Below are 57,671 nucleotides of genomic sequence, written 5' to 3'. Positions count from 1 at the left end.
TGGTCTAGTTCTGACATTGTGTAGCCTTGTGAGCTTGTTTCGCATCCTTCAACAACTGCATTGTATAAATCGGTTGTAAGTTCTGGTGCTACTAATTTAGTCCAAGGTTTCTTAAGTGCTGGACCGAATTGTTTTAACATATGACGCATACCGCCATTGCCGCCTGCTAAGTGGAATGTCATGAATGGTCCATATTGTGCATAGCGTAAGCCAGCTGCGTGTGTGAAGGCTTTGTCGACTTCTTCAGTTGTCGCAATGCCGTCATTAACGATGTGCAACGCTTCACGCCATAAAGCTTCCATAAGACGGTCAGCAATGTGTCCTTCAATTTCGTTACGTACGTGCAACACATCCATGCCGATACTTTCATAATAATCTTCAGCCTTAACGACTGTGTCTTCTGAAGTTTCTTTACCTGGCACAATTTCAACTAAAGGTAAGATATAAACAGGGTGGAATGGGTGTGCAACCACTAAGCGTTCTGGGTGTTTTAATCCTTCTTGTAATTCAGAAGGCATAATACCTGAAGTACTTGAACCGATGATTGCGTCAGGACGAGCATATGTGTCGATTTCTTTTAAGACACTTGCTTTGATTTCTTCAACTTCTGGTACATTTTCTTGGATTAAATCTGCATCTTGTACAGCTTCATCTAAATGAGGTGTGAAAGTCAGATTATCTAATGATGCACCTTCAGCTAAGCCCATTTCTTCAGCGTATGGCCAATTTTGTTTGATTTGTGCCATCATCGCTTCTTGTGCGCCTTCACCTGGATCAGTTGCGACCACTTCGTGGCCGTGCGCAAGCATACGTGTAATCCAGCCGCTGCCGATGACGCCTGTTCCTACTACTGCAAACTTCATTTTATTTGCCTCCTTTTGGTTGTGTTAAGTTGTATTTTTCACGCGCTTCTTGCGGTGTCATAGGTTCCATATCTAAACCTTTTAAGATTTCTACAGCTTTTTCTACAAGTGCTTCATTTGTCGCTTTAACACCTTTTGATAAATAGATGTTATCTTCTAAGCCGACACGTACGTTGCCGCCGCGTTTTGCAGCTTCTTCTACTGTAGGCAACTGCATTTTACCGATACCGAATGCTGACCAATGTGCATTTTCTGGTAAACGTGTTTTGAAGTATTCGATTGTTTCTGCATCATTATCTGCACCCCATGGAATTCCTAGGCAGAATTGATACATCGGTTCGCCTTCGATCAAACCTTCAGAAACTAATTGGTTTGCGAAACGGATATGACCGCTATCGAAACATTCTAATTCAGGTTTCACGCCTGCATCTTTAATTAATTGTGCTTGACGGCGTAACCAATCTGTCGGGCTGATATAAACCATATCTCCGAAGTTGACACTGCCGCAGTCTAGTGTACAAATTTCTGGTAATAATTCGCCGACTGGCTCATGACGTTCATCTGGTGTTTGGATATCTGAACCTTCTCCAGCTTGATAAGGGTTCTGCATATCTGGGATGAAGTCACCGCCGCCGCCTGCTGTAATGTTAATGACGATATCTTCATCTGCTTCACGGATTAAACGGACAGCTTCTCTATATAATTCAACATCATGACTCACGCCGCCTGTTTCTGGATCTCTTGCGTGGATATGTGCAACAGTTGCGCCTGCACGTGCACATTTAATTGCTGAATCTGCAATCTCTTCAGGTGTTACGGGTACATGTTTATTTTTTTCAGTTGTGTCGCCAGCGCCTGTAATCGCTGCTGTAAGCATCACTTTTTTCATGAATTCTTTTCCCTCCGAGTTTTAATGATTTTGTTTCGTTAATTTTTTCAACGTTTGTTAGTGTACCAACTGGACGGTTTTATTTCAACCCTTAAACTCAACAAAAATAAAAAAAGAGAGACTCTTTTAATCAGAGTCTCTCATGACAAGGGTTTGCGCCTATATTTATTTACTGCTTAATGCTTTTAAACGATCTAAGACAGCTTCTCGCATGTCTTCATCGATAGAAGTTAATCCGAAAATTTCAGAAAGCCATAGCCCATCTACAGCTAAACGATAGATGGTCGCATCAACCGCATCTAAGCCATCTGCTTCAATGTGGCTTTGCCAATCTTGATAGGTATCTTGTAAGGGGCCGAGCAGATTACGGTCGTTGCCTTGTGCTGCTAGAATGGCAGAAGTCACAGCTTTGTTTTCCTTGCGATGTTCACGTGTCGCCTCAATAAAGGCATGAATCCATTTGTTTTCTATGCCATCTTCAATATAGTGATTGACATTTTCTTTATAAAGTTCATTCGCATGGTTTACCAATCCTTGAATTAAGGCTTGTTTTGTATTGAAATGATAAAGCAATCCGCCTTTGCTCACTTCTGCACGTTGTGCAACGGCATCGAGTGTTAAACTACTGACACCTTGCTCATTCACAATATCGGCTGCTGCTCGTAATAACATCTCTCGCTTTTGATTCTTAGCCATTATTTCACCACTTTCTATATAGCTTGGTCATTTAACGTTACACTATTAATTTTAGCGTAAAACTGCTCAGAAACAAGTTTAACCCTGAGACTTTATGTGGAGGGGAGGGTTCAATTTATTTTGTCGTTTACTGTTTACCCTGTGACCTATAGGAATAAATAAAAAAACCAAGCTCTGTTGAGAACTCGGCAGCTCTATTAAAAGATTAATTGAATGACGGCGATGATAATTAAGATACTGATAATCCATTTTTGAACGATACTTGGCAGTTTCTTACCAATCATTAAACCAATCGGTGCGAAGATAATACTGCCGATAACTAAAGGAATCGCATCTGTGATAGGAATAAAGCCTTGAAGCAGTTTAATCACAAATGATCCGATAGATGAAATAAACGCGATGACAATACTGTTTGCGACGACGGTATTCATCGGTAATTTAAAGAACACTAACAGGACTGGAATAATCATAAATGAACCGCCTGCACCCACAATGCCGGAAATGGCCCCGATACCAAGACCGAATGCGATAAGCAAGAAACGATTCAGATGTGGTTTGCCTGCTTGAGGTTCTACTTTAATAAATAATAAGACTAATGCTAGTATTGCGACGACAATATAAACGCTGTTGACCGCAGTCGTGCTGAACCATTGTGTGAAGAAGGCACCGATGGTACTGCCGATGAGTGTGCTGGCACCCATATAGAGCACGAGTGTTAACGAGAACTCTGGATTGCTTTTCGCTTTAAGTGATCCGCTCAGTGTACTAAAGAAGACCTGGCTGGATGCGAGTCCTGAAACGAGATAGGGCGTGTATGTGTGAAGGCCTAACAGGCTTGGGATAATAAGAATTGCCGGATAGATAATGATGGCACCGCCAATACCGACCATCCCTGAAATTAAGCCGCCAAACACCCCGATCAGAAGCATCGTTATTAAAGTCATGGTAGCCATTATTTACTTTTCACAAGCAAGTTGATTGCTTCTTCAATTAAAGCTTGTGAGTCTTCGTTGTTATCTTCTGCTGCTTTAACGCATTCTACTAAGTTTTCGCTGACAATCACTGCCATTAAACGTTGTAGTGCACTTTTAGAAGAACTGAGTTGTGTAATAACGTCTTTACAATTTTTATCTTCTTCCATCATTTTAACAACGCCATTCAATTGTCCTTGGATTCGTTTAATTCGATTAACCATTTTTTGATCATAATTCATTCACTATACCCCCATGATAAAGTCTGAATAACTTTATTGTAGTGTGTAAAAGAAATTTTGTCAAATACCCATGGGGGCATTTGACTTTTATTTAGAAAGGACTTACTATACCCCTATAGGTATTTTTAAAAGGGAGGCAACACAGGAGGATATGAAAACACAACACATCAATGCATTAAGTCAGAAAGACTTTAAAACTTTCGCAAACAATGGACAATTAATAGATGTCAGAACACCAGAAGAATACGCCGAGGGGCATATTGAAGGTGCAGAATTATATCCAGTAGACCAAATAGAACAATTCGATAAACAGAAAGATAGAACGTACTATATTTACTGCAGAAGCGGCAGACGCAGTCAAACCGCCGCAGAATATTTAGAGAAAAAAGGTTACGACGTTGTGAACTTGGACGGCGGTTATGTGGCGTATAGTGAAAACAACGACAATACAGAAGTGACAGAAAGTACAGACACAACAGTGAAAGACAATCGCAAACAACTCAACTACAGCGGTTTACAATGTCCTGGGCCAATTATGAATTTAAGCCAAGAAATGAAACAACTTAGTCCAGGTGATCAAGTAGAAGCAACTGTCACTGACCCAGGTTTCTACAGTGATATTCAAAGCTGGGTGAAACAAACAGGTAATACCCTAGTACGTATTAATCAAGATGAAGGTAAAGTCACAGCGATTATCCAAAAAGAAGCACCGAAAGCAATGGAAGTTTCACATTCTAAAAACGGTACGACAATCGTATTATTCAGCGGCGAACTCGATAAAGCCTTAGCGGCGTTGATTATCGCAAATGGTGCCAAAGCCGCAGGCCGTGATGTTTCCATCTTTTTCACTTTCTGGGGACTCAATGCGTTGAAGAAATCAAATCCAGCGAATGTGAAGAAAAAAGGTATCGCTAAAATGTTCGACATGATGTTACCGAAATCACCAGTGAAAATGCCGCTATCTAAAATGAATATGTTCGGTTTAGGCAACGTCATGATGCGCTATGTTATGAAAAAGAAAAATGTAGATTCCTTAACGACATTACTCGATAAAGCCATCGAACAAGATATTAAATTGATTGCTTGCACCATGAGTATGGATGTTATGGGCATCGAAAAAGAAGAATTACGTGATGAAGTGACTTACGGCGGTGTCGGCAGCTATATCGGCGACACACAAAACGCGAGCCACAACTTATTTATCTAAAGAGAGAAAATCCAAATAAGTAAAGGAGTTTTAGCATGTTTTTCAAACAATTTTATGATCATCAATTATCACAAGCGTCTTATTTAATCGGCTGTCAACGTACAGGAGAAGCCATGGTAATTGATCCAGTACGCGACTTATCTAAATATATCGAAGTCGCAGATGCGGAAGGTTTCACAATTACCAAAGCAGCTGAAACCCACATTCACGCTGACTTTGCATCAGGTATTCGTGATGCGGCAGCACGTTTAAACGCACAGGTGTATGTCTCAGCGGAAGGCGGAGACCAATTCGGCTACAAGAATATGCCGGAAAATACAACATTTGTGAAAGGGCGTGACCATATTGGTGTCGGCAATATTGATATCGAAGTGTTGTTCACGCCTGGTCATACACCAGAAAGTATCAGTTTCTTATTAACAGATAAAGGCGGCGGCTCTTCTGTACCTATGGGTCTCTTTACAGGTGATTTTATCTTCGTAGGCGATATTGGCCGCCCAGACTTACTAGAAAAAGCCGCACAAGTTGAAGGGACAACAGAAATAGGTGCGAAACAAATGTATGACTCTATTCAGTCTGTTAGCAACTTACCAGACTCTATTCAAATTTGGCCAGGTCATGGTGCCGGCAGTCCATGCGGTAAAGCACTAGGTGACGTTCCAACATCTACACTTAGCTATGAACGCGTCAATAACTGGGCATTCAATGTGAATGACAAAGCAGCGTTCGTGAAACAACTGACTTCAGAACAACCTGACCCTCCACACCATTTCGGACACATGAAATATATCAATCAAAATGGTACAGACCTTTACGCACCTTATGAAGTGTATCCAAGTTTAGATTCAGACCGTCTCGCATTCGATGTACGTTCACGTTCAGCCTATCATGGCGGGCATGAATACGGCACAATTAATATTCCGTTTGATAAAGGCTTTATTAATCAAATCGGCTGGTATCTTGATTACGACAAAGGCATCGATTTAATTGGTGACCGTGACCTCGTTCAACAAGCCGCATATCAACTTCAACTCATCGGCTTTGACCGTGTCGCAAGTTATCGTTTACCTAAATACGATGTCATGACATCTTCAGTTCATAGTCAAGTTATGACAGGTGAAGAGGAAAATGTCTTAGATGTACGTAACGATGATGAATGGAACGCAGGTCATCTAGACCAAGCCCAACACATCAAACACGGTAAATTATTAGATGCGGATATCCCATTTGATAAAGATGCGCCAATCTATGTACATTGCCAATCAGGTGTACGTAGTTCTATCGCAGTGGGTATCTTAGAAAACAAAGGGTTCAGCCATGTCATCAACGTCAGAGAAGGTTATAAAGATATACCGGAAACGCTGAAACAATCATAAAATTTAATCAATAAACACAAAAGCCGGACACTCGGAATAAGGGTGTTCGGCTTTTGTGTTGGGTTAGAATTCAATCATTAAATGATATAGTGATTCGCATTACTCTTAAAATAGTCTTCGATAAATTGATACAGGTTTAAATCTGCATCGCTGAGGGGTGTGTCTTTTAATGTACTGAGATAAATCGTGTTTGAAATGATTAAGTTCGGATCTTCAATATAAGGTAAGTTTAATTCGCGACACATTGAAATGGGTAAAAAGCAGAAATTTGTACGTTCTTTCAACAATGTGTGCATGAAAAGGTCATCGACGTAATTGGCGTTGTTGACCTTTATATTTTTATAATCCAAAAAGGACTGTAACACAGCATTGTATTCTTCATTGTGAGAAGAAAACAGAAAGGATTTATAAATTGAATCATCGTACAAACCCTTTGTGGACAAGGTATAATCATACTTTTTAGGATAAGTCAGAACGATGTCTTCGTTAATCAGTTTATTACATTCTATTCTAGGGTGTGTTAATTTAATAGAGTTGAGCGCAAAGCTGATATCATGTGACAGCAACTTTTGAATAATGGCACGATTGTCAGTCACTTCCATATTATATTTATTTTCAGGATGATTTTTGACATATGTCTCGAATGCGCCATACATTAAGCGTGCATGGGAAGATGCAAAATGAATGGTACGTGTTTTAACGGCATCATTTTTCTGCATTACTTCGGTTATGCGATTGAGTTCATTGAAGATACGGTTAACTGATTTTAATAAGAGATGTCCATTTTCAGTGAGTTCAATTGACCGTCCTTTCTTTATAAACAGCGTAGTATTCAATTCTTTTTCTAGTTTTTTAATCGTCATACTTAAAGCGGGTTGACTGATATAAAGCTCTTTAGCGGCTTGTGTATAATTCAAACTTTCAGCAACTTGCTTAAAGTATTTTAAGTATAAAAATTCCATAAATCCTCCTATAAACCCAGACTTATAGTACTATCACTTTTATATATTATTATATATACCTTTTTGGTCGTATAATAACACTACGAGGTGATGAAAAATGAATGTAGCAGTTTATGGGGCAGGTTCGCTAGGAACAATTATGGGGGCGTTCCTTTCTGAATCTGATGCTGATGTTGATTTGATTGACGTCAACGAAGAACATGTGAACAAATTGAATGAAGATGGGGCACATGTCGTTGGCGAAACAGATTATCATCACTCAGTAAATGCATTAACACCTGATCAAATCGACAAAGAATATGACGTCATCCTATTGTTAACGAAACAAGTGTTCAACAAAGATGTAATCCCGAAAGTCAAAGACATATTGAAATATAATGGAACAGTTGTTTCGTTACAAAATGGTATTCCTGAAGAGTTAATTCAAGAAGTCATTCCAGCAGCCAATATCGTAGCGGGTTCTGTAGAATTCGGTGCTACTTTTGAAGGCCCAGGGGTTTCTCGTTTAACTACTGAATTTGAAACATTTAAAAACAATGCGATTCAAATCGGAGAGTTAGATGGAGCAATCACTGACCGTACAAAGATGGTTCAACGCACGCTAGAACCTATTGGCGGTATTTCAGTTTCAGATAACCTGCTAGGTACTAAGTGGACGAAATTAATTATTAATAGTGCACTGAGCGGTATGTCAGCCGCAACCAACGGTACCTATGGAGATGTTATGGATGATAAAGTGGGTCAAAAAGCTGCGCTTTATGCGATGAATGAAGTGGTTGAAGTAGGCCAAAGCAACGGCGTTAAGTTCGAACAGTTAAGTATCTTTGACCCAAAATACTATGCGGTGATTAAAGATGAAACAGACCAAATTGAGACAATGAGAGAAACGTTGAAATCTTCAAGAGGCATTGAAGCGAGTATGTTACAAGATTTAAGAAAAGGTAGAGTCACTGAAATTAATTATATTAATGGGGCAGTCACAAAAATTGGTAGAGAAAAAGGGGTCGCAACACCTGTCAATGATCTTATTGTAGATATCGTTTCTGAGGCACAAAATAATAAAGCTGTACCTGATTTCCACGAAAGTATGAAACGCTTTGAGTCATTATTTAACGAATCCAATTAAAGGGGAGCTTGAGCTCTATGAATAACGAAGGGGTTAAAAATATATCAGCCACGCCGATAAATGCGCCTGTTTATCCGATGGCTGAGGTTTATTTCAAAAATAGAGAGTATCTTAATATCATATATGAAACAGATAGAGCAGCTTTAGAAGCAGTTGTGCCTGAGCCACTAAAAGTCAAAAGCAATCAAATTAAATTTGAAGTTATTAATATGCCGGACAGTACCGGTTTAGGAAGTTATAAAGAAGCGGGACACGTGATTCCCGTAGAGTACAATGGAGAAGAAGGCGAGTTCTACCTTTCAATGTATGTTGATAACCAAGCCGCAATCGCAAGCGGCAGAGAAGTTGCTGCTTTTCCTAAAAAAGCAGGTAAGCCTAATTTATATACTGATAATGATACGCTTGTCGGAACATTAGATTATAATTCTTTACGCGTTGCCCAAGCCACAATGGCGTATAAATATTATAAAATGTCAGACAAAGCAGCCTTGGACGAAATAACAATGCCACAATTCATGTTAAAGTCTGTAAGAGATTATGATGGAAGTTTAATACGTTGTGAATTAACTAGAAGCCAGATTACTGACATTGAATTGGTAGAAGCTTATAGAGGGCCAGCACGCTTACAACTATTTGAACACGTGATGGCACCGCTCGCTGATTTTCCTGTAAAGAAAATTGTTGATGCGAATCATATTATCGCTCACTTATCTTTAGGCCAACCAAGACCGGTCTATGATTATTTAAAATCGTAATTTATGCTTCTTTAAGGGTTTGCGGCATAAATTACACACAATAAAAAAGAGACATGGAACATCCCTCCAGTCTCACGTATAACACAAATATATTCCGATAAAAGTTTGTAGTAGTAGTTAGTAACAAGTTGAACTGAATTCTATTTATTTTTCCACGGGCAAGATTTCTGTATTTAACAGGAGTCTTGCCTTTTTAATTTGTAGATTGTTTTCAATAACTTTATTCTGGTCATCACACGAGGAGAGGTTAGAGTGTTGGACCTTTAGTTATCTCAATACGCCAGTCATTTCCTGTGCCGATATGATAGAGTTCAGAGAATGAGTTTTGATTAACCGCAACCCCAATATTAACGAGTGAGTTGATGTAAATTAAAGGTTCGCCGATTTTGACGTCCGCAAAAGAACGTACGAATTTCAGGATGTTTTGATACACTTTGTTTTCGTTGTTATAGATAGTTACAATAAGCTTGTCTCCGTGGTGGATGTCATTTGTTTTAAAGTATGACAATGGGATGTTGGTCCATAGAGAGCCGAAGCGGACATCTAAAATATCAATGTAACCGATGAGTGTATCGCCTTCTTGTCTTGAGTCGTTGATAGGTAATTGCTTGATAGACTCTAAAGCAATGGGTTTACCTAAGTCTTTAAACTGAATTTGGCCAGCAGCTAAGCGAGTACCATTATAAGCATAAATGTCACGACCATGGAAGGTATGACTTTCTTCAGAATGAGGCAAACGACTTTTGACTTCATCTATCGCAATGACAGCTTCAATGCCTTCATAATGTAAGATATGCGTTAATGAACCATTGTCTGGTGTAATGATATAGTGACCTGTTTTGGTTAGACAAGCGATACTTCTGCGGTCACTTCCGACACCAGGATCCACGACAGAAACAAAGACTGTGCCTTTCGGCCAGTATTTCACAGTTTGATAGAGCCGGTAGGAAGCAACCCAAATATCGTAGGGTGGGATATTATGCGTTAAATCACTGATAAAGATTTGATCACTCACCATACGTGCGACACCTTTCATTGCGCTGACAGCACCGTCTTCTATACCAAAATCTGATTGTAAAATTAAGTTGTTACTCATCTTTATTCTCTCCTCTAATGCGTGATTCTTCAGATGACGGACCAATTATTTAAAAAGTCTGAAAACTTTGAAGTGTATGCTTATATTATGCCCTTTTAATATGAAAGTCAATATCGATATAAAGAGTTCAAACATGATAATAAAAAGAAGAATGGGAAAACATCATATCTATATAGATTGTTTCATTTAATTCTTTCGAGTTTTACAATTAATATGAGGCTTAGACCAATAAAAAAAGGTGAAAACCATGAGGTCTTCACCCATTCTTATCAACTTACATATTGCCGATAGATAGATATTTTGTTTCTAAATAAGGTTGAATTCCTTCGATTCCACCTTCTCTGCCATAACCGCTTTCTTTCATACCACCGAATGGTGCGTGTGCAGCCGAAGGACCACCATCGTTCCAACCGATAACACCATAATCTAGATGGTTATACAGATAGAATCCAGTTTTATAATTATTAGTAAAGAAGTAGGCTGCTAAACCAAATTCAGTGTCATTTGCTAATTGAATTGCATCATCTAAATTTGAATAAGACATCACAGGCGCAACGGGACCGAAAGTTTCTTTATGCATAATCTGCATATCTTGATTTGCATTTGAGATAACTACAGGTTTTAAGAAGTTGCCTCCTAAAGATTCAATGTCTTTTAATGAACGAGATAGCTGTCCGCCCTTAGACGTTGCATCTTTGATTTGATTTACGACTTTCTTAATAGCATCTTGATTTATTAAAGGACCCACATCTACGTCTTTATCTAAGCCATTGCCTACCTTCAAATCATTTATTTTTTGCGATAATTTGTCTACATACGTATCGACAATATCTTCATGTACATAAATGCGATTGGCACAAATACATGTTTGACCAGCATTTCTAAATTTTGTTGCAATAGTTTGATCAACAGCATCGTCGATGTCTGCATCTTTATGCACAATGACAGGGGCTAGGCCACCGAGTTCCATAGTGACATTCTTAACTGAGTTTGCAGCACCTTCAATCAATTTCTTACCAACAGGTGTGGAGCCTGTAAAAGTAATCTTCTGAATGATTGGACTTTCTGTAAAGATACGACCAGCATCTTTACCTGATGTAATGATATATTGAATAGCGTCTTTTGGAATACCTGCCTCATGTGCAAGCTCTACTAAACGTATTGTAGTGAGTGGTGTTTGTACAGCTGGTTTACAAACAATTGTACAGCCTGCAGCTAAAGCGGGAGCCATTTTACGTGTAATCATCGCAGCAGGGAAATTCCATGGTGTAATGGCACCGACAACGCCGACTGGAAATGATTGAATGATGATTTTCTTGGAAGCGGAATTTGCTGGAATTGTACGCCCATATAGACGTTTTGCTTCTTCAGCATACCAATCAACGTAAGAACGTGCATAATCGACTTCACCTAGAGCTTCTTTTAACGGTTTTCCGCCTTCTTTAGTAATTAATTCTGCGAGTTCTTCTTTATGTTTATCAATTAATTTTGACCAAGCCCACAGTTTTTCTGAACGTGTATGTGCATCGACTTCGCGCCAAGATAGAAAAGCTTCATGAGCATTTTCTATCTGTTTATTAACAGTGGTTTCATCTGTATACTTTAAAGTTTCAATTACTTCATTCGTTGCTGGGTTCAAAACTTCTAATTTTGTCATTTTCTATCACCTTATTTTCCCTTTTTTGTACATAATATAAAACAGCTGCTATTCCATACCAAACAAAGACAATCAGCCATTCAGAAGGCCATATTAATGAAGAGGGCATACCTGGCAAGTAAATAGCTATGAATGACAAACTTAAAATAATTGCGATAATACCTACAGCTTTGCCATTCTTAATTTTATATGGTCGCTTTAAATCTGGTGCTACTTTTCTTAATTTTAAGAAAGAAAGGGCTACAAGGAAGTAGCCAATTACTACTCCAATACCCCCAGCATCAACAATCCACACTAAAGCGGGGCGACCAAGCAAAGGAGAAACAAATGCTAGTACTCCTAAGAAAATAATACCATGTGTTGGAGTTTTATATTTGGGGTGTATATAAGCAAACCATTTTGGAATCATTCCATTATTTGCCATCGCATATAATATACGACTACCACCAATGATAAAGGCATTCCAACTCGTAATAATCCCAGCTACTCCTCCAAGGACTAGAAGTACACCAAAACCACCACTTCCGAATAAATTAACCATTGCATCTGCAGTGGCTAGATCACTTGTTTTTAATTCTTTAGGTGATAACCCAGTTGCGACTCCAAATACAATAAGTAAATAGAAGAATACAGATGCGATAATAGAGATTATTAGTATTTTACCAATCTTTTGAGAAGGAGCTTTAACTTCCTCAGCTATTTGCGGAATAACATCAAATCCTACAAATAAAAATGGAATCATAATTAGGATGGACATTGTTCCACCAAAGCCATCAACAAATAATGGCTTTAAGTTTTGGAAGTTACCATTTACACCAGCACCTCCAACTAACATTAATCCCACTGCTACAATGAAAACAGTGAAAACTGTTTGTGTGACTGCAGCAGGTTTAATACCAAAATAATTAAGAGATGTTAAAATAACACTGCCGACTGATCCAATTAATACCCAAGTTAAATAGACATCCCATCCTTGTATATTCCATAAGAAACCAGAATGTTTAAATGGTATGACATAGTCTATAACGGTAGGTAACGCAACAGCTTCGAATGTAATAACGGATACATAACCGAATAATACAGACCAACCTGAAATAAATGCGATACCTGGTGCAAAGGCTTTTTTAACAAATACAAAGCCTCCACCGGTTTCTGGAAATGATGATGCGAGTTCTGCATATGTGAGACCGATAAATATTACAAATAGTCCACCAATTAAAAATGCTATGATGCTACCTAAAAATCCTGCTGTAGAAACCCATTCTCCTGAAAGTACCACCCATCCCCATCCAAGCATGGCACCAATTGCTAAAAACAAAACATCCATTATACTCATGGATTTATTGAAATGTGATTTCATAACGCATACCCCATTTAATTATTTATCTATTTTTAAACGTTCTTGCATACATCCTCTAAAATTTCTAACCCTCTGTTTAATTCATTATTAGTAATCACAAGTGGTGTTAAGAAACGAATGACGTTTCCTTTAAGACCAGCTGATAGTAATAGCAAACCGTTTTCATTAGCTTGTTTTATTATTTCTGTAGTTTTTGCTTTATTTGGTTGTCCTGTCTCGGAATCTACGATTTCTACAGCAACCATTGCACCTAAGCGTCTAATATCCCCAATAAAATTGACTTCTTGTGCAATGTTACTTAATTTATCTTGAATCGTAGCTCCAATATCTTCTGATTTATCATTTAAGTTTTCTTCTTCGATAATTTCTATTACTTTTAAAGCTGCTTCGCAGGCAATAGGATTACCACAGTATGTGCCACCCAATTCCCCGGGATTACAACTATCCATCATTTCTGTTTTGCCAATTACACCGCTGAGAGGGAATCCTGCAGCTAATGATTTAGATACAGTTACTAAGTCAGGTACAACATCAAAATGCTCAATTGCGAACATCTTTCCAGTACGTGCAAATCCAGATTGAATTTCATCAGCGACAAATACAATACCATGTTGATCACAAATATCTCTTACTGCTTTAACAAATTTTTTATCTGGTATAATAAATCCGCCTTCACCTTGAACAGGTTCCATCACAATGCATGCAACTGTTTCAGGATCAACCGCAGAAATAAAGAAATCATGTAATTGTTGAATGATATAATCCACATATTCTTCATTACTTAAGTTGTCAGGTTTTTCTGATAAATTAGGATAAGGTGCTTGATAAACATCAGAAGCAAAAGGTCCAAATCCTAATTTATATGGACGTACTTTACTAGTCATAGACATAGTTAGATTTGTTCGACCATGGAAGCCACGTACAAATGATACGACGCCTGTTCTTCCAGTATATTTTCTAGCAATTTTCACTGCATTTTCGACAGCTTCAGCACCAGAATTTAATAAGATGACTTTCTTATCAAAATCTCCTGGTGTAAGGTGTGCAAGCTTTTCTGCAAGTTTTATATAGCTTTCATACATAATGACATTAAATCCAGGATGAATAAAGTCTTCTACTTTCTCTTGGATGTGTTTTACAATTTTCGGGTGGCTATGACCTACATTTAAAGTGCCGATTGCGGCCGCAAAATCTATATATTCATTACCTTCAACATCTGTAACTGTAGCACCTTTTGCATATTTTGCGACATTCAAGTTGCCGTTGCCGACGCCACGTGCTACATATTGATTTCTTAAATCAATAAATACTTTGTTACTTACTTCTCTGTTTGTTTGATTATCTTTTAATGTCATATAATCCCCTCCAATTTGTTTATTAGAAGTATCATACTCTAAATATTGGTACAATGAAAAGAACCAGAATGATGAAAAACATGGTACCAGAGGTGTAAAAGATGACAAAAACAAAAAATTATATATACAGAAGGATATATAACCAACTAAAAAAAGATATCTTAGACCATAAGTATGAAAGTCATGAAAAACTGCCATCAAAAAGAGCATTAGCAAAAGAAATGAATGTAAGTATTAACAGTGTGAAAACAGCATATGAACAATTGGTTGCCGAGGGGTATATTTACACAAAAGAACGGCAAGGATATTTTATTGAGTCTTTAAATAAGCTTATTGTAGAATCGCAGCATCAAGCTGATAGTAAATTGTTTAAGGAAAAAGAAGAAAAGCCGAAATATCAATTTACTTTGTCACATATGTCGACAAATCTTTCAAAATTTCCTATTGATACGTGGGTAAAAATGCAGAAACAAGTATTTCAAGAGTCACATTCAATTCTATCAGAAGTACCATATATCAAAGGACCCATTCAATTAAGACAATCTATTGCGAAATTAGTGTCATTTAAACGCGGTATTCATTGTGATACGGAACAAATTGTAATTGGCTCAGGCACAAATGCATTACTATTGTATTTATTAAAGTTATTTAATGGGTCCTCTTTAATTGGAATTGAAAACCCTGGATATTCTCGGATGCGTAATTTAATTCAGCAACAAAAGTTTAAAATATGTAACATTCCTTTAGATAATAAAGGTGCTTCATTTCGTGCTATAAAAAAGAGTAATCCTTATCTCTTATTGACGACACCTTCTCATCAATTTCCAATTGGAACAATTATGCCTGTTTCTAGAAGAATCGAATTGTTGAACTGGGCTACCAAAACAGAGCATTTTATAATTGAAGATGATTATGATAGTGAATATAAATATGGCACTGACAACATTCCTTCTCTATTTAGTTTGGATAAAAATAATAGAGTGATATACTTGGGCACGTTCTCAAAAACTTTGTTACCTGGATTAAGAATTAGTTACATGATTCTACCTAAACCAGTTGTAGAAGCGTTTGATAACTATTTTGAGGATTCTGTTTCAGAAATTAGTACATTAAACGCGCTTACTTTATCTAAGTTCATTGATCAAGGGCATTATGAAAAGTATATACGCAAGATGAGTCATATATACGAGGAGAAAAGAAAGAAGCTTGTGCATATATTAAAAAATAAGCTGCGTAAAAATATCACTATTAAAAACATTAAGGCTGGTCTGCATTTTGTTATTTATGTAGATTCTAATTATACTTATGAACAGATTGAAGAAAGAGCACAAAACTTTAAACTTGAACTATACACATTACGAAGATTTACGGCAGAGGATATTTCTAAACAACTTGCCGAAGTAATTATTATTGGTTTTGCGAATATTGAAGATGAAAAAATGGAGGAGACCGTAGAAATATTAGATGAGGTCTTGTTTGGAAAGTAATTAGGTTTTTCACAAAGTAAAGAAGCTATCAATTGGATTATCGATAGCTTCTTCGTGATGATAAAAGTGATGTTTAATTATAACTTTGTATCATACTTTTTCTTAAGTTATTTCATTTGCGATGAGACATAAGTTTTGAAGTTTTCAGCTTCATCTTGTTTGAAATCAGTTAGTTTAAATGTGCCAATTTCAAATGTCAGATTTAATGTGTCTTCTGTGAGTTCAATATCTTTAATTTCATTATATGCGATATTTCTATAGTAGAACTCTCCAGCCATGTCTACGTTTAAAATTAAACGTTCATTTGTTGCGACGTAAGCTGCTTCAAAGATTTTAATTTCACCGTTCATCGGATATCCCATTTTACCTAACACTGAAGCTTGTTGAGATTCAGTAGGGAATAGGTCATTTGGGTTTACTTTATCTAGTATCATAAATTACCTCTTCATTCATATATTACCTAGGAAATAACAGGCTTAGTCTTCAACGTCTAAATCAATACTGTTGATATCGATACCCATTGCTTTTGCGACGCCTGTACCATAATCAGGATCAGCTTTATAACAATGGCGGATATGACGTTCTTTCACTTCTAATGTGACGCCATCCATTTCATTGGCAGTATTTTGGAAGATACGTTCTTGTTGTTCTGGTGTTTGTAATCTGAATAATTTACCAGGTTGTTCGAAGTAGTTATCGTCATCTTCACGGAAGTTATATTCATATGCTTGACCATCAATAACATCCATTGGCGGACGTTTGTATCCTGGTTGGCTTTCCATTGCGCCTGTACTGTTTGGATAGTAGTGTGTTTTACCGCCTTGGTTGCCATCTAAGAAACGTCCTTGGCCATCACGTGCGAATGGGCATAAGTTTTCAACGCCTACACCTTTTGGTTGGTTAACTGGAATTTGCCAGTGGTTGACACCTAAGCGGTAGCGTTGTGCATCTCCATAAGAGAATAAACGACCTTGCAACATTTTGTCTGGTGAGAAGTCGATACCAGGGACAATGTTAGTTGGTGCGAAAGCTGCTTGTTCTACGTCCATGAAGTAGTTGTCAGGGTTACGGTTTAATTCGAACTCTCCGACTTCGATTAATGGATACTCATCTTTGAACCAAACTTTTGTTAAATCGAATGGATTATCTTTGTGGTTACGTGCTTGTTCTTCTGTCATTACTTGGATATACATTTTCCATTTAGGGAAGTTGCCTTCTTCAATAGCATTGAATAAGTCGCGTTGTGATGATTCACGGTCTTTCGCAATCACTTGTTCTGCTTCTTCTGGAGAGAAGTTTTCAATACCTTGTTGTGTACGGAAGTGGAATTTAACCCATACACGTTCGTTATCTTTATTTAATAAAGAATACGTATGTGATCCGAAACCGTGCATGTGTCTAAATCCACGAGGAATACCACGATCAGACATTAAGATAGTCACTTGATGTAATGCTTCAGGTAATGAAGTCCAGAAGTCCCAGTTGTTTTGTGCACTACGCATATTTGTACGTGGGTCACGTTTTACTGCGTGGTTTAAACTTGGGAATAATTTAGGATCTCTGAAGAAGAAGACGGGTGTATTGTTACCAACAAGGTCCCAGTTACCTTCATCTGTATAGAATTTTAATGCGAAACCACGGATGTCACGTTCAGCATCAGCAGCACCACGTTCACCGGCTACTGTAGAGAAACGTGCAAACATCGGTGTTTGTTTACCAACTTCTGCGAAGATACTTGCGCTTGTATATTGTGTAATATCATGAGTAACTGTAAATGTACCGAAAGCACCTGAACCTTTGGCGTGCATACGTCGTTCTGGAATCACTTCACGGTCGAAGTGTGAAAGTAGTTCTAAGAAATAAACATCTTGCATGAGTAAAGGACCGCGCGGTCCTGCAGTGGCTGAATTTTCACGATCACCGACAGGATGTCCGTAAAGACCTGTTAATTTTGATTTATCTTGGCTCATTTTGACCACTCCTTATTTAGAATAATTCTAATCTATTCTTTGATTGTAGCATGTTCCATTAAAAACTGAAAAAGAATAGCTTTCTTTATTTTGAAAAAATAAAGACTATTGAGAAGAATTTGTGAACTTTTTTAAAAAGAAGTTTAGAAATGTTAAAACGGAGTACAATATATATGTAAGCATTATACAAGGAGGGTTTTAAAATGACTTATAATTTTGAAGACCAAGGTAAAAAACCTGTAGTAGATAACATTGAAGGTATGACATTAGAAAACGAAAACTACCGTACTACAATTTGGACTGGCTCAAATATTCAAGTTACATTAATGACAATTCAACCTGGAGATGACATCGGTTTAGAAATCCACCACGGTATTGAACAATTCTTACGAATTGAACAAGGTAAAGGATTATGTCAAATGGGCCCTACAGAAGACAATTTAAACTTCGAAAAAGAAGTTACTGCTGATGACGCAATCTTTGTCCCTGCAGACACATGGCATAACGTGACAAACAAAGGTGACGAACCATTAAAACTTTACTCAATCTACGGTGGACCAGACCATAAATTCGGTACTGTACACAAAACACATCAAGATGCTGAAAACGATCCAAACGAACATTAATTAAACACATCATCATATATAAAAGAAAGCGACATTTCTTGAAAGAGAAGTGTCGTTTTTGTGTTGAAAGCGTAGTATAAACCTTTAACACAAAAAAGTAGGAAGACTGAGCTTCCTACCTGAAATAATAATTTGAATTTTTATTATGCTTGGTCGCCATTTAATCTAACTAAGATTTTCGCTTGTGATTTATCGCTGACTAATTTTTCAAATCCAGATTCTACGATGTCTTCCAATTCAATTTCATCGGTAACAACTGGTTTCACATTTAAGTTGCCTTCACTGATTAAATCAATAGTTTGTTGGAAGGTCGTTGGTGTGTAAGCGATAGTTGATGTTAATTTCACACCTGTATTTGTTAGTAACATTGGGTCGAATTGGACTGGATGACTGAAAATAGATACGATTACGACTGTACCACGTGGACGTGTCATAGAGATAGATTGTGCTAGTGTAGCAGCTACACCAGCTACTTCAAATGTTACATCCACACCATTTTCAGTGTGTTCACGAACAAATTCGACAGGATTTACTTCACCAGAGTTTACTGCGTAAGTCGCGCCGACTTCTTTAGCTTTTGCTAGACGTTCATCAGATAAATCGAATACGAAGATTTTACTTGCACCAGCAGCTTTTGCAGCAATGATATTTAATAAACCGATTGGCCCTGCACCGATAACTGCTACTGTATCGCCAAATAATAATTCTCCTTCTTTAACAGCTTGTACAGCTACAGCAGTAGGTTCCACTAAGGCACCTTCTTTAGCTGACACATTATCAGGTAATCGGTATACATTACCTTCAGGTGCATTTGTGTAGTATGCAAAGCCACCATCTGCACCTAGACCGATAAATGAATAGCCATCATATAAATCAATATTTTCTTCTTTTTCATGTTTAGAAACAGTAGGGTTAACTACAACACGATCACCTTTTTTATATTCAGTAACTTCACTACCTACTTCTTCAACTACGCCTGAAAATTCATGACCTAAAGTGACGGGGGCTTTTTGACCTAGTAATGGATCTGGTTCATCGACTGCGATAAATACAGGTCCTTCTAAATATTCATGTAAATCTGTCCCGCAAATACCTGTCCAAGATACTTTTACACGTACCTCATCGTTTGTTAATGGTCTGATTTCACGTTCCTCAACACGTACATCTTTTTGTCCATACCATACAGCTGCTTTCATAAAATAAACGCTCCCTTTCTATAATTCCAATGAGTCAATTATTGGAATTGTTGTGAATGGCGTGATGCTAGGTAACTTGTCTAAAGCCTTGTGACGCTTGGATGAAATGGCTTTCTTCAATATAATTATAACGTTAATTTAAGTGTGAAACAATGTTTTTTAAGTTGATTGATATTGAGTTGGAATTGCGAATGGAATATTATCGATTAATTCACTTTAAGATAGAATTTTAAATTAAATATAATCATGATATAGCGGTATATGTCCTTATAATTTATAATGAAGATAGCAATAAACGTGAGGGGAAAGCGTTATGAAATATTGTACAAACTGTGGAAAACCTTTGGCACCGGATGAACGATTCTGTACAAATTGCGGTAAAGAAAACAGGGATTATCATGAATTCTCTCGTTCTGAAATCTTGCATAAACGTACGTCAATGTCACCTTGGAAACTATTCGGTTGGAGTTTGTTTGGGTTAGTCATATTAGGTTTAATTATAGGAGGTGCGTATCTTGCCTTTTATTTCTATAGCGGTGGTTTTGGGAATATACAACAAAGTGCAAACCATACTGAACAAACAACTCATAGCAATATACCAGAAACAGATAAAGTTTCTGTCAATGTGAATTCAACGGAATTCAGTCAAAATTTCATGAAGTCACCGAATACCCATGGCTATAATGGTTTTGAAATGGGTCAATCTAAATCAGATGTACAAAATACATTCGGTAATCCAGAAGGCAAGAGAGAGATTCATGGAAACAAAGTAGAATTATATGGCAATATGGGGGTTAGCTATGACAATGATGATAAAGTTAATCATGTCTTTGTAATACCGTCTCATATGTCTGAATCAGAATTTACAACTTTCCATAACGGGCCTGATATAAACAAAGGAAATATTTGGTATTACGATACATTAAAAGATAATGGTTTCAGTATCAAAGTGTATACAAATAACAACATGATTGAAGCCATTGAAAACATTCCGCAGATTTAAATAAAAATGACATTTCTTGAGAGAGAAGTGTAGTATTATTGATGATTTTAAATTCCTATAAAAACACTATTTATTAAAATTTAATAAAAAAGTAATTTCGTAAAATGGGTTTAAACAACCATCTCATTATTTCTGTGGTTTAACCTTAGAAAATACACTAGATATGTACATTTTTTAAAGAATAATGATATAGTTAAAATAAAACAATCACATTGAAAAGGAGATTGGCAAAGCAAATGTGCAATTTTAATTATAATGATGTTTTGTTAATAGATAAGGATAAAATCGAACAACAAAAAAAGCAACTAAAGAGTGATGAATTCAGAATAGTAATAGAACAAGCACGATATCCGTTAGGTAACTTAAATCAAATCTTTGAATCACATATATTAAGTCCTAAGTATCAAAGAGGTAGAGTATGGGATAATAAAAGAAAATCAAAATTAATTGAAAGCTTTTTAATAAACATCCCAGTCCCCCCAATATTTTTATATGAATATGAGTTTTCACAATACGAAGTGATGGATGGCCAACAAAGGGTTTCAACAATATTAGAATTTTTTAACGATGAATTTAAATTAGAAGGATTAGAATTTTTTTCTGATCTTAATGGAAAAAGTTATAGTGATTTAAGTGAGAATAATCAAAGCAGTATTAAAAGAAGGTATCTTTCTGCAACAATATTATTAAAAGAAACAACAAAAGAAAAAACAGAAGAAAGTTTAATGAAACAGTTAGTATTTGAAAGGTTGAATACTGGAGGAATGGAGTTAAATAAGCAAGAAATAAGAAACGCTTTATATCCAGGGAAATTCAATGATTTATTATTAGAATTATCAAACAATGAAAGATTTAATAGTCTTTGGTCCTTTAAAGATGAAGAAAAGATTAGAATGATTGACTGTGAATTGATTTTAAGATTCTTTGCCTATAAAAGTGCTGTACATAATAAAATTGCCAATTCTATACAATCAATTTTGGATAGTTATATGATGATTGGTACATCTTTTGGGGATGAAGAAATAGCAATTTTAAAAGAGCTATTTGAAGAAACTATTGATAGAGTATATGCAATATTTGGTGTTGACGCATTTAAATCAAATCCAGCTAATAATAAAAGTGAGAAAATGATATACGATACAGTGATGTTATTTGTTGCAGAGCACCTAGAGAGTTTTAATGATACTAATTTAGATAGTCTTAATGAACAAAAATATGCACTTATTGAAGAGCATTCAGAAGATTTTAATGGTAAGTATACATCCTTAAAAAACGTAAAAGAGAGAGTTGAAATTATGGAGAATTTGATTGAACAGGTGTAATTTATGAATGTTATGAAAAAACTAGATGTATTGAAAAGAAATATTAATTTATTTGAAGATATTGTAAAAGAGTTTAGAAGTGATTCTGAAAAATTAAACCTGATCAGAGAAAAATCAAATCAGTCTTTTATCATTGACCTCTATACTTTATGGGAAACGGAAGTAAAAAATATTATTTATGAATTTGCTAAAAGACAGATACACTATTTAGATGAAGAAAAGTTCTTAAAAAAATATATAAAAACCGTTACTGAAGGCAGTAGTTATGTAAAAATGGGTTTTTTAGAAAATTTTAATATTCACTCATTTACAGTAAATAAATCGATTCTTTGTGAATCAAACAATTTAAATTTTAAACAGTTGTGTGTTCTCATTGGAAGAATTGATCTTGATTTTAATGAAAATGAATTGAGGGAAATTATAAAAATAAATATATGCTTTGAAAAAACGATGAGTATGATAAAAGCTTCAAATATAGAAAAAAACGGTATGGGTGATGACATAGAAGAGTATATTTATTTATTGGTTAACAATAGAAATAGAATTGCTCATAATCACGATATAGATATTAACTATAATCCTGAGCAAAAACTTTCTTTGATTAACTATGTTACGATTCTTTTTACTTCCATAAAAACATATCTTGATTCTCGATTAATTCAAAAGAAAATTTCAATGCCTGTGAACTTCCAAAAGATAAATCTTACTAAGTTGATAAAAGGCAATAATTCAGATGATAAGTCGGTAATATTAGAGTTTGAAACTCCAGATAAAAGTGTAGATGTAACTCTGGAAAATTGTTTTATAGTAAAGATACAAAAAGAAGGAATTGAAATATTTGAATCTCTTAATAATAGTATTCATAAGTACACTATAAGATGCCATGGTGAAAAGTCAACCATGAGAATGTACTTTGACTATAAAATAAAAGAAATAGAAAATATATCGCTCCTTTGGTTTGAACAAGAAAATATAATTCAAAATGGAAAATTAAGTTTTATGGAATAGTGTTAGTTGGGAAAATAGTTTTGATTAGTTGAGTAATCTATTCAAGTTGAATATATACTGATGAAAGAAGAAGTAATTAATATGATGTTGCATGTTATTTAATAACCATTAGACTAACAAGACTACTATGATATTGCTTGAATCTTTTATGGCAACTGCATTGTTAAAAGATGTATGAGAAAAAGAATAGTTTATTATGAATACAAAAGCTGCATGTCTTTCTTTTAGTCGTGCAGCTTTAATAGCTATATAAAATTAGTTTCCGAAAGCCAGAGTCTATTTCCTTACCTCCTTAATCATATTTTATGACATATTTGTTTGAATTAATAACGGGAAAAGAAACTATTGAGGTATTGTTCCGGTTAACTAAAGGTGTTAATGAACAATACAAAATTATTACAATGTTGAATAGGATCTATAGTGAAATAAGAAAAGTAAAATGAAAAATACATTGATAAAAAGGAAAGAGCGTTACTACGCATGGTGTTCAAATGAGTAGAAAAAACATAAAAAACGAAAAATTACATGATGTTCCAGTTGGAATTTCTACCAAAAGTTATCAAAATGCTAACTGCTTAATAAGATGTATGCCAAAACTTGAATATCTACTAGGAGATTTGAGGAAAATGGGAATGTCCCCTAGATTCTATATAGAAGATTTTGACTATTTAGATATACAATTTCATGAAAAAAATGTGAATAAAATAGCAATACCTATGCTTTGTTTTTGTGATATACCACTAAAACAACTAAAGAACCATTACGTTACCTATGGAAGCTATGGTATAGCTTTATCAAAAGAATGGGGAGAGAGAAATAAAATAGCACCTGTCCATTATTTATATGAAAACTCGGATGTTTTTGAGGAATTTCGAGAATTATTTAATTATGCTAATAAAAATGACGATGAGAATATATTTAACTACCTTTTTAATAGACTAATATTTACAAAACCTAAGGCTGGTTTTCAAGAAAAAACTAAAAAGTTATTTACAGATGAACAAGAGCATAGATATATACCTAATTTATTTACGTGTGATGAATTGGAACAATTCTATATCAATCCTTCTTTTTTATTGGCTGATTTGAATCATTCAATTGCTAATGATGAGAAGTACTTATTATCATTTCACACAGAAGATGTAAAATATATTGTTGTAGAATCAAATAAAGAAAAAAACAATGTCGCTAATGTAATTTTAGATAATGACAAATTAAGTAAGCAAGAAAAAACTGAATTAGTCACTAAAATTATTTCGATAGAAGAAATAGAGGATGATTTCTGATGAAAATAAATTTTAATGATAGTTTGTATCCGAAGAAACTTGAAAACTATTACAGTAAAGTTTTGTTAAATGAAGAATTACGAGAAAAAGCTAATCTCAGATATGAGTATGATTCAGCAATAGATAAGCTAAAATTACAAAGTAATAAATATATTAATATTAATATAAATGTGCCTAAAAGCGATTTTCCAAAGGATGTTAAAAAACCTATTGATTTCGATATGTATTTATATAATTCACAAAGTACAATAGAGCTAGATAAGGTTAGAAACAAAGCATCTATAGAGGGTCAAGAAATAAATTTAGACCATCTTTTGATTAGTAAGGAAGGAGAGTACGAAGGAAACAAAATAATTATAGCACCTGAACCATTTGATGAAAATGATGTTGTTGATTGGAAGCTAAGTTATGATGGTAACGAGAAAAATATAATTTTAAAAAGATCACCTAATAAAAAGAGTGCGTATACAAAGAAATATTTGTATGATGAAGATGGACTACAAATTGAATTATTTTTAAGTAAAAATGATATTTCGCTTACAATGAGAACTAATGAAGAAAAGAGCGCGCAGACATGTGTTTCTCAATTGTTAGATACTTACTCAATTCAGCATGCGTTTTTAACAAAAGAACTACTAATAAATAATATTAATTTAAATGAATATAGAAAAGGCAAACATAATTACAATCAAGATAAAGTGTCAACCGTACTTAAACGAAAAAACTTTTGGATAAAAGTAAAAAAATTAGAAGACTTGCTTGGAGTTAAATTTAATGTTTTGCTTCCAATTTCAAATGAGCAAAATGAAATATTAGACAAATTGATAGTATCCCTGCTATTTAATGAAAGTATTAGAGAACAAGGGAGCATAACTAGTGTTAAACTCAAATTTTCTAATAATAAAGAATTAAAGGATATGAAAAATAAATTGAAAAATGAAAAAGGTATATCGACCTTCGCTTGGAAAGAAACAAAGCAGATAGAACTTTTCAAACAAACAATTAATTTGTTTCAACTCTACTCGACAAGCAACATAAAAGTTAAAGAAATTGAAGAATCAAGTGATGATACTTTAAAGATGTTCATTAAAGAAAGAAGTGATGATGGTATGATGGTATCCTCAAAATTCTATCTTATGAATGATAACGAAGATATAGAAATAGATCAAAATGCAAAATACTTACAAGAATATTGGGAAAAGATATATTCGAATAGTTAATGTTTTGTTAATTCCAAAGCACCTGCTAATAAGGTGCTTTTTTGCTATGCAATTTTTCGGATTCTTCCATGCAATAGATTGCACATCTACATAGTTAAGAAATCGCTTACAATAAAGATATAGGGAGGCTATTAACTTGTTGAGTAATAGACAAATGAATATGTTGCATCTTCTGATTGAGGAAGATGAGTATAAAACGATTGTGGAGTTAGCTGAACGGTTTGATGTATCTCAACGTACAATCCAGTATGATTTGGAAGGTATTGAAGATCATGCAAATCGTTTTAATTATCGTGTGTATCGTAATAAATCAGCAGGTGTAAAAATTGAGGCATTGGATAATTATTTGTTGGCTGATGCTTCTCATAAATTACGTGTACATTATACGAAAGAAGAACGTGTTTTGAATATTACTTTGAAATTATTTGAGTCTGAAGTGCCAATTTCTTCTAACACATTGGCTGAGATGGTTAATGTTTCAAGAAGAACTATTGTAGATGATTTGAAGGTTGTTCAAGAATGGTTGAATGCTTATCACTTGGAATTGAACTACATCAAGAATAAAGGGTTTAACATTCAAGGACATGAAGAGGATTATCGTAAAGCCTATGCGCATCAGATTCGTGCTTATTTCCGTAATGCTGTGCCTTATGCCCGTTCTGGAGTATTTTCTGAAGATGAACTCATGAGAGTGAGACAAACTGTAGTGGATACTTTAAAACATGAGGATTATCACTTAGTACAATCAGCGACCGATGGTCTGATTTATCATGTGCTAATAGCCTTACAACGTTTAAAAGAAAATTTTTCTTTTGATATTCCAGAAGACGAAGTTAAAAGATTGTCTCAAACACCTCAATATGAAATTGCTTCAAAGATGAAAGAGAACTTAGAAAGAGAATTCGAAATTGAGTTTCCAAAATCAGAAGCTATTTTTATTACCTTACATTTATTAGGATCAAAAGTTTCGGATGATGATAACCCAGGAAATAATTCCGAATTACAAGCATGGGTAACTGAGTTAATTAAGCAAGTCAGTATTGTATTATGTATTGATTTAACCAATGATCATAAATTACTCAACAATTTGATGATTCATATGAAGCCGGCAATACATCGTTTGAAGTTTGATATGGCTCAAAAGAATCCATTAAAAGATGAGATTTATCAGCGCTATTCTAACATAGTAGAAGCGATTGAAAGTTATATCAATATCTTGGAAGAACCGCTTCACATCACCTTCTCTCAAGACGAACTCGCCTTTATTGCGATTCACTTCGCATCCAGCATTGAACGGGTCTCAACACATGACAACAACAAAATTAAAGTTGTTCTACTTTGTGGTTCAGGTATCGGCACCTCCCAACTACTCAAAAGTAAACTCGCCAATACTTACCCAGAATTAGACATCGCAGATGCGTATTCTGTTTATCAGATTAACGAACAACAATTATTAAATGAAAAAGTGGATTACATCATCTCTACTGTTTCTTTTAATATCGACAGCATACCAGTCATTCATGTGGATCCATTCTTAAACAAAAGCTCTCGTGATAAGTTGAATCAAATGATTAATCAAGCAAGAGAACAACGCATTGCGATGATGAATGAAATGGGCGATGATTTACGTGCTTTACTACCAAAACATCGTATTTCAATAAATAATGAAACATTAAATAAATCACAAGCGATTGATGTCTCGGTTCAGTCACTTGTTGAAGACAACATCGTTAAATCAGCATATGCGGAAGAGATTAAAATGCAGTTTGAAAGATTTGGTTCATACATGGTGATCAGCCCACATATCGCATTGATTCATGCAAGTACTGAACAAGTGATCCAAGGCGCAGGATTTGCGTTAACTTACTTTGAATATGGTATTACATTTGGTCATGTAAACAATGACCCAGTACATGTAGTTATTACCTTAGCGACGAAATCACCTAAGATTCACCTGAAAGCATTAGGGCAACTTAGTGAGTTGCTTATGAACAAAGATTCTCAAGCAGCATTTCTTGAGGGAAATGTAAGTAAAATCAATGAATATATTAACCAAGTGAGTAAGAAAGGGGAGTAACACGTGGCACTCGACATTTTAACTAAAGATAAAATCAAAGTGCAAGACCAAGTACCAGATTGGTCTCAAGCGATTACTGAAGCAGCACAACCATTGTTAGAACAAGATTACATTGAGACGGGCTATATAGATGCCATGATCGATAGCGTTAAAGAATTTGGACCTTACATTGTGATTGCGCCAGAGATTGCGATTGCTCATGCAAGACCAGAAGATAATGTGAATAAAGTAGGTTTAAGCCTACTGAAGTTAAATAAGTCTATCAATTTTGCAGAAGATAGTCATTATGCCTCATTAATTTTTGTTTTAAGTGCGACAGATAATACATCACACTTAAATGTCTTACAAAGTTTAGCAGGTCTTTTAGGTAACAAAGAAGTTGTAAATCAATTATTAGCATCTAAAAATAGCGAAGAAATTATCGAAATAATAAAGGAGAATGATTAAAATGAAAATTTTAGTAGTATGCGGACATGGTTTAGGAAGTAGTTTCATGGTAGAAATGAACGCACAAGAGGCGTTAAGAAATATTAATGCACCATCAGATATTGAAGTAGAGCACAGTGACATTATGACGGCTAGTCCTGACATGGCTGATCTATTTATCTGCGGGCGTGACTTAGAAGAAAACGCAGAACGTTTAGGTAACGTATTAGTACTTGATAACATTCTTGATAAAGATGAATTACAAGAAAAATTAGAAGCGAAATTAAAAGAAGATAACCTTATCTAATTGAAGGGGAGGGGTAAGCCATGCAAGCGATTTTAGATTTTATTGTCGATATACTCAGTCAACCTGCGATTCTTGTTGCGCTTATTGCACTAGTAGGTTTAATTGTTCAAAAGAAATCCGCTTCACAAATTACTACAGGTACAATTAAGACTATTTTAGGTTTCTTAATCTTAAGTGCCGGTGCAGACGTTGTAGTAAAATCACTAGAACCATTTGGTAAGATATTCCAACATGCCTTTGGTGTACAAGGTGTCGTACCAAATAACGAAGCGATTATCTCATTAGCATTAAAAGATTATGGCACAACAGCTGCATTAATCATGGTGTGTGGTATGATAGTGAACATTTTAATTGCACGTTTCACTAACTTAAAATACATTTTCTTAACAGGTCACCACACATTCTACATGGCAGCATTCTTAGCTATTTTACTTACAGTAGGTCATATTAAAGGCTCATTAACAGTAATTATTGGAGCTATTATTTTAGGTTTAATAATGGCAGTCTTTCCAGCATTGCTACAACCGACAATGCGCAAGATTACAGGTAATGATCAAGTCGCATTAGGACATTTCGGTTCTATTAGTTACTGGGCAGCAGGAGCTGTAGGTAAATTATTTAGCGGTAAATCAAAATCAACAGAGGATATTAAATTCCCTAAAGGTTTAAGTTTCTTACGCGAAAGTACAATCAGTATTTCACTAACAATGATTGCATTGTACATTATTGCATGTCTGTTTGCGGGACCTGGTTATGTACATAGTGAAATCAGTGATGGACAAAACTTCATTGTATTCTCATTAATTCAAGGTGTAACATTCGCTGCAGGTGTATTCATCATCTTAACGGGTGTACGTTTAATCTTGGCTGAAATCGTACCAGCATTCAAAGGTATTTCAGAGAAGTTAGTACCGAATTCTAAACCAGCTTTAGACTGCCCGATTGTCTTCCCATATGCACAAAATGCAGTGTTAATCGGGTTCTTCGTAAGTTTCATCACTGGTGTATTAGGTATGTTTATCATGTTCTTAATCGGTGGTGTAGTTATCTTGCCAGGTGTAGTTCCTCACTTCTTCTTAGGTGCTACTGCAGGTGTATTCGGTAATGCACGTGGCGGAATTAAAGGCGCAGTTGCAGGGGCAGTCATTAATGGTATATTAATTACATTCTTGCCATTACTCTTCTTACCATTCTTAGGAGATCTAGGCGTAGCTGCAACAACATTCTCAGATACAGACTTCTTAGTTGTCGGTATCGTCTTTGGTAATATCGTTAAATTCTTAGGCTTAATTGGCGCAATCATTGCGATTGTAGTCATTGGTGCTGCAGCATTTATCTTACAAGGCAGAGCGAATAAAAAAGCAGAAAGTAAATAACATAATTTTAAGAACCAGCTATTCAGAGTAGAGTAGCTGGTTCTATTTTTATATTTATCAAAATTGCTATTTGTTAGTTAATGCTTATGTATTATAAATTGTGTGTATTTAATTTAAAAGAGACGGAATTCAAAATGAAATTCCGCCTCTTTCTTAATTAACACAGTGATTTATGAAAAGATTGTTCTTACTACTCTAATAAATGACTCCCATAGCTCTGCTGGTGTCCCTGTCATTGTATGTACCCCCTTATTCAGTTAATCTGTTAAATTTATTATCCTGTTACAGCTTCACTTTTAACGGTATCTTCTGCGATACCTAACCAGAAATTGCGTAGTTCTTCTGTAGTGATTTGTGTTTCAGTGGCATCTGTTCCAACGAAATCAATATGGTCCCAATCATGTTGAATAGGTGAAACTTGCCATACCCCTTTTTGTACTTCATCTGTGGCAGGTGTACTTGCTTGCCCGAATGGGTGTTGTGCTGAAATTGTTGAAACAAGTCCATCATTGACGCGCCATTCTGGTCCATCTGCTTTACCAATAATATTGCCAGAAAAGTGCATAGTAGGTGACATGTGTGCATCTGCACGCTGTCTACCTAAAATACCATCTCTTGTAGATTCCCCTGTATATGTTTTGTAGACAATATTAGGATTTAATGATGTACGCTCATTTAAATCTTGTGCCCCTGCACGTGAGAGGTCATATAATGGATTATCTATTGTAGTCCAAAGCTTACTTTGTGTTTTAACACGTTTAACATAGTCAGCAAAAGATTCATTTGGTTGTTGTTTGAAGCCCCATTGACCAATACCATAGTCGACTTCTGCATATTTATGACTAAGTAGTTTTAAGTTATCATACAATACTTGTCGTATGACTTCTTCATTCGCAAGATCTGCGGCAGGTGTACCGTTATGTGGTGTTGCGACTGTTGTGATAGAAGCAATCATATTATCATGGTTACCTTGGTATAATGGTGAAATTGTACCGCCGTGTTCTTTTTGGTAATCAATTTCTTCTTGGCTACCATTACGTAATAATTCTTCTAATTGGCGAATTGTTTGACCGCCCATACTATGACCGACTAAATGTACTTTTTGGCCAGGCTGCCAGTCTTTGTAGACACCTTCATATGTTTTTCCATAACGCTCATGGCCATATTTTTCAGCATGTGCTGCTCCGTAGTCAACGCGACCACCTTTAATGTAATAATAAAGTTCTACAGCGCGGTCATAGTTACTGCCATATGCACCTACGCTTGCTTTATAAACGTTATAACCATTGTCTTCTAATTCTTGTCGAATATCTAAACGGTCACCACCCCAGTAGTTTGGATTTAATGGTGTCGCATTATCATCTACAAAGCCATTGAAACCATGAACTAAAATAATTGGATCTTGGTTTTTATATTGCTTTTGTTCGGCTTTCTTATTTGTTTGATCAGCAACAGGTGCGACTGTTTGTGATGTATTTTTATTATTGGTTACGGCAGATGCATTGTTACGTAAAGTTTCAATGCTTTTTTGTTCATCTTGCTGTTCCTTAGTTGGTGCTTCTGTAGTTGGCGCATTATTATTTATATTATCTAAAGTTACGCTATCTTGAGTTGTGTCTTCTGTTAGTTGTTGTGGCGGTGTTGTTGTATTTGATGGTTGTTCCTCTGTAGTAACATTTTGTGGTGATTGCGTTTCTGTTGTTTCATTTGTTGAATGAGTTTGTTCTTCTGTTTTAGGCGTATTGTTTTCAGCTTTTTGTTCTGGCGCTACATTCTCTTTTGGAGTGACATCATTTTTATGATTATCAGCTGTTTCATTTATGTTATTTGAAGTGTCCGTAGATTTTGTTTGTTTATCAGCTGTTTGTTGAGAAGGTTCTGACTGACTTTCATTAGAGAGATCATTATTTTCTGGTTTTGATGTATCAAGTGGTTGTGAATCTGTTTTTTGTGTTTGAGCAGACTCATCAACAGAGTTAGTTTCTTTTTGTTGAGGGTTATCAACTTTAGTGGATACAGGTGCATTCTCTGTATCTTTTTGGCTTGTTTGCGCATTAAGATCAGGTTTAGCTTCGGTTTGTGTGGCATCAGTTTGTGCATTTGTATTTTCTTGAACATTATCTGATGCAGGTTGCTTTTGAACTTCTGATTGGACAGGTTCACTTTGTGTTTGTTCTTCTGCTGCATTAGCTTCATCGCTTCCAACACCTACAAAGAATAAAGACGCTACGAGAATGGATGAAGCTCCAACTGTAGACTTACGTATACTATATTTGTTCTGTATTTTTTCCATATGACTACACCTCATTTTGTATATTTCTTTGTTTATGCCTAGCTAGAATTAAACAAGATATGTACATATTATGGCGGGAACATTAAAATTAGATGAGAATACTTTGAATTATTTGAAAAATTAGGTAATTAGATTTGACAGTTAATGAAGAGGATAAGAAGTTCAGTCATTTTTAAAATTATTATAAATTTAGTAATCCACCTCTAATGTTGTTTGGTAGCGGTAGAGGTGGAATTTATTTAATGCGATTGTATGGTGCTTGTGTTTCTTTATTCAACAGTTTAAGGCAACTAAGCAATTTTTAATCTCGGATGAAACTACTGATTTTCTTTGTCCTCTTTGGTTTTAAAAACAAGGAACAAGATGATAGTTATGATTAAAGGAAGGATAAAAGCATCATATAAATCAATCTCTCTTCCAACGATAAACATAAGCAAGTTGTAGATGATTAGAGCTAGTATGTATAAAAGTATGAAACGTATAGTATCTTTCATAGAGAAACCTCCTAAAATACTGACCATTTAATAATTACAGCAAATAATAACTATTGATTTTAGTGTTATTTACAATATTAAGAGTGTGTATTCAATTTTAAATTAACTTTATGGTGTTATTAGTGATTAGCCTGCACATTACGGAACTGGCAATGTCGCATTAACACTCAGGAATAAAAGAGATTTAGAAAAGGCCAAGTCATTTATTGAGGCGAGTTATGAAAATAACTAGTGAATGATTGGTATGTGAGTGAGGAACATGTGTTAAAATGATAGACAATTGATAGTAGGGTGGAACTGTTGTATATTCAGCAGTTCTCTTTTTATATTTGGGCTATAAAAAGTGCAATTTTTTTCAAAAAAACTAATGACAGCCCTTACATTATTGATTATAATAAAAGTGGTTATAACCAGAGGTGATAAAAATGAATAACTCTAAAGCGCCGTTATACTTTCAAGTGTATGAAGATATAAAGGCTCGAATTGTTAGCGGTGAATTTGAGGAAGGAACAAAATTACCATCTGAAAGAAAATTATGTGATTTGTATGATGTGAGTCGGATTACGATTCGTGAGTCACTGGATCGTTTGGAACAGGAACAAATGATCAGACGTGAACACGGAAAGGGCTCTATTGTATTAGGTAATCGTTATACACAAGTATTAAACAGTCTCTATAGTTTCAAAGACGAAATTGAGAAGAATGGTAAGCAGGCGAGTACGAAAGTAATCAGTATGGAACGTATTGATGTGACACCTTTCTTACAAGAGAAAATGAATTTAAAATCATTTCACTCTGTATATCGTTTAATACGTTTAAGGTTAGCGAATGAGCAGCCGATGATTTATGAAATTACATATTTACCAGTAAGATTATGTGAAGGTTTGGATAAGTTTGATTTTAACCATCGTTCACTGTATGAAACATTAAATCAGTATTATGATATTCAGATTGATAATGCTTATGAAAGTTTGAGTGCGATTAAGCTGAATAAGAATATTGCGGATTTATTGAATGAAAGCATTAATGCGAGTTGTATGTTCATTGAGCGTATCAGCTATGTGAAAGGTGACATCATTGAATATACACAATCTTATGCGGGTGGTAATAATTACAAATACACAGTGCAGCTGCTTTAAGCTCTGTGTGTTTATCGGACAACTGGTTATGACAACATAACAACATAGTAGGAGGTAGAATCATTTTGAAGACAACAGATACTTACAGAGAAATACAACAACAACCTTCTGTGTGGCAGAAAACGTTCGATATTGTGAATGCTGTTTCGACAGATTTCAAACAGTTCATTGAAGCAATTGAACAACAAGCATCAACTGACAAGTTTAAAGTGATTTTCACAGGTGCGGGTTCAAGTGCGTATGTCGGAGATATTGTACGTATGGCTGTAGATCATAAGAAATTCCCAAAATGGAGTTTTGAATCTGTACCGACCACACACTTTGTGACAAATCCTGGCACATACATCGATGACGTAACAACATACTTAGTGGTTTCCTTTGCGAGATCAGGCAACAGTCCTGAAACACAAGGCACAGTAGAATTATTTAACCAATTGTCACAACATGTGTATCACGTGTTCATCACAAATAATAAAGACGGTTTCTTAGGTCGCTACGAAGATACTGAGAATGCGTTCAAAGTTATCTTACCTGATGAAACGAATGATAAATCACTCGCAATGACATCAAGTTTTTCAACTATGTTATTGGCAGCTTGCTTATTATTTGGTTCAGAAGCAATCGATGAAGCGTACTTTAAACGCATCGAACAGAACTTCAGCTGGATTGATGAACATGCGCGTGAAATCGCAGGGCAACCATTTAAGAAAATCTTCTATGCCGGCACAGGCATGCAAGGTGAGTTAACGAAAGAAGTCAGCTTGAAATTGAACGAATTGACTGCAGGTGCGATTGAGATTGCGAAAGAAACGACACTTGGCTTCAGACATGGTCCTAAAGCAGGCTTGAATGACAATGCATTATTCATCATGTTGAGAGGGGCTCATGCTTATCAACGCCGCTATGAAGCAGATGTTATTCGTGAAATCGATATTCCGGATCGCAACTATCAAATCTTAGTGTTAGATGGAAAACCAAGTGATGAAGCTTTCACATTTACTTTCCCTGATGCTGAACATGATAGTGACTTAGCGTTGATGCTTGAGTATTTGATTTTTGGACAGTTACTAGCGTTTTATAAATCTGTCCAATTAGGATTGAATCCAGATAATCCAAGTCCAAATGGATTTATCAACCGTGTCGTTAAAGGTGTAACGATTTATCCATATGAAGCTTAAGACACAAGAGTCAGGAGGCGAGCTTGTTGAGTAAATTCACGGTGGAAGAAGAATTTATGCTAGATGGAAAGCCTTTGAAGATTTTGTCCGGTGCGATACATTATTTCAGGTCTTTGCCTGAAGACTGGGAACATGTGCTATATAACTTGAAAGCCTTGGGCTTTAACGCCGTAGAGACATATGTACCGTGGAACTTCCACGAAACGGTTGAAGGTGAATTTGATTTTTCAGGTGCGAAAGATATCAAACGTTTCATTCATACTGCAGAGGCTGTTGGACTTTATGTCATCGTCAGACCTTCACCTTACATTTGTGCAGAATGGGAATTTGGCGGTTTACCGGCTTGGTTATTAACGAAATCGAATTTGCGCGTACGTTCGCGTGACCCTCAATTCTTAGAGTATGTGGGGCGTTATTACGACCGCTTGTTTGAAATCCTAACCCCACTTCAAATCGACCATCACGGCCCTATCCTCATGATGCAAGTTGAAAATGAATATGGTTCGTATGGTGAAGACAAAGACTATCTAAGTGAACTGGTAGGCATGATGCGTGAACGCGGTGTTACAGTACCGCTTTTCACTTCAGACGGTTCATGGCAACAATGCCTTGAAGCCGGCAGTCTCGCTGAAGCAGACATTTTACCGACAGGGAACTTCGGTTCGAAATCGCAAAAACGATTAGACAACCTGCAAAAGTTCCATCAACAATTCGGTAAAACGTGGCCATTAATGAGTATGGAATTTTGGGATGGCTGGTTCAATCGTTGGGGTGACCGTATCATTACCCGTCAAAGCGATGAACTGATCGATGAAATCGGTGAAGTTTTAAAACGAGGTTCTATCAATCTTTATATGTTTCATGGCGGAACGAACTTCGGCTTTTGGAATGGCTGTTCTGCTCGCGGTCGTATTGATTTACCGCAAGTCACATCATATGACTATGATGCCCCTTTAAATGAAGCAGGGAACCCGACAGTGAAGTACTACAAAATTCAACAGTTGGTACACAAGCTTTATCCAGACATCCACCAACAAACACCGAAAGTGAAACCGTTGATGGCTAAAGATGGCATCACGCTCACTGATAAAGTCAGCTTGTTTCATATTCTAGAGGATATCAGTCATCAAAGCACTAGCTTCTATCCAGAATCGATGGAGGTTGCGGGTAGTGGTTATGGCTACATGGTATATCGTACGCACCTAAAACGTACGACGAGACAAGAGTATTTAAGAATAGTCGATGCGAGAGATCGCGTGCAGTTATTCTTAGATAACGAAAAAGTTTATACCGCGTATCAAGAAGAAATCGGTGAAAAGTTTGAAGTTGCGCTCAAGCAGCCTGTCGTACAAGCGGATGTCTTAGTCGAACATATGGGACGCGTGAATTATGGTTATAAACTCGTCGCGCCGACACAGCGTAAAGGAATCGGACAAGGTTTAATGCAAGATTTGCATTTTGTCCAACAATGGGAACAATTTGATGTAGATTTCGTCTTATTAGAAAGTAAACACTTTGAATAAGAATGGGAAGCAGGACAACCTAGTTTCTACCGTTATCAATTTGAACTAGAGACACCTGAGAGTACTTACTTAGATGTCAGTAACTTCGGGAAAGGTGTGGTGTTTGTCAACGGCTTTAACATCGGACGTTATTGGAACATTGGACCAACGCTTTCGCTGTACATTCCGGGTGTGTTGCTTAAAGAAGGTCGAAACGAAATTATTATTTTCGAAACAGAAGGACAGTACTCAGAGGAAATTCGCTTATTACAAGCACCTAAATATATAGCCTCAAAACGTAAGGAGAGAACATCATGATTATTGCAAACAGAATTGATGGCCGTTTAATTCACGGTCAAGTCGCAAACTTATGGGCAACGAAATTGAATATCACACGCTTTATGGTGATTGATGATGAAGTTGCGCAAAGCACGATTGATAAGCAAGGGCTTAAATTAGCAACACCTGCCGGTGTGCGTTTAAGTGTCTTGCCTGTAGCGAAAGCAGCTGAAAACATTTTAGCAGGCAGATATGATTCACAACGCTTAATGGTCATTGCGAAGAAACCAGATCGTTTCTTAGAACTGATCAATCAAGGTGTTGAACTGGATGTATTAAACGTAGGTAACATGTCTCAAAGCGATGAAACAAAGTCTATTACCCGTTCTATCAATGTAACGGATAAAGATATTGACGACTTTAAAGCGATTGCGCAAAAAGGCGTTAAGCTTACTGCTCAAATGGTTCCAAATGATAAAGCAGACGATTTTATGACATTAATTAAGGGATAGTCAGGAGTGAAGACAACATGGAAATACTTTGGTGGCAGATTTTATTATTAACCTTGTATGCAGGGTATCAAATCCTAGATGAACTTCAAATTTATTCATCTTTAAGCCAACCTGTATTTGCGGGATTAATCGCCGGTTTAATTATGGGCGATGTGACAACAGGGTTGATTATCGGTGGTAGCATGCAATTAACGATTTTAGGTGTAGGGACATTCGGGGGTGCATCAAGAATTGATGCCAACTCAGGTACTATACTTGCGGTCGCATTCTCAGTTGCACTTGGAATGAACCCGCAACAAGCTTTAGCAACATTGGCCGTGCCAGTTGCCAGCTTAATGATTCAAACAGACATCTTAGCTCGTTTCGCAAACACATACTTTGCACATAGAATCGATGCGAAAATTGAAACATTCGATTACAAAGCAATTGAAAGAAACTATTTATACGGTATGATTCCTTGGTCATTCTCTAGAATGATCCCTGTATTCTTAGCTTTAGCTTTCGGTGGCGGCGTAGTTAAAACAGTGGTAAATTATTTGAACACAGATTTGAAATGGTTAGGTGATGGTTTAACTGTTGCCGGTGCCGTTTTACCAGCCGTAGGTTTCGCAATCCTTTTACGTTATCTACCTATTAAGAAACATTTCCCATACTTCATTTTAGGTTTCATTTTAACAGCGTTATTCGTAACTGTATTTGATGGTATGACTGGATTAGGTACAGCAGTTGCTGGTTTAGATAAACACTTCGGTATTAAATTTACTGGTTTATCCATGTTAGGTATCGCATTAATCGGTTTCGCATTTGCGGCAATCGAATACAGACGTACTTCAGAGAACCGTCCAGCACCACAATATAGCGGCGCAGCTCAGAATAATAACAGCGAAGGAGAGATTGAGGATGACGAACTCTAATAATCCAAACGGCACATCTTATAAATTAACAAAAAAAGATTTTAATCAAATCAATCGCCGTAGCTTATTTGCCTATCAATTAGGGTGGAACTATGAACGTATGCAAGCTTCTGGTTATTTGTATACAATCCTTCCGCAATTAAGAAAAATTTATGGCGATGGCACACCAGAACTTAAAGAAATGATGAAAACTCATACACAATTCTTTAACACGAGTAACTTCTTCAATACCATCATCATGGGTATTGATATCGCAATGGAAGAGAAAGAAAAAGTAAAAGCTAAAGACTCAGTACAAGGTTTGAAAGTTGGTTTAATGGGACCATTTGCCGCTATCGGTGACTCAATCTTTGCCTCATTAATCCCAACAATTTTCGGTGCCTTAGCTGCCAACATGGCAATCAACGGCAACCCAATCGGCGCATTTATCTGGTTAGCAGCACAAATCGCCGTTATGGTATTCAGATGGAAACAATTAGAATTTGCGTACAAAGAAGGGGTTTCCCTTGTTACAACAATGCAGCACAGACTTGAGAACTTAACAAACGCAGCAACATTGCTTGGTGTGTTCATGGTCGGAGCCCTCGTCGCCACCATGATTAAAGTGAAGTTCGCTTGGATGCCGCACATTGGTAAATTAACGATTGATGTTCAAAACAACATTGATATGATCTTGCCTAAATTATTACCACTTGGTATCGTATTAGCCATTTACTGGTTACTTGGACGCAATAAAATGAGCTCTACAAAAGCGATCTTTATCGTATTAGTTGTATCAATTATCTTATCTGCTTTAGGCATTATCGGTAAAGCTTAATTCAAAGGTGGAAACAAAGAGATGAAAAAATTAATTTTAATCAGTCATGGTGCATTTTGCGAAGGTTTAAAAGAAAGTGCAGAAATGATTTTAGGCGAACAACCTGATATCGTGCCTGTACCATTATTACCAGAAGAAAGTGCAGATGACTTCCAAGCAAAATTACTTGAAGAAATGAATAAAGAAGATGGCTATACAGTCTTTGCGGATTTAATGGGCGGTACACCTGCCAATGTTGCGGCTAAATTATTAATGCAAGGTCAACAGTTTGATTTATACGCTGGTATGAACTTGCCGATGATTGTCGCATACGTCAACGGTGAACTCTTAGGAGAAGCACAAGATATTGTCGGAAAAACGAAAGAATACATTGTAAAAGTCAACGACTTACTATTGTAGATTATGAATAAGAAGGTATAAACATGTCAGAATATGTAATTAGCAATGCTAAGATTTATAGTGAAGATCAAGTCATTGAATCAGGCTATATCCATATTAAAGACGGTAAAATCGAAGCTGTCGGCAGTGGTGCCTATACAGGTCCGCTTACACAACATGATGCAGAGGGTAAAATCTTACTCCCAGGATTTATCGACATCCATATCCATGGCGGTTACGGCAATGATGCGATGGATGCATCAGTTGAAGGTTTAAAACACTTAGCTGAAAATTTACTGAGCGAAGGGACAACGTCCTTCTTAGCAACAACAATGACACAATCTGAAGCAAACATTGATAAAGCATTAAAATCAATCGTTGAATATAAAGCTAAACAAAATGCATACGATGCTGCGGAAATTGTCGGCATTCATTTAGAAGGTCCATTTATTTCAGAACACAAAGTCGGTGCCCAAAACCCTGCCTATGTACAACAACCAAGTGTAGAGAAATTAAGACATTTCCAAGAAACAGCAGATCATAACATCAAAGTCCTTACTTACGCCCCTGAAGTAGAAGGTGCTGATGTGATGTTAGAAGCATTTAAAGATGAGATTATTTTCTCTATCGGCCATACAACTGCAGACTTCGATCAAGTGAATGATGCTGTCGCAAAAGGCGCAAAACACATTACCCATCTATACAATGCAGGAACATCGTTCTTACACCGTGCCCCCGGTGACTTCGGTGCTGCATGGACGAACGATGGTTTAAGTACAGAATTAATTGTAGACGGTGTACACTCTCATCCTGCATCTATTAAAATTGCCTACAAAATGAAAGGCAATGAACACTTCTATGTGATTACAGATGCGATGCGCGCAAAAGGTATGACAGACGGCGAGTATGACCTTGGCGGTCAAGCGGTTATCGTGAAAGGAAAAGAAGCAAGATTAAAATCAGGTTCTCTTGCGGGTAGTATTTTAAGAATGAATCTTGGGCTTAAAAACTTACTTGAATTTACAGGCGACACTTTAGAAAACGCATGGAGAACAACAAGCTTAAACCAAGCAAAAGCACTCAAAATAGATGAGCACAAAGGCAGTATCAAACCAGGCAAAGATGCAGACCTCATTATAGTAGATGAAGACATCAATGTACTGACTGCCATTAAAAAAGGAAAAATCCATTCCTTTAGTTAAAACATAATCCAATCAAACCCAACAACCCCCTAGTAAATATAGGATGATTCATAAAAAATCATCTCAACACCCGGTTCCTAAGTAGTCATAGGAGCCGGGTGTTTTAATTGTATGAATTGTCTATGTTTAGGCAATATCTTTAATCGAAAAGAATTGAGTAGAGAAGAAAAAAAGAGTTTTTTGTGACAAAGAAATTTTCACTATATCGCTGGTAACAAATGATATATAATGATTAAAAGGGTATTTAGTTAGTAGAAGTCGCAATCGGGTAGTATTTGTTAATTATGTAAAGAACTGTAGTATTTTACATTGTAGAAAATGTTTAAAGCATGTATAATTTTAGTGTTGATTGGATTTCAATCAACAGTTTGGATGAGATTAGATGTATAATGAACTTTTTGCCACTATTCAGAAGGTGGTATTAGTATTACAGAGTATTCAAAGTAAGCATACAAACAAGTTTTTGAATAATACTACAGAAAAATATAATTTGAAAAAATATTGTGTGTATAAAGTTATAGATAAGTCTAAAGACGATTATATACTTGATTGGAAGTTTCTAACTTATCTTAATGAGTATTGTAAGAACTTAATAGAAGCGCAAATTGACTTTGAAGAAGAGATTTCAACATTGTTAGATATCGAAATAGATAGTAGGGTCAAACAACCAGAATCAAGGTTGGCTAAAATACTAATATATAGATTTGAGAAAAAGGAACTTGGAAAAACTCCATTAAAAAAATGTCTTAATGATTTGCTAGGCTGTAGATTGGTTTTAGATATAGAGAATTTGGTGGATTTCTTTAAAGAGTTAAACAAGTTTTATAGTGAACAAACTAATATTAAAGTAACATATAATAATAAAAAAGGTTATAAAGCAGTTCATTTATATTTACAAGGTGAAAACAATAAATGTTTTCCTTGGGAAATTCAAATTTGGAATAGTGAAGATGAAAAACATAACAGAAAGTCCCATCAAAATTATAAGCAAGACTATTTAAAATGGCCGAAAGAAGTAAAAGACATTATCGCTGCAAAGGAGGGGAAATAAATGTTTAAACATTTTCTTTTAATTGTTCCTGATCATAGACATGGACGTAGAATGGGATGGCATAAATTAATAACATCTTCACATGATTATAGCGATATTAAAAGTGTTGTAAAAAAAATAGCAGGTGAGGCTGGAGATACACAGCTTGCATCTCATATAATTGTTACAGATTCGATTGAAATAAGCTCTATTAAGAATAAAGATCCTTTCTTTTCAGATGTTTTATTTTTCGAAAATGAAGATGAGTTCATAGATAGCTATAAAAATGAGAAAGAACTTACCGCTAATGATGTAGCAAACTATATCTTAAGTATAGGACAAGATATAACCCACTTAAAGTTGCAAAAATTATTGTATTTATGTTATGAAAATGTATTAAAAAGATTGAACTTTAAACTTTTTGATGATTATATATATGCATATGATTATGGCCCTGTAATTGATAGTGTATATCATAGATATAAAAACGGTGGTAAACGTAAATTAGATATCGAAGAAGATAATAGTATTTATATTTCTGAAAGTGATTCGCTAATAACCCCCTCTTTAAGTCGGATATTATTCTCGAAAAACGGTATAAATACATTAAAGATAATTGATGATACTTTAGATGATTATATAAATTATTCAGCGGGTGAATTAGTAAAAATCACTCATGAAAAAGGAACAGCATGGTCTAACACTTATATTGCAGGAAAGAAATTTAATGAAATAACTGATGAATCAATACTAGAAAGTATATAAAATTCAATTGATTTTAATGCATAAAGCCGTATGTTTATAATTCTTATAAAACATGCGGCTTTATTTTAATTCTTAAATGTAAGCCTTTACATTTATGGTTGGATACCTTAAAATAAGAATCAGTTTTAACTTAAACGTTTAAGGAAGTAATCAATATGAACAATAATCCAACACTTCACGACGTTGCACAAGCAGCAGGGGTTTCCGTTGCGACCGTTTCAAATGTGATGAATGGGAAGAAGGGACAAGTCAGTGAAAAGACAAAAGCGAAAGTAGAAGCTGCTGTTAAGTCATTAGGCTATCAACCCAATACGTATGCCCGTCAGTTAAAAAGCGGACAAAGTAATTTAGTTGCTTTTATCGTACCTGACCAAAACCCATTCTTTACGGACATTTTAAACGGTTTAACAAAAGTGTGTTTAGCACACCACTTGCAAGTGATTGTGATTTCGTCAGAAGAAAGTGAACAACGACAAAATGAACTGATAGATTTATTTGTGAAACAACGTGTCAATGCGATTGTGTTAGCACCCGTTTCTTCACATCTGACATTAAAAGATGAGTGGAAGACTACACCTATTGTGACAGTAGATAGAACGATAGATGAAGGTGTGTCGAGTGTCACAGTAAATAATACCGAAGCCGGGTTTCAAGCAACAGATTATTTACTGAAATTAGGACATGAATCTATAGCGATTTTACTGGCTAACCCCAATATCAGTACAACGACTCATAGACAAGCGGGTTATGAACAAGCCTTAACAAATCACCAGTTAGCTGTTGATACAGAATTTATGAGTTTTAGTGACGATAAATTAGGAACAGAGGCACAGATACGTAGTGGTTACCAAGCAACTAAACAATGGCTGACATTAAGTGAACCGCCAAGTGCTTTAATTGCGACAAACTATTTACTGATGATCGGTGCATTACAAGCCTTTAAAGAGCTAGATGTTAAAATCGGCAAAGATATTTCCTTTATCGGCTTTGATAATAGTCATTGGAATGAAATTTATTCACCGGCAATTACAGTGGTCGAGCAACCCGCTAATCAATTAGGTGAATGTGCAGCACAATTAATCATTGAAATGAACAACCATGAACCTGCAACTTCAGTAGAGTTATCGACGCATTTAGCCATAAGAGCATCGTGCGCTAAGAAAAATGAACGCTAGTTTCGTTCTTTTTTCTTAACGTCAAACTTAAACGTTTAAGTTAGTTATAAATAGGGGGAAATCTATAATGACGATAGAGAAAAATAGAAAGTTATGGATGGGAATACCAACAGTTGTATTCTTAGGAATTATCGCAATCTTTATATTTATGACAGGAGATGGAATTGAACAAGCATTCTTGTCAAAATACATCGTAGACATTGGTTTCAGCAGAAGCCAAGCTTCATTAGTCTTTGCAGTATATGGTGTGATGGTAGTAGTAGGTTCATGGTTAGCGGCAGTCTTATCTGATGTTTATGGACCAAGAAAAGTTATGACAAGTGGCGTTGTATTATGGATTGTCTTCCATGTACTATTCTTAACGTTTGGTTTACAGATGGAAAATTACAACATGATGTTATTGATGTACGGTATCAGAGGTATCGCGTATCCATTATTCTTATACGGTTTCTTAGTATGGGTGACATATATTACGAATAAAGCACGTCTTGCGACGGCTATTGGTTGGTTTTGGGCAATGTTCTCAGTCGGTATGGGTGTTGTAGGTTCATACTTACCAAGCTTCACGATTCCATATATGGGCTTCATGGGTACATTATGGTTATCTATCATTTGGATTATGATTGGCGGTATTATTGCGTATATTGCAGTAGGGAAAGACAACGTCAAACCGAATGCAGATTTAGCAGTGAATGACCGTTATAAGAAAGTCTTTAAAGACATTGGTGTCGTTTATAAGAATCCTGAAATCATTAAAGTATTCATCGTACGTATCATTAACCAACTGTCACTTTTCGGATTAGTGATCATCTTCCCAGTATTATTTACAGATGAAATCGGCTTTACCATGCAGCAATGGTTATGGATTTGGGGCACAATGCATGTAACTTGTATTGTCGGTGATGTCTTCTGGGGTGTTATCGCAGACAAAATCGGTTGGAAACGCCAAGTGATGTGGTTTGGTTGTGTCGGTTGCGGCATTACAACACTGACATTCTATTACTTACCGATGATTAGTGGTGACGTCTTCTTAATTGGCGTACTATGCGCAGTCTTATTTGGTATTACACAATCGGCGTTCGTTCCGATTTTCGCAATCTTCACAGCGTTAGAGCCCAATCATATTGGTGCGACATTGTCATCACACAATTTAGCGGCAGGTTTAAGTAACTTCTTAGCACCCGCAATTGCGACGGTTTTATTACCTGTCTTCAATGAAATCGGCGTGGTTTGGGCATTCGCACTCTTATACTTCTTTGGTGCTGTGTTGACATACTTCATCAAAGTACACCAACCTGGATTAAAAGAGAAACCGCGCAAAGTGATTCAAGCTGACAACGTAAATATTTAAAAAGGCAGATGAAATATATTGAAACCACTTGTATTAGGTATAGATTTAGGAACGAGCTCAATTAAAGTCATTGCGGTTGATCCGCAAGGTATTATAGTGGCTTCAAGCAGTGAGTCCATTAGTATCTCACAACCGCAAAATGGTTATAGCGAACAAGACCCAGATGAATGGGTACAAGCAACTAAACAAGCGATTCAAACGCTGACAGACAAATTAGATGAGAGTCAGCACAAAATAGAAGGCATGTCTTTCTCAGGCCAAATGCATGGCTTAGTGCTGTTAGATAAAGAAAATCAACCTATTCGTCCAGCTATCTTATGGAACGATACAAGAAACACGGAACAATGTAATGAAATTAAAGCCCAGTTTGGAGATAAGTTGCTTGGTAATCCAATTCTAGAAGGGTTTACGCTACCGAAATTATTATGGGTGAAAGCAAATGAACCAAAATATTGGGAGAAGGCTGAAACATTTATACTTCCAAAAGATTACGTTAGATATGCGTTAACTGGCAAGGTTCAAATGGAGAAATCAGATGCCTCTGGTACATTACTTTACAACAGTGAAAGTGAAGCATGGGATCAAGCGACAAGCGAGTATTACGAACTCTCACACTTATTGCCAGAACTGGTTAATTCTACAGATGTAGTCGGCGAAGTGACAGATGAAGTTTCACAAACATTAAATATACCAACATCAACTAAAGTCATTGCTGGCGGTGCTGACAATGCTTGTGGTGCACTGGGGGCTGGTATTATCGGTGAAGGTGATGCGATGTGCAGTATCGGAACTTCTGGTGTGGTATTGGTTTGTCAGAAAGACTACAGTGACTATCAAAATAACATTCACTACTTTAAACATGTGACACCAGACATCTCTTATGCGATGGGGGTCACACTGGCCGCAGGCTTCAGTCTAGATTGGTATAAACGTAATTTCTATGCTGACCAAAGCTTTGATGCTATTACGAAAGATGCAGAAAGCTCAACACCAGGTGCGAACGGATTAATCTTTACTCCGTACTTAATGGGAGAACGTACACCACATGGTGATGCGAAAATTCGTGGCAGCTTTATCGGTATCAGCGGTAAACAAACACGTGCAGATTTTTCACGTGCAGTGATAGAAGGTATTACGTATTCGCTTTATGAATCGTTAGATTATATCAGACAATTTTATCCAGCTATTCACACGATTACATCTATTGGCGGTGGGGCTAAAAGTGATTTCTGGCTACAACTTCAAGCAGACATCTTTAATTTAGAAGTGAAGAAATTGAAGCACGAAGAAGGTCCAAGTATGGGAGCAGCTATTTTAGCTGCACATGGTGTCGGTTGGTTCGATTCATTAAAAGATTGTGTCGATACATTGATTCAATATGATACAACTTTTAAACCAAATACAGAAAAACACGAAACTTATGAACGTTATTTCAAAGTGTATCAAGATGTTTATCAAAATACGAAACAGATGACGGCGGACCTGTTATCCATTCAACAAAATCATGGGGGTTATACAAATGACAAATAATATTCCTGAAACAATGCAGATAGCTTTATTAAATAAACCATTCGATATCGAAATTAAAGAGGTAGATGTACCAAAATTAGGACCGAAGGATGTCTTAGTAAAAATGATGGCAGTTGGTGTTTGTGGTTCTGACGTACATTACTATGAACATGGCAAAATCGGAGATTTCATCGTAAAAGAACCATTAATCTTAGGCCATGAATGTGCAGGTATGGTTGCGGCTGTCGGTGAAGACGTAACGCAATTTTCAATTGGTGACAGAGTCGCAGTAGAACCGGGTGTACCTTGTGGTAAATGTGAACAATGCCGTAAAGGACAATACAACTTATGCCAAGATGTTGAATTCCTAGCGACACCACCAATTGATGGTGCATTCGCACAATATATTGCACATCCGGAAGACTTCCTGTTCCCAATTCCTGATACATTATCCTATGAACAAGCTTCATTAAACGAACCTTTCTCAGTAGGTATCCAAGCATGTAAACGTGCAGGAGTACAACCTGGTTCAACTGTGGTGATTATGGGAATGGGTCCAGTCGGTTTAATGGCAGTTGTCGCAGCGAAAGCATTCGGTGCAACACGTATCATTGTGACAGACCTGGCAGATATTCGTTTAGAGGAAGCGAAAAAATTAGGTGCGACTGATACAATCAACATATCTGAAGAAGATCCAGTTTCAAGAATCCAAGAACTTACAAATGGTAAAGGTGCAGATTATGCCTTTGAGACAGCAGGTCATCCAGCTGCACTACAATCAGCAGTACAATCTCTAGCAGTAGGAGGAAGCTTATCTATAGTAGGATTGCCACAACAAGAAGAAATCGCGTTAAACATCCCATTTATTGGTAACCGTGAATTAAACATCTACGGTGTTTTCCGTTATGCCAACACGTATTCAATGGGTATAGAAATGTTAAATAATACAGATGCTGATTTAGATTCAATGTTCACAGACTCATACGAACTCAAAGACACAAAAGCCGCACTAGAAAGAGCGCTCAACAATAAACAAGGTTCATTAAAAGTCATGGTGTATCCTAACGGCTTTTTAAACTAATATAAAGACCAAATAACCTCGTCCAGAAAAATGGGCGAGGTTATTTTTATACCTAACTAAAACATGATTTCAAAATGATAAACAACAAAAGAAATAGATTGAGAAAATACAGTATCAAATTACGGAAATATAGACTTTTATATAACTAATAAGGACAGAATAAGGACAAAAATGAAAAGTAGAAATGGCTCAACCATGCGGGTTCAAGGCTTAATAAGGACAAATAATAAGGACAGAATAAGGACAAATAGGACATTCAACTTAAAAATTTGAAAAATAGCAGAAATAGAGTGAGAAATCAGGTATCATACTACACTAAAATATACTTTTATATAACTAATAAGGACAGAATAAGGACAAAAATGAAAAATAGAAATGGCTCAACCATGCGGGTTCAAGGCTTAATAAGGACAAATAATAAGGACAGAATAAGGACAAAATGGAGAGTCATGACTTCATAGAATTAGAAAACTTTGATTATCTAATAAAATTAGGCTTCTAAACTTATATTTTGGAATGTTCCTGTATGATGACTGAGTAAAACCAAAGTGAAATTTGCTATAATTATTATGATATGGAATTCAATAAAATATGAAAGGATAAAACTATGAAGGTTACCGCTCAGATAATTGAAATGCTTGACGACTTAGATCATTGTATTGCCGATGAATTAGAACAACAAGATTTAGATTTTAAAAAATGGAATGAAAGAAGCTTTAATGATAATGTTAGAACAATGGTCGATTATGCGGTTTGTATGGCAAATGGTGGTGGTGGATCAGTTGTATTTGGTGTGACAGATAAAGTGTTAGGAAAAGCCGAAGCTATAACTGGTATTAAAGATGATACAGATATTGATTTTTTAATTAAGAAAGTATACCACAGTACTGACCCGCATTTAACACCTTCGTTTGATAAAGTTGCCATTAGTATTGATGGGAAACTGCGAACAATTCTCATAATGCACATTTATCCTGATAATCCTCCTTATACTAAAAGTGATGGCGCGGCAACTATAAGACAAGGAAAAGATTGTCTTCCGTTTACAGGTAGCTTGAGAAGAAAAATGATAGATACTACTTGTAAAATTGATTATTCAGAAGAATTGATACACGAAGATTGGCATACAATCATATCAGCCACAGCTATGGAAATAATTCGTGAATTTATGACTAAAGAACAGGTAGATAATGAATTGTTAATGCTGTCTGACGAACAATTATTAACAGCAATAGGTGGTTTGAAAAATGGATATATGACTAAAGGAGCTTTGCTATTAACTGGTAAGCCTCAAGCGATAGAAAAGTATGTTCCTGAGTATAAATGGTCTTATCGAAGAATGTTGAGCGATACAGAGTATTCAATTAGAGAAGATTCTACTAGTGCGATTCCAGTTGCTTTACAGGAATTTGAAAGATTCATAAATACAGATAATCCGATCGTGACAGTAGAAACAGGTATGATACATGCTGAATTTAAAACATATCCAACTATCGCCTTGAGAGAAGCGTTATTAAATGCTTTTGGGCACAGAGATTATCGTTTGATTGGACACATTATGATTAAACAGTATAAAGATAAAATAATTCTTACTAATCCCGGTGAGTTTATTGGAGGTATAACGTCAGAAAATATCTTACATCATCCACCTGTGGCTCGAAACAATCATTTAATGGAATTATTAGATAGACTTAGATTAGTCAATCGGTCTAATATTGGTGTTTCTAGAATTTTCAAATCGTTGTTGCTTGAAGGGAAAGAACCACCCATTTATAGAGAAGTGGGAAACCATATTGAGCTAACATTTCTTTCATCAACTCTCAATACGGAATTTATTGATTATATAAAACATCTAAATAAACAAGGAAAACAAGTAGATATTGATCATTTGCTTGTTTTGCAGTACTTGATTAGACATGAAGAAATAACAACAGATACAGTGGCAAAACTCATTCAAAGAAACCATATTCAAGCAAAAGAAGTAATGGGGTATATGAAAACAAATTTATCTGTTATAGAGTCTATCGGCAGAGGTAAAGGTCGCTACTATACTTTAAATAAAGAGTCATATACGCATTTAAAAGATGACGTTAACTATGACAGACAGTCAGAATTAGATAAAGAGAGAGTGAAAATGCGATTGCTATCCATATTAGCTGAAAGACCTTTAACTAACAAAGAGATTAGAATAATAACAGGGTTAGACGTAAAACAAGTACAACGATTATTAAAAGAGTTAAAACAAGATGGAGTCTATGTTGTTGGTAGAGGAAGAGGGGCAAAGTATCAATTAAGAAAAGATAGATAAATCAAACAAAAGAAAGTATTTAGGCATTCTCACGTGAGAATGCCTTTTTATATCATTTGGAATCGTCTAAGTTCTTCACAAAAAATCTTAAAACAATTGCTAAGACTAACAAAATGATAGTTACGCCAGCTTTAAAGGATGAGCTAATTGGCAGGAATAAAGTAATCAAAATTATGACAAAACCTATGAGATAAAGTGTTTCTTTCTTTTTGGTATTCAAGTGTTATTCACCTCAGTAATGATGAGTGTCCTTGGAAGTGTTGATCAATCATTTTGCTTCTAACAAAATAACTTAATTAAATAATATCATTAATAAAATATGCATACAATATTATTTGATGATATTGATGGTGAAAGGAACAACATAATCCTCACCTTTATTTGTTGTTATGATGCCTAAAATTGTATAGACAGTGCACACAACTGTTAAAACAAAAGTTGTAATATAGCCAATAAGAATAACCATTAATATAAGTGAAACAACCCCATAAATAGCATAGCTGATCGCATAATTGAAATAATTCTTTCCTTGTTGATTTAGGTATTCAGATTCGTCTTTCTTCATGACCCATAGAATTAATGGACCTACAAAGTTTGTGAACAGCGCAAGCACCCACATTAACATTGCGAGTTGTTTATCTTTTGAGGATAAGTCTTGAAATTGATGAGGATTTTTTGATTGATTTAAAAAATTCATATAATCACCTTTTCTTTTTTTGATATTTCTTGATAACTGTATATTACACAATTGCACGGACAAAAATTGTCTTAGGCAAAAGATTATAAAGAATATGTAAAATTAATATATAAGTCAAAAGAGTTCGTGATACAATTTATTAAATTGAACAAAATAAAGGGGATTATTATGACAAAGTCTACGCGTATATTGGAACTGTATTTAAAATTTTTAGACGGCGCAAAAATGTCTAAAGCTGAGATCAGTCAGTATTTTGATAATAAATCTGATCGCACTATTCAACGTTATATTTCTACTTTGAATGGCTTTCTCCAAGAGTATGAAGCTACTTCACATTTGAAGATTGAATATAACTATAAAATCAATGCATTTTATATGGTGAATGAGGGCAATAATATGCTTAATGCATCTCAAGTGTTGGCAGTGTTAAAGATATTAATTGCGACAAGGGGCTTGGGTGAGGAAGAAGTATCAACAATCATACATAACCTGACAGAGAAACTGAGTACAGAAGATAAGCGAATTATAGATAAGGCAATTCAATCAGAGTTGATACATTACCATCCAATGAATCATGAAGCACCAATCTTTCAAAGAATTTGGGATATCAATTCACTGATTCAAAAGAATAAGACGATTTGTTTTGAATATGCCAATTCATTAAATCAAGTGCGCCAACACACAGTTAAACCGCTATACATTACTTTTTCAGAGCTTTATTTTTATTTGGTTGCGGTGGATCAAAAGAAACGTTATATCATTTATCGTTTAGATCGCATCCAAGAATATAGGGTGACTACATCTGAGATAGAATTACCTAACTCTCCTTACTACAAAGAAGGTGAGTTAAAGAAGCGAATCTATTTTATGTATGCAGGAGAATGGAAGCGTGTAAGATTTGAATTTAACCAAGGCATTATTGAATCTGTGATAGACCGTTTCCCAACAGCCCAGTTTATTCATACTGATTATGCGAATAACCGCTTCACAGTAGAAATTGAAGTAATGGGTGACGGTATTCTTATGTGGCTCCTTTCACAAGGCAGTAAAGTTAAAGTCTTAGAACCTCAATCACTTAAAGAGAAATATATCAACGAACTTCAAATGATGTTGGCGCAAAACACAGAGTAACAGAGAAAAGGTAGACAAAAATTGTCTGATGATAGAAGTAAGATAGCAGTAACCTAAAGTAAAGGAGTGCTGCACATGTTGAAAATAGATAAAGAAAAATTGAACAATTTCATTGATTTCTTTTTCGTTATAGAAGAGGACGACGATAACGATAGATATCACGAAGTAAGAATGAAAAGAAAATCACATAACATTTTTCAAAGATTAAAACTTCTCTTTGAGAAATAAGAAACTCCCTTCATATTGAAGGGATACATAGGACAAATTATCAATTTTATAAAATAAATAAATGCAAGATAGACAATTTATGACTATATTGTTTGTTGGATAATTGATATTGTAAAATGAAATATGAGGTTTTAAAATTTGGTTATTTGTATGGTTTGTAATTCATAAAGATTTGCAATGTTACTAAATATACACAGGGTGAGATAGTTATTACGTTTATCAGCAACTATAAGAATTTAACCACAAAGTGTGAGTGTTAATGATAAGTGTAAAGGAGAGTTTGTGAGTTTACTCTATTCATTGAACCTAATCAAACTTACAGTCATGAGTTTACGGAAGAATTAGATGAGTATAAACAAATTCGCATTATGCACAGGGATGAAATACTTCGTAAATATATTGAAAGCTTCACAGGATTCACATAGAGAAAAAGTAAAGTGTAAGCAAGTGAAAATGGCGAAACGAAAAGAAAAATACCAACAAGATTATAGATGGAATAAGTTGGAAGACTTATTAGGGGGATTATAAATGGAAGAACTGAACCAAGGTAAAATGGAAAAATTGCTAGATTGGTCTTATGATAAAGCTTTAAATGGTGTGCCAGGAACACCATCTGCAATTGAAATAGCAGAGAATTATTTAAGAAAATATCCGAATAGTGAAGTAGCAATAAATAAAATGATTAAAATGCAAGCGGGTAAAACAGCTACTTCAGGATTTCTTACAGGCTTTGGAGGGTTAATTACATTACCAGTATCAATCCCTGCTAATATAGCTTCAGTAGTTTATGTTCAAATGCGCATGATCGCTATAATTGCGCATATCAGAGGATATGATTTAAAAGACGATGAAGTACAAACAATGGTTTATATGTGTTTAACGGGGCAGTCAATAGCAGATGTTGCTAAAAATGTTGGTATTTCTTTTGCAAAAAAAGCAGGAACAGCACAAATCAGAAAAATCCCTGGTACAGTCCTAACAAAAATCAACCAAAAAGTTGGTTTTAGGTTAATTACAAAATTTGGTGAAAAAGGTGTAGTCAATCTTGGTAAAATGGTACCTGCATTAGGAGGTGCTATTGGAGCTACATTTGATTTTACATCAACAAAAGCAATTGCGAAAGTTGCTAAATCAACTTTTGAACCAGTAAGTGATAACAGTGAACGCAATAGGATTATTATTAATTAAATTAATGAAAAGTCTTCTTTTGATCATGTTGTTTTTATAATTATAGAGTTATTAAATAAAGAAGATGGCTAGAAATAAGAATAATATAGCGCAAAAATATGGAGTTTAAAAACTGATAACATCAAAAACACCGTATTAAGTTCTCACTTTTTTAAGTGTTTACTTTATACGGTGTTTATTAAAATGTATAATCAATGTTTTTTTATTTACACTGCTTTCTTTCGCTTCTTCACCATCTTCATAATTAACGGATACGTTAATGAAAGTATTGTCATAATCGTCAACACGATACTAATCGGTGAACCGAAGAAAATATCGAAAATATTATTATTACTAGTAATTAAACTCTTACGGAAGTTCTGCTCCATATCTGATCCAACAATGGCTGCTAGGATGAGCGGAGCCATCGGGAAGTCTAAAAGTTTTAAGCCTAAGCCTAATAAACCAAAGATTAATAAGATATAGAAATCTACAACACTATAACCTAAAGTATATGTACCTAAGTAAGCTAGCACTAAGATAATTGGATAAAGCACTTTAGGCGGTGTGCGTAAAATTTTAAGTAATAGACCGATTAATGCGATGTTAATAATCACTAAGAAAATATTGCCGATAAACATACTATTAATGAGTGTCCAAATAGTTTCTGGTTCATTTTCAAAGAGTAATGGACCGGGTTGTAAGCCTAACATGATGACTGCACCCAAAATAACGGCCGTTGTTCCTGAACCAGGCACACCCATTGTCAGTAATGGAATGAGTGCACCAACAGAAGCCGCGTTATTAGAAGCTTCTGGTGCGGCAACGCCTTCAATCGCGCCTTTACCGAAGTTTTTACCATTTTTATTCACTTGTCGCTCAGTAGAGTAACTTAACATTGAAGCGATAGAGCCTCCGGCACCTGGTAAGACACCAATAACGAAGCCAAGCGGGCTTTGTCTCAACATGGTCCACCATGTGCGTTTCCAATCTGTCTTTGTCAACTTCATTGATCCTAAGTTGGCATCAGGCGGCTTCAGTGCTTCAAGATGCATATAGTTATACAGTACTTCTGCCACCGCATAGACACCAATAATCACAATTAAGAAGTTAATGCCTTCACTTAAGTGTGGAATGTCGAAGGTGAAGCGGTAAACGCTTGTTTGTAAGTCTACGCCGACTGTACTGACCATGAGTCCGATGGCCGTCGCAATAAAGCCTTTGACCATTTTACCGATAGATAATGACACAATCGTCGATAATGTAAATAAGAATAATACAAAGTATTCACGTGGCCCGAATTGAAGTGAGAAATCGGATAGCGGCTTGGCGAGTAATATGAATCCAACTACTGCCACAAGACCTCCGATTAAAGAAGCCACTGCGGAAATCGTTAGGGCTTTACCCGCTTCTCCATTTTTAGTCATTGGATAGCCGTCAAAAGTTGCGGCAATGGCAGAACCATCACCTGGCGTATTCAGCAAAATAGAACTACGCGATCCCCCATACATCGCGCCATAATAAATCGCAATCATTAAAATTAAGGCACTGACAGGTTCCATTCCGAATGTGACTGGAATCAACACTGCGACTGCGGTTGCTGGACCTAACCCTGGCAACATGCCTACGATAGTTCCCAAGAATCCACCAATTAACACCCATAATAAATTCATAGGGTGAAAGGCTGTTGTGAGACCTTCTAAGAACGTATTGATATCTCCCATATTGCTCCCCCTTGTCTTATGGTAAACTCACATCTAATAATTGAGAGAAGGTATACCATGTAATCCCTGAAAATACGAGCGCTACAATAATATTTTGAAGCCAGTGTTTCATCCCATTAATTAAAAACAAGATGCCTCCTAAGAAGAGGATTGTTGAAATTAAGAAACCTAAGCGTTCAAAAATCAATGCATAGACAATAATCATCGCAATGGTTGCGCCTAAACGTATTAAAGTTTTCTTTTGAAGTAACAAATCTAAAATTTCAAAGTGTTCATGTCTTCTTTTATATTCTTGGAAGAAATAAACGATACTCATCACAATCAATAACACCGCAACTATAAGCGGAAAGTACATTGGGCTATTTGGATCACCAATGCGTGAGCGTTGAACATTCAGTGTTAAGACTAAATAGATGATGCCTAATAAAGTAAGTAAAATAGGCGGCATTAAACGAGCCATATAATTCCCCCTTTAGAATCCAGCATCTTTAATCAGCTGGTCGTATTTTTTACGTTGTTCTTTTAAGAACTTTTCAGATTCAGCACTGTCTTTGTAGAAGTTGTCCCAATCATTGTTTTTGCGTAATTCTTGCCATTGTTTAGAATGCACGACTTTACGCATCGTTTTATCCCAATAGGCACGTTCTTCTTTGGTCATATCTTTTGTCCCCATGACCCCGCGCCAATGCGGGAACACCATATCTACACCTTGTTCCTTCCAAGTCGGCACATCTTTAATTCCCTTTTGACGTTCTTTTGATGAGACAGCCAGCATTTTCAGTTTATGTACTTGGTGTTGTTCTTTTACTTCTGACACGGCTGTAGAAGCGACATCTACATGACCGCCAAGTAAGGCAGTTTGTAAATCTCCGCCACTTTTATACACTAAGAAGTCGAGCTGATCGACATCTACCCCATATTGTTTCGCAGCTTGTACGAATGCGAGGTGGTCGTTATTCCCAAGGCCAGGTGCGACTCCGATAGTCAGTGATTTTGGATCTTTCTTGAGCTTTTCCATGACTTCTTTACCAGAATTGAGATTGGATTTATTTGAAGCGGTTAAGCTGATCCATTCTGTCGCGAGAATCGCGATAGGTGTGAAGTCGTCCTCGCCAAGATCACTTAGGCCTAATTCTTTGTTAGAAAGTAATAAACTTGAGTTAATGGCGATGGTATTAGGTGAACGTGACTTTAAGTATTGCCAACCGACTTCACCGCCGCCTCCAGGCTTATTAACTACTGTAATGTTTTGATTCGTAAGTTTTTCATCTAACATGACTTTTTGGATAGCTCGGGCAGTGGTGTCCCAACCTCCGCCTGGTGAAGCGGGTGCTATAATCTCAACAGTTTCATTTGGAAACGTGTCAGACTTTGTGGTCTTTTTGTCTTCAGATTGACCGCAGCTCGCTAAAATAACTGTCATGGCTAATACGAAGTACCCCAATCTTCGCATAAAAATCCCCCTTTGTTTAAAAATATTCAATTTTATGTAAATTTATCACAATTTTCAAAATTTAACAATGATAGATAGATGAATTTATTATATAAATTGATAAGGGTATAAATATTAAAATTGATATTGGGTATTGAGAGAATAAGAGGAGACAAGAGAATATCGTTTTTAAGTATGCGTAAATTTGATATTAAATACTAAAAATGTTTCATAATTAATTTTAAATAATGATACAAATGTTTTTAATGATGAATTGTGATTATGTTCTGATTATGGTTTAATAAAACAAACACTTGTAAGTGACAAGTGACAAGTGGGAAGGGGATTATTATTTTCACATGAAAACTAGGAAAGAAAAACATAGAAATATAGTTTATTTCACTTCAGTAGGGATTATCTTACTAGCAACTTTAGTTGCGGGTATTTTCCCAAATCTATTCGGGAAATATGCGCAAAGTACGTATGACGCGATTGCGGGGGCTTTTGGTTGGCTATTCTTAGTCATTATTGTCGTCTTAGATATTTTCTTAATCTCATTAGCCGTTTCGCGATATGGCCGCTTCAAACTCGGCGCAGACGACTCTGAACCAGAATTCTCATTTATGTCATGGATTGGGATGTTGTTCTCTGCAGGACTAGGTGTCGGAATTGTCTTCTGGGGTGTCGCTGAACCGCTAACACACTTCTTGCATGCGCCATTCCCGGGTGTGAAAGATCAATCACCAGAATCTGCACGTATTGCGATGGGGTATACATTCTTCCACTGGGGCATTTCACAATGGTCAATCTTTGCGATGGCAGGTTTAACGGTCGCATACTTCCAATTCCGTAAGAAACGTAATGGTTTAATTTCTACCGCAATGGAACCTGTCTTTGGTGAAGCGTATCCTAGACCTTTACGCGACTTGATTGATATTCTCGCAATTATTGCGACAGTGATGGGGATTGCGACATCAATCGGTTTAGGTATTATGCAAATCAGCGGAGGCTTAAATCACGTCTTTGATGTTCCAAATACAAACGTGACAAAAGTTGCGATTACAGTTATTATGGTATGTATTTTCTTAGGTTCAGCACTGACGGGATTAAACCGTGGTGTGAAATGGTTAAGTAATATCAACATTGGACTTGGGGCAGTCTTATTGATATTCATCTTAATCTTTGGTGATTTAAAATTTGTCTTAGAATCTTATACATTAGCGATTTCAGATTACTTAACGCACTTTATTCAATACAGTTTACGTATCAATCCATATACAGGAGATAATAGTTGGGTTCAAAAATGGACAGTCTTCTATTGGGCATGGGTAATTGCGTGGTCACCATTTATCGGTGGTTTCGTCGCGCGTGTGTCACGTGGACGTACGATTCGTGAATTCGTCATTGGTGTCTTAATTATTCCGCCGCTTATTTCATTCACATGGATTGCTGGTTTTGGTGGTACCGCATTAAAAATTGCGTTAACACAAAATACAGGTATCGAGA

52 protein-coding genes and 1 pseudogene (2 of these 53 cut by a window edge) are annotated in these 57,671 nt (G+C 35.9%); 34 read left to right on the top strand and 19 right to left on the bottom strand.

Going from position 1 to position 57,671, the window contains the following annotated elements:
- From ACFCT9_RS09475 to cstR, 5 genes are all read right to left on the bottom strand, one after another.
- Positions 1–863, bottom strand: partial view of a 3-hydroxyacyl-CoA dehydrogenase NAD-binding domain-containing protein gene (locus ACFCT9_RS09475; RefSeq protein WP_412518859.1) — the 5' portion only. The gene continues 106 nt to the left of window position 1, outside the view; the window shows 863 of its 969 coding nt (coding positions 1–863); the start codon lies at positions 861–863; the stop codon falls past the left edge of the window.
- 1 nt (position 864) lies between these two features.
- Positions 865–1,752, bottom strand: coding sequence for a 3-keto-5-aminohexanoate cleavage protein (locus tag ACFCT9_RS09470; protein WP_412518857.1), 888 nt, complete (start codon positions 1,750–1,752; stop codon positions 865–867).
- A 165-nt stretch (positions 1,753–1,917) separates the two neighbouring features.
- The gene (locus tag ACFCT9_RS09465; RefSeq protein WP_412518856.1) at positions 1,918–2,448 is read right to left on the bottom strand and encodes a TetR family transcriptional regulator; all 531 of its coding nucleotides are present in this window, start codon (positions 2,446–2,448) and stop codon (positions 1,918–1,920) included.
- 197 nt (positions 2,449–2,645) lie between these two features.
- Positions 2,646–3,401 (bottom strand): sulfite exporter TauE/SafE family protein, encoded by a 756-nt coding sequence (locus ACFCT9_RS09460; protein WP_412518854.1) that lies wholly within the window; start codon positions 3,399–3,401, stop codon positions 2,646–2,648.
- On the bottom strand, positions 3,401–3,661 hold the full coding sequence (cstR, locus tag ACFCT9_RS09455; RefSeq protein WP_412518852.1) for a persulfide-sensing transcriptional repressor CstR: 261 nt from the start codon (positions 3,659–3,661) through the stop codon (positions 3,401–3,403). Before cstR ends, ACFCT9_RS09460 begins: the two co-directional genes overlap by 1 nt.
- A 151-nt stretch (positions 3,662–3,812) precedes the next feature.
- Here cstR and ACFCT9_RS09450 point away from each other — a divergent pair, with 151 nt between their 5' ends.
- Together ACFCT9_RS09450 and cstB are read left to right on the top strand one after the other, a co-directional pair.
- Positions 3,813–4,868, top strand: coding sequence for a DsrE/DsrF/DrsH-like family protein (locus ACFCT9_RS09450; RefSeq protein ID WP_412518851.1), 1,056 nt, complete (start codon positions 3,813–3,815; stop codon positions 4,866–4,868).
- Between the two features lie 35 nt (positions 4,869–4,903).
- A complete protein-coding gene (gene cstB, locus ACFCT9_RS09445) occupies positions 4,904–6,244 on the top strand; it encodes a persulfide dioxygenase-sulfurtransferase CstB (protein WP_412518850.1) in 1,341 nt (446 codons plus the stop codon).
- Between the two features lie 77 nt (positions 6,245–6,321).
- On the opposite strand, the gene ACFCT9_RS09440 is transcribed toward cstB, so the two are convergent.
- Positions 6,322–7,206: a LysR family transcriptional regulator gene (locus ACFCT9_RS09440; RefSeq protein WP_412518848.1), complete on the bottom strand. Its 885-nt coding sequence runs from the start codon at positions 7,204–7,206 to the stop codon at positions 6,322–6,324.
- 97 nt (positions 7,207–7,303) lie between these two features.
- Between ACFCT9_RS09440 and ACFCT9_RS09435 the strand changes: the two genes are divergently transcribed.
- Entirely contained in the window at positions 7,304–8,332 is a 1,029-nt protein-coding gene (locus tag ACFCT9_RS09435; RefSeq protein WP_412518846.1) for a ketopantoate reductase family protein, read from the top strand.
- Positions 8,333–8,349: 17 nt separating this feature from the next.
- Entirely contained in the window at positions 8,350–9,087 is a 738-nt protein-coding gene (locus ACFCT9_RS09430) for an acetoacetate decarboxylase (protein ID WP_412518845.1), read from the top strand.
- Positions 9,088–9,334: 247 nt separating this feature from the next.
- Here the strand turns inward: ACFCT9_RS09430 and ACFCT9_RS09425 are convergent, their stop codons facing one another.
- The 4 genes from ACFCT9_RS09425 to gabT all read right to left on the bottom strand — a co-directional run bounded on the left by ACFCT9_RS09425 (position 9,335) and on the right by gabT (position 14,555).
- Positions 9,335–10,183 carry an S-adenosyl-l-methionine hydroxide adenosyltransferase family protein gene (locus tag ACFCT9_RS09425; protein WP_412518843.1) on the bottom strand — a complete coding sequence of 283 codons (849 nt, stop codon included), beginning with the start codon at positions 10,181–10,183 and terminating at the stop codon, positions 9,335–9,337.
- A gap of 274 nt (positions 10,184–10,457) precedes the next feature.
- Positions 10,458–11,840, bottom strand: coding sequence for an NAD-dependent succinate-semialdehyde dehydrogenase (locus ACFCT9_RS09420; RefSeq protein ID WP_412518841.1), 1,383 nt, complete (start codon positions 11,838–11,840; stop codon positions 10,458–10,460).
- Complete coding sequence (locus ACFCT9_RS09415; RefSeq protein ID WP_412518839.1) at positions 11,803–13,200, bottom strand: APC family permease; 1,398 nt, start codon at positions 13,198–13,200, stop codon at positions 11,803–11,805. Before ACFCT9_RS09415 ends, ACFCT9_RS09420 begins: the two co-directional genes overlap by 38 nt.
- A gap of 32 nt (positions 13,201–13,232) precedes the next feature.
- Positions 13,233–14,555: a 4-aminobutyrate--2-oxoglutarate transaminase gene (gabT, locus tag ACFCT9_RS09410; RefSeq protein WP_412518837.1), complete on the bottom strand. Its 1,323-nt coding sequence runs from the start codon at positions 14,553–14,555 to the stop codon at positions 13,233–13,235.
- A 101-nt stretch (positions 14,556–14,656) separates the two neighbouring features.
- Between gabT and ACFCT9_RS09405 the strand changes: the two genes are divergently transcribed.
- Entirely contained in the window at positions 14,657–16,042 is a 1,386-nt protein-coding gene (locus ACFCT9_RS09405) for a PLP-dependent aminotransferase family protein (RefSeq protein WP_412518836.1), read from the top strand.
- Between the two features lie 107 nt (positions 16,043–16,149).
- On the opposite strand, the gene ACFCT9_RS09400 is transcribed toward ACFCT9_RS09405, so the two are convergent.
- Both ACFCT9_RS09400 and ACFCT9_RS09395 read right to left on the bottom strand, forming a co-directional pair.
- The gene (locus ACFCT9_RS09400; protein ID WP_412518834.1) at positions 16,150–16,476 is read right to left on the bottom strand and encodes a PH domain-containing protein; all 327 of its coding nucleotides are present in this window, start codon (positions 16,474–16,476) and stop codon (positions 16,150–16,152) included.
- Between the two features lie 42 nt (positions 16,477–16,518).
- Positions 16,519–18,012: a catalase gene (locus ACFCT9_RS09395; RefSeq protein ID WP_412518833.1), complete on the bottom strand. Its 1,494-nt coding sequence runs from the start codon at positions 18,010–18,012 to the stop codon at positions 16,519–16,521.
- Between the two features lie 203 nt (positions 18,013–18,215).
- Here ACFCT9_RS09395 and ACFCT9_RS09390 point away from each other — a divergent pair, with 203 nt between their 5' ends.
- Positions 18,216–18,638, top strand: a complete 423-nt coding sequence (locus tag ACFCT9_RS09390) for a cupin domain-containing protein (RefSeq protein WP_412518832.1) — start codon at positions 18,216–18,218, stop codon at positions 18,636–18,638.
- 143 nt (positions 18,639–18,781) lie between these two features.
- Here the strand turns inward: ACFCT9_RS09390 and ACFCT9_RS09385 are convergent, their stop codons facing one another.
- Positions 18,782–19,834: a 2,3-butanediol dehydrogenase gene (locus ACFCT9_RS09385; RefSeq protein ID WP_412518831.1), complete on the bottom strand. Its 1,053-nt coding sequence runs from the start codon at positions 19,832–19,834 to the stop codon at positions 18,782–18,784.
- A gap of 313 nt (positions 19,835–20,147) precedes the next feature.
- Here ACFCT9_RS09385 and ACFCT9_RS09380 point away from each other — a divergent pair, with 313 nt between their 5' ends.
- The 9 genes from ACFCT9_RS09380 (at position 20,148) to ACFCT9_RS09340 (ending at position 29,859) form a co-directional block, all read left to right on the top strand.
- Positions 20,148–20,837, top strand: a complete 690-nt coding sequence (locus ACFCT9_RS09380) for a zinc-ribbon domain-containing protein (RefSeq protein ID WP_412518829.1) — start codon at positions 20,148–20,150, stop codon at positions 20,835–20,837.
- 224 nt (positions 20,838–21,061) lie between these two features.
- Entirely contained in the window at positions 21,062–22,159 is a 1,098-nt protein-coding gene (locus ACFCT9_RS09375) for a DUF262 domain-containing protein (RefSeq protein ID WP_412518827.1), read from the top strand.
- Positions 22,160–22,162: 3 nt separating this feature from the next.
- Positions 22,163–23,167, top strand: a complete 1,005-nt coding sequence (locus ACFCT9_RS09370) for a HEPN domain-containing protein (RefSeq protein ID WP_412518826.1) — start codon at positions 22,163–22,165, stop codon at positions 23,165–23,167.
- A gap of 491 nt (positions 23,168–23,658) precedes the next feature.
- Positions 23,659–24,453, top strand: a complete 795-nt coding sequence (locus ACFCT9_RS09365; protein WP_412518824.1) for an abortive infection system antitoxin AbiGi family protein — start codon at positions 23,659–23,661, stop codon at positions 24,451–24,453.
- The gene (locus ACFCT9_RS09360) at positions 24,453–25,673 is read left to right on the top strand and encodes an abortive infection system toxin AbiGii family protein (RefSeq protein WP_412518823.1); all 1,221 of its coding nucleotides are present in this window, start codon (positions 24,453–24,455) and stop codon (positions 25,671–25,673) included. Before ACFCT9_RS09365 ends, ACFCT9_RS09360 begins: the two co-directional genes overlap by 1 nt.
- Positions 25,674–25,809: 136 nt before the next feature.
- Positions 25,810–27,750, top strand: a complete 1,941-nt coding sequence (locus tag ACFCT9_RS09355) for a BglG family transcription antiterminator (protein WP_412518821.1) — start codon at positions 25,810–25,812, stop codon at positions 27,748–27,750.
- 3 nt (positions 27,751–27,753) lie between these two features.
- Entirely contained in the window at positions 27,754–28,197 is a 444-nt protein-coding gene (locus tag ACFCT9_RS09350; RefSeq protein WP_412518820.1) for a PTS sugar transporter subunit IIA, read from the top strand.
- A 1-nt stretch (position 28,198) separates the two neighbouring features.
- Complete coding sequence (locus tag ACFCT9_RS09345) at positions 28,199–28,483, top strand: PTS sugar transporter subunit IIB (protein ID WP_002480169.1); 285 nt, start codon at positions 28,199–28,201, stop codon at positions 28,481–28,483.
- A gap of 20 nt (positions 28,484–28,503) precedes the next feature.
- On the top strand, positions 28,504–29,859 hold the full coding sequence (locus ACFCT9_RS09340) for a PTS ascorbate transporter subunit IIC (RefSeq protein ID WP_412518819.1): 1,356 nt from the start codon (positions 28,504–28,506) through the stop codon (positions 29,857–29,859).
- A gap of 274 nt (positions 29,860–30,133) precedes the next feature.
- Here ACFCT9_RS09340 and lip read toward each other — a convergent pair whose 3' ends face one another.
- Both lip and ACFCT9_RS09330 read right to left on the bottom strand, forming a co-directional pair.
- Entirely contained in the window at positions 30,134–32,152 is a 2,019-nt protein-coding gene (lip, locus tag ACFCT9_RS09335; protein WP_412518817.1) for a YSIRK-targeted triacylglycerol lipase, read from the bottom strand.
- 317 nt (positions 32,153–32,469) lie between these two features.
- On the bottom strand, positions 32,470–32,646 hold the full coding sequence (locus ACFCT9_RS09330) for a hypothetical protein (protein ID WP_412518815.1): 177 nt from the start codon (positions 32,644–32,646) through the stop codon (positions 32,470–32,472).
- 425 nt (positions 32,647–33,071) lie between these two features.
- Here ACFCT9_RS09330 and ACFCT9_RS09325 point away from each other — a divergent pair, with 425 nt between their 5' ends.
- From ACFCT9_RS09325 to ACFCT9_RS09255, 15 genes and pseudogenes are all read left to right on the top strand, one after another.
- Positions 33,072–33,785, top strand: coding sequence for a GntR family transcriptional regulator (locus ACFCT9_RS09325; RefSeq protein WP_412518814.1), 714 nt, complete (start codon positions 33,072–33,074; stop codon positions 33,783–33,785).
- 62 nt (positions 33,786–33,847) lie between these two features.
- Positions 33,848–34,963: an SIS domain-containing protein gene (locus ACFCT9_RS09320; protein ID WP_412521656.1), complete on the top strand. Its 1,116-nt coding sequence runs from the start codon at positions 33,848–33,850 to the stop codon at positions 34,961–34,963.
- Between the two features lie 26 nt (positions 34,964–34,989).
- Positions 34,990–36,783 (top strand): annotated as a pseudogene (locus ACFCT9_RS09315) (glycoside hydrolase family 35 protein).
- Positions 36,777–37,256, top strand: a complete 480-nt coding sequence (locus ACFCT9_RS09310) for a PTS system mannose/fructose/N-acetylgalactosamine-transporter subunit IIB (RefSeq protein ID WP_412521655.1) — start codon at positions 36,777–36,779, stop codon at positions 37,254–37,256. Before ACFCT9_RS09315 ends, ACFCT9_RS09310 begins: the two are co-directional and overlap by 7 nt.
- A gap of 17 nt (positions 37,257–37,273) precedes the next feature.
- Positions 37,274–38,170, top strand: coding sequence for a PTS mannose/fructose/sorbose/N-acetylgalactosamine transporter subunit IIC (locus tag ACFCT9_RS09305; protein WP_412518812.1), 897 nt, complete (start codon positions 37,274–37,276; stop codon positions 38,168–38,170).
- The gene (locus ACFCT9_RS09300) at positions 38,157–38,987 is read left to right on the top strand and encodes a PTS system mannose/fructose/sorbose family transporter subunit IID (protein WP_412518810.1); all 831 of its coding nucleotides are present in this window, start codon (positions 38,157–38,159) and stop codon (positions 38,985–38,987) included. Before ACFCT9_RS09305 ends, ACFCT9_RS09300 begins: the two co-directional genes overlap by 14 nt.
- A gap of 21 nt (positions 38,988–39,008) precedes the next feature.
- Complete coding sequence (locus tag ACFCT9_RS09295) at positions 39,009–39,386, top strand: PTS sugar transporter subunit IIA (RefSeq protein ID WP_412518808.1); 378 nt, start codon at positions 39,009–39,011, stop codon at positions 39,384–39,386.
- Positions 39,387–39,409: 23 nt separating this feature from the next.
- A complete protein-coding gene (nagA, locus tag ACFCT9_RS09290) occupies positions 39,410–40,567 on the top strand; it encodes an N-acetylglucosamine-6-phosphate deacetylase (RefSeq protein ID WP_412518806.1) in 1,158 nt (385 codons plus the stop codon).
- A 382-nt stretch (positions 40,568–40,949) separates the two neighbouring features.
- Positions 40,950–41,618: a hypothetical protein gene (locus ACFCT9_RS09285; protein WP_412518805.1), complete on the top strand. Its 669-nt coding sequence runs from the start codon at positions 40,950–40,952 to the stop codon at positions 41,616–41,618.
- Positions 41,619–42,362 (top strand): Panacea domain-containing protein, encoded by a 744-nt coding sequence (locus ACFCT9_RS09280; RefSeq protein ID WP_412518803.1) that lies wholly within the window; start codon positions 41,619–41,621, stop codon positions 42,360–42,362. It abuts the gene before it with no gap.
- A gap of 155 nt (positions 42,363–42,517) precedes the next feature.
- The gene (locus ACFCT9_RS09275; protein ID WP_412518801.1) at positions 42,518–43,537 is read left to right on the top strand and encodes a LacI family DNA-binding transcriptional regulator; all 1,020 of its coding nucleotides are present in this window, start codon (positions 42,518–42,520) and stop codon (positions 43,535–43,537) included.
- Between the two features lie 67 nt (positions 43,538–43,604).
- Complete coding sequence (locus tag ACFCT9_RS09270) at positions 43,605–44,888, top strand: MFS transporter (protein ID WP_412518799.1); 1,284 nt, start codon at positions 43,605–43,607, stop codon at positions 44,886–44,888.
- 18 nt (positions 44,889–44,906) lie between these two features.
- On the top strand, positions 44,907–46,418 hold the full coding sequence (gene xylB, locus ACFCT9_RS09265; protein WP_412518798.1) for a xylulokinase: 1,512 nt from the start codon (positions 44,907–44,909) through the stop codon (positions 46,416–46,418).
- Complete coding sequence (locus ACFCT9_RS09260; RefSeq protein WP_412518796.1) at positions 46,408–47,478, top strand: NAD(P)-dependent alcohol dehydrogenase; 1,071 nt, start codon at positions 46,408–46,410, stop codon at positions 47,476–47,478. The genes xylB and ACFCT9_RS09260 overlap by 11 nt, the downstream gene beginning before the upstream one ends.
- A 607-nt stretch (positions 47,479–48,085) precedes the next feature.
- Positions 48,086–49,786 (top strand): RNA-binding domain-containing protein, encoded by a 1,701-nt coding sequence (locus tag ACFCT9_RS09255; protein WP_412518794.1) that lies wholly within the window; start codon positions 48,086–48,088, stop codon positions 49,784–49,786.
- Between the two features lie 331 nt (positions 49,787–50,117).
- Here the strand turns inward: ACFCT9_RS09255 and ACFCT9_RS09250 are convergent, their stop codons facing one another.
- Positions 50,118–50,483: a DUF4870 domain-containing protein gene (locus ACFCT9_RS09250; protein WP_412518793.1), complete on the bottom strand. Its 366-nt coding sequence runs from the start codon at positions 50,481–50,483 to the stop codon at positions 50,118–50,120.
- Between the two features lie 168 nt (positions 50,484–50,651).
- On the opposite strand from ACFCT9_RS09250, the gene ACFCT9_RS09245 reads away from it, so the two are divergent.
- From ACFCT9_RS09245 to ACFCT9_RS09235, 3 genes are all read left to right on the top strand, one after another.
- Positions 50,652–51,614, top strand: coding sequence for a helix-turn-helix transcriptional regulator (locus tag ACFCT9_RS09245; RefSeq protein ID WP_412518792.1), 963 nt, complete (start codon positions 50,652–50,654; stop codon positions 51,612–51,614).
- Positions 51,615–52,187: 573 nt separating this feature from the next.
- Complete coding sequence (locus tag ACFCT9_RS09240; protein ID WP_412518791.1) at positions 52,188–52,370, top strand: hypothetical protein; 183 nt, start codon at positions 52,188–52,190, stop codon at positions 52,368–52,370.
- Complete coding sequence (locus ACFCT9_RS09235) at positions 52,371–53,030, top strand: EcsC family protein (protein ID WP_412518789.1); 660 nt, start codon at positions 52,371–52,373, stop codon at positions 53,028–53,030.
- 206 nt (positions 53,031–53,236) lie between these two features.
- Here the strand turns inward: ACFCT9_RS09235 and ACFCT9_RS09230 are convergent, their stop codons facing one another.
- Genes ACFCT9_RS09230 through ACFCT9_RS09220 form a run of 3 tightly spaced genes read right to left on the bottom strand, consistent with a single transcriptional unit; the run spans position 53,237 to position 56,186 of the window.
- On the bottom strand, positions 53,237–54,733 hold the full coding sequence (locus ACFCT9_RS09230; protein WP_412518787.1) for a tripartite tricarboxylate transporter permease: 1,497 nt from the start codon (positions 54,731–54,733) through the stop codon (positions 53,237–53,239).
- A 16-nt stretch (positions 54,734–54,749) separates the two neighbouring features.
- The gene (locus tag ACFCT9_RS09225) at positions 54,750–55,193 is read right to left on the bottom strand and encodes a tripartite tricarboxylate transporter TctB family protein (protein WP_412518786.1); all 444 of its coding nucleotides are present in this window, start codon (positions 55,191–55,193) and stop codon (positions 54,750–54,752) included.
- A gap of 12 nt (positions 55,194–55,205) precedes the next feature.
- Positions 55,206–56,186, bottom strand: coding sequence for a tripartite tricarboxylate transporter substrate binding protein (locus ACFCT9_RS09220; protein WP_412518784.1), 981 nt, complete (start codon positions 56,184–56,186; stop codon positions 55,206–55,208).
- Positions 56,187–56,524: 338 nt separating this feature from the next.
- Here ACFCT9_RS09220 and ACFCT9_RS09215 point away from each other — a divergent pair, with 338 nt between their 5' ends.
- A protein-coding gene (locus ACFCT9_RS09215) for a BCCT family transporter (protein ID WP_412518782.1) crosses the window boundary here: on the top strand, positions 56,525–57,671 show its 5' portion. 488 nt of this gene lie beyond the right edge of the window; the window shows 1,147 of its 1,635 coding nt (coding positions 1–1,147); the start codon lies at positions 56,525–56,527; its stop codon lies off the right edge, out of view.

Source organism: Staphylococcus simulans (genome assembly GCF_047037175.1).
GTDB classification, from domain to species: Bacteria; Bacillota; Bacilli; order Staphylococcales; family Staphylococcaceae; genus Staphylococcus; species Staphylococcus simulans_C.
This window is presented reverse-complemented; position numbering and strand designations above follow the sequence as displayed.

Bases quoted from the DNA above. Each gene is read 5' to 3' on its own strand.
- ACFCT9_RS09405 (WP_412518836.1), top strand. From the start codon at position 14,657: ATGACAAAAACAAAAAATTATATATACAGAAGGATATATAACCAACTA.
- ACFCT9_RS09450 (WP_412518851.1), top strand. From the start codon at position 3,813: ATGAAAACACAACACATCAATGCATTAAGTCAGAAAGACTTTAAAACT.
- ACFCT9_RS09465 (WP_412518856.1), bottom strand. From the start codon at position 2,448: ATGGCTAAGAATCAAAAGCGAGAGATGTTATTACGAGCAGCAGCCGAT.
- ACFCT9_RS09240 (WP_412518791.1), top strand. From the start codon at position 52,188: ATGAGTATAAACAAATTCGCATTATGCACAGGGATGAAATACTTCGTA.
- ACFCT9_RS09330 (WP_412518815.1), bottom strand. From the start codon at position 32,646: ATGAAAGATACTATACGTTTCATACTTTTATACATACTAGCTCTAATC.
- ACFCT9_RS09285 (WP_412518805.1), top strand. From the start codon at position 40,950: ATGTATAATGAACTTTTTGCCACTATTCAGAAGGTGGTATTAGTATTA.
- ACFCT9_RS09300 (WP_412518810.1), top strand. From the start codon at position 38,157: ATGACGAACTCTAATAATCCAAACGGCACATCTTATAAATTAACAAAA.
- ACFCT9_RS09385 (WP_412518831.1), bottom strand. From the start codon at position 19,834: ATGAAAGCAGCTGTATGGTATGGACAAAAAGATGTACGTGTTGAGGAA.
- nagA (WP_412518806.1), top strand. From the start codon at position 39,410: ATGTCAGAATATGTAATTAGCAATGCTAAGATTTATAGTGAAGATCAA.
- ACFCT9_RS09225 (WP_412518786.1), bottom strand. From the start codon at position 55,193: ATGGCTCGTTTAATGCCGCCTATTTTACTTACTTTATTAGGCATCATC.
- ACFCT9_RS09440 (WP_412518848.1), bottom strand. From the start codon at position 7,206: ATGGAATTTTTATACTTAAAATACTTTAAGCAAGTTGCTGAAAGTTTG.
- ACFCT9_RS09380 (WP_412518829.1), top strand. From the start codon at position 20,148: ATGAAATATTGTACAAACTGTGGAAAACCTTTGGCACCGGATGAACGA.
- ACFCT9_RS09230 (WP_412518787.1), bottom strand. From the start codon at position 54,733: ATGGGAGATATCAATACGTTCTTAGAAGGTCTCACAACAGCCTTTCAC.
- lip (WP_412518817.1), bottom strand. From the start codon at position 32,152: ATGGAAAAAATACAGAACAAATATAGTATACGTAAGTCTACAGTTGGA.
- ACFCT9_RS09360 (WP_412518823.1), top strand. From the start codon at position 24,453: ATGAAAATAAATTTTAATGATAGTTTGTATCCGAAGAAACTTGAAAAC.
- ACFCT9_RS09345 (WP_002480169.1), top strand. From the start codon at position 28,199: ATGAAAATTTTAGTAGTATGCGGACATGGTTTAGGAAGTAGTTTCATG.
- ACFCT9_RS09220 (WP_412518784.1), bottom strand. From the start codon at position 56,186: ATGCGAAGATTGGGGTACTTCGTATTAGCCATGACAGTTATTTTAGCG.
- ACFCT9_RS09260 (WP_412518796.1), top strand. From the start codon at position 46,408: ATGACAAATAATATTCCTGAAACAATGCAGATAGCTTTATTAAATAAA.
- ACFCT9_RS09435 (WP_412518846.1), top strand. From the start codon at position 7,304: ATGAATGTAGCAGTTTATGGGGCAGGTTCGCTAGGAACAATTATGGGG.
- ACFCT9_RS09390 (WP_412518832.1), top strand. From the start codon at position 18,216: ATGACTTATAATTTTGAAGACCAAGGTAAAAAACCTGTAGTAGATAAC.
- ACFCT9_RS09415 (WP_412518839.1), bottom strand. From the start codon at position 13,200: ATGAAATCACATTTCAATAAATCCATGAGTATAATGGATGTTTTGTTT.
- ACFCT9_RS09370 (WP_412518826.1), top strand. From the start codon at position 22,163: ATGAATGTTATGAAAAAACTAGATGTATTGAAAAGAAATATTAATTTA.
- ACFCT9_RS09365 (WP_412518824.1), top strand. From the start codon at position 23,659: ATGAGTAGAAAAAACATAAAAAACGAAAAATTACATGATGTTCCAGTT.
- ACFCT9_RS09275 (WP_412518801.1), top strand. From the start codon at position 42,518: ATGAACAATAATCCAACACTTCACGACGTTGCACAAGCAGCAGGGGTT.
- ACFCT9_RS09460 (WP_412518854.1), bottom strand. From the start codon at position 3,401: ATGGCTACCATGACTTTAATAACGATGCTTCTGATCGGGGTGTTTGGC.
- ACFCT9_RS09400 (WP_412518834.1), bottom strand. From the start codon at position 16,476: ATGATACTAGATAAAGTAAACCCAAATGACCTATTCCCTACTGAATCT.
- ACFCT9_RS09305 (WP_412518812.1), top strand. From the start codon at position 37,274: ATGGAAATACTTTGGTGGCAGATTTTATTATTAACCTTGTATGCAGGG.
- cstR (WP_412518852.1), bottom strand. From the start codon at position 3,661: ATGAATTATGATCAAAAAATGGTTAATCGAATTAAACGAATCCAAGGA.
- ACFCT9_RS09255 (WP_412518794.1), top strand. From the start codon at position 48,086: ATGAAGGTTACCGCTCAGATAATTGAAATGCTTGACGACTTAGATCAT.
- ACFCT9_RS09245 (WP_412518792.1), top strand. From the start codon at position 50,652: ATGACAAAGTCTACGCGTATATTGGAACTGTATTTAAAATTTTTAGAC.
- ACFCT9_RS09395 (WP_412518833.1), bottom strand. From the start codon at position 18,012: ATGAGCCAAGATAAATCAAAATTAACAGGTCTTTACGGACATCCTGTC.
- ACFCT9_RS09235 (WP_412518789.1), top strand. From the start codon at position 52,371: ATGGAAGAACTGAACCAAGGTAAAATGGAAAAATTGCTAGATTGGTCT.
- ACFCT9_RS09295 (WP_412518808.1), top strand. From the start codon at position 39,009: ATGAAAAAATTAATTTTAATCAGTCATGGTGCATTTTGCGAAGGTTTA.
- ACFCT9_RS09280 (WP_412518803.1), top strand. From the start codon at position 41,619: ATGTTTAAACATTTTCTTTTAATTGTTCCTGATCATAGACATGGACGT.
- ACFCT9_RS09340 (WP_412518819.1), top strand. From the start codon at position 28,504: ATGCAAGCGATTTTAGATTTTATTGTCGATATACTCAGTCAACCTGCG.
- ACFCT9_RS09270 (WP_412518799.1), top strand. From the start codon at position 43,605: ATGACGATAGAGAAAAATAGAAAGTTATGGATGGGAATACCAACAGTT.
- cstB (WP_412518850.1), top strand. From the start codon at position 4,904: ATGTTTTTCAAACAATTTTATGATCATCAATTATCACAAGCGTCTTAT.
- gabT (WP_412518837.1), bottom strand. From the start codon at position 14,555: ATGACATTAAAAGATAATCAAACAAACAGAGAAGTAAGTAACAAAGTA.
- ACFCT9_RS09470 (WP_412518857.1), bottom strand. From the start codon at position 1,752: ATGAAAAAAGTGATGCTTACAGCAGCGATTACAGGCGCTGGCGACACA.
- ACFCT9_RS09425 (WP_412518843.1), bottom strand. From the start codon at position 10,183: ATGAGTAACAACTTAATTTTACAATCAGATTTTGGTATAGAAGACGGT.
- ACFCT9_RS09250 (WP_412518793.1), bottom strand. From the start codon at position 50,483: ATGAATTTTTTAAATCAATCAAAAAATCCTCATCAATTTCAAGACTTA.
- ACFCT9_RS09420 (WP_412518841.1), bottom strand. From the start codon at position 11,840: ATGACAAAATTAGAAGTTTTGAACCCAGCAACGAATGAAGTAATTGAA.
- ACFCT9_RS09430 (WP_412518845.1), top strand. From the start codon at position 8,350: ATGAATAACGAAGGGGTTAAAAATATATCAGCCACGCCGATAAATGCG.
- ACFCT9_RS09325 (WP_412518814.1), top strand. From the start codon at position 33,072: ATGAATAACTCTAAAGCGCCGTTATACTTTCAAGTGTATGAAGATATA.